Annotated in this window: 51 protein-coding genes; 33 read left to right on the plus strand and 18 right to left on the minus strand. The window is 65.8% G+C overall.

Features of this window, described 5'->3' with window-relative positions; all coding sequences use genetic code 11:
- From JDO7802_RS11170 to recN, 13 genes are all read left to right on the plus strand, one after another.
- Window positions 1-347, plus strand: a 347-nt coding sequence (locus JDO7802_RS11170; RefSeq protein WP_222836403.1) for an SCO family protein, incomplete at its 5' end; no start/stop codon positions are given.
- 165 nt (window positions 348-512) lie between these two features.
- On the plus strand, window positions 513-1,682 hold the full coding sequence (locus JDO7802_RS11175) for a peptidoglycan glycosyltransferase FtsW (protein WP_055085588.1): 1,170 nt from the start codon (window positions 513-515) through the stop codon (window positions 1,680-1,682).
- A gap of 10 nt (window positions 1,683-1,692) precedes the next feature.
- The gene (gene murG, locus JDO7802_RS11180; RefSeq protein ID WP_055085590.1) at window positions 1,693-2,787 is read left to right on the plus strand and encodes an undecaprenyldiphospho-muramoylpentapeptide beta-N-acetylglucosaminyltransferase; all 1,095 of its coding nucleotides are present in this window, start codon (window positions 1,693-1,695) and stop codon (window positions 2,785-2,787) included.
- Window positions 2,784-4,184, plus strand: coding sequence for a UDP-N-acetylmuramate--L-alanine ligase (gene murC, locus JDO7802_RS11185; RefSeq protein ID WP_055085592.1), 1,401 nt, complete (start codon window positions 2,784-2,786; stop codon window positions 4,182-4,184). Before murG ends, murC begins: the two co-directional genes overlap by 4 nt.
- 22 nt (window positions 4,185-4,206) lie before the next feature.
- Window positions 4,207-4,446, plus strand: a complete 240-nt coding sequence (locus tag JDO7802_RS11190; protein ID WP_055085593.1) for a DUF2484 family protein — start codon at window positions 4,207-4,209, stop codon at window positions 4,444-4,446.
- Window positions 4,443-5,393 carry a UDP-N-acetylmuramate dehydrogenase gene (gene murB, locus JDO7802_RS11195; protein ID WP_055085595.1) on the plus strand — a complete coding sequence of 317 codons (951 nt, stop codon included), beginning with the start codon at window positions 4,443-4,445 and terminating at the stop codon, window positions 5,391-5,393. The genes JDO7802_RS11190 and murB overlap by 4 nt, the downstream gene beginning before the upstream one ends.
- A 48-nt stretch (window positions 5,394-5,441) precedes the next feature.
- A complete protein-coding gene (locus tag JDO7802_RS11200) occupies window positions 5,442-6,356 on the plus strand; it encodes a D-alanine--D-alanine ligase (RefSeq protein ID WP_055085597.1) in 915 nt (304 codons plus the stop codon).
- Window positions 6,344-7,255 carry a cell division protein FtsQ/DivIB gene (locus tag JDO7802_RS11205; protein ID WP_055085599.1) on the plus strand — a complete coding sequence of 304 codons (912 nt, stop codon included), beginning with the start codon at window positions 6,344-6,346 and terminating at the stop codon, window positions 7,253-7,255. The genes JDO7802_RS11200 and JDO7802_RS11205 overlap by 13 nt, the downstream gene beginning before the upstream one ends.
- A complete protein-coding gene (gene ftsA / locus JDO7802_RS11210; RefSeq protein WP_055085601.1) occupies window positions 7,252-8,580 on the plus strand; it encodes a cell division protein FtsA in 1,329 nt (442 codons plus the stop codon). The genes JDO7802_RS11205 and ftsA overlap by 4 nt, the downstream gene beginning before the upstream one ends.
- Before the next feature lie 157 nt (window positions 8,581-8,737).
- Window positions 8,738-10,312, plus strand: a complete 1,575-nt coding sequence (gene ftsZ, locus JDO7802_RS11215; protein ID WP_055085603.1) for a cell division protein FtsZ — start codon at window positions 8,738-8,740, stop codon at window positions 10,310-10,312.
- Between the two features lie 335 nt (window positions 10,313-10,647).
- A complete protein-coding gene (gene lpxC / locus JDO7802_RS11220; protein ID WP_055085605.1) occupies window positions 10,648-11,562 on the plus strand; it encodes a UDP-3-O-acyl-N-acetylglucosamine deacetylase in 915 nt (304 codons plus the stop codon).
- A gap of 94 nt (window positions 11,563-11,656) precedes the next feature.
- On the plus strand, window positions 11,657-12,496 hold the full coding sequence (locus tag JDO7802_RS11225) for an outer membrane protein assembly factor BamD (RefSeq protein WP_055085606.1): 840 nt from the start codon (window positions 11,657-11,659) through the stop codon (window positions 12,494-12,496).
- 56 nt (window positions 12,497-12,552) lie between these two features.
- Window positions 12,553-14,205, plus strand: coding sequence for a DNA repair protein RecN (gene recN / locus JDO7802_RS11230; RefSeq protein WP_055087218.1), 1,653 nt, complete (start codon window positions 12,553-12,555; stop codon window positions 14,203-14,205).
- A gap of 65 nt (window positions 14,206-14,270) precedes the next feature.
- Here the strand turns inward: recN and mgtE are convergent, their stop codons facing one another.
- The gene (mgtE, locus tag JDO7802_RS11235) at window positions 14,271-15,659 is read right to left on the minus strand and encodes a magnesium transporter (protein WP_055085608.1); all 1,389 of its coding nucleotides are present in this window, start codon (window positions 15,657-15,659) and stop codon (window positions 14,271-14,273) included.
- 84 nt (window positions 15,660-15,743) lie between these two features.
- Between mgtE and guaD the strand changes: the two genes are divergently transcribed.
- On the plus strand, window positions 15,744-17,021 hold the full coding sequence (guaD, locus tag JDO7802_RS11240; RefSeq protein WP_055085610.1) for a guanine deaminase: 1,278 nt from the start codon (window positions 15,744-15,746) through the stop codon (window positions 17,019-17,021).
- Window positions 17,022-17,053: 32 nt separating this feature from the next.
- On the opposite strand, the gene JDO7802_RS18275 is transcribed toward guaD, so the two are convergent.
- Window positions 17,054-17,230: a hypothetical protein gene (locus JDO7802_RS18275; protein ID WP_187298130.1), complete on the minus strand. Its 177-nt coding sequence runs from the start codon at window positions 17,228-17,230 to the stop codon at window positions 17,054-17,056.
- Window positions 17,231-17,305: 75 nt separating this feature from the next.
- On the opposite strand from JDO7802_RS18275, the gene JDO7802_RS18705 reads away from it, so the two are divergent.
- Entirely contained in the window at window positions 17,306-17,434 is a 129-nt protein-coding gene (locus JDO7802_RS18705; protein WP_275934855.1) for a hypothetical protein, read from the plus strand.
- Window positions 17,435-17,552: 118 nt separating this feature from the next.
- Here the strand turns inward: JDO7802_RS18705 and purB are convergent, their stop codons facing one another.
- On the minus strand, window positions 17,553-18,860 hold the full coding sequence (gene purB / locus JDO7802_RS11245) for an adenylosuccinate lyase (RefSeq protein ID WP_055085612.1): 1,308 nt from the start codon (window positions 18,858-18,860) through the stop codon (window positions 17,553-17,555).
- A gap of 72 nt (window positions 18,861-18,932) precedes the next feature.
- On the opposite strand from purB, the gene JDO7802_RS11250 reads away from it, so the two are divergent.
- Window positions 18,933-19,337, plus strand: a complete 405-nt coding sequence (locus tag JDO7802_RS11250) for a DUF6314 family protein (protein WP_055085614.1) — start codon at window positions 18,933-18,935, stop codon at window positions 19,335-19,337.
- 3 nt (window positions 19,338-19,340) lie between these two features.
- On the opposite strand, the gene JDO7802_RS11255 is transcribed toward JDO7802_RS11250, so the two are convergent.
- Window positions 19,341-19,565, minus strand: coding sequence for a hypothetical protein (locus JDO7802_RS11255; RefSeq protein ID WP_055085616.1), 225 nt, complete (start codon window positions 19,563-19,565; stop codon window positions 19,341-19,343).
- A gap of 77 nt (window positions 19,566-19,642) precedes the next feature.
- Between JDO7802_RS11255 and prfA the strand changes: the two genes are divergently transcribed.
- The 3 genes from prfA (at window position 19,643) to JDO7802_RS11270 (ending at window position 22,382) form a co-directional block, all read left to right on the plus strand.
- The gene (gene prfA, locus JDO7802_RS11260; RefSeq protein ID WP_055087219.1) at window positions 19,643-20,698 is read left to right on the plus strand and encodes a peptide chain release factor 1; all 1,056 of its coding nucleotides are present in this window, start codon (window positions 19,643-19,645) and stop codon (window positions 20,696-20,698) included.
- Window positions 20,699-20,712: 14 nt separating this feature from the next.
- Window positions 20,713-21,501, plus strand: coding sequence for a peptide chain release factor N(5)-glutamine methyltransferase (prmC, locus tag JDO7802_RS11265; protein WP_144430598.1), 789 nt, complete (start codon window positions 20,713-20,715; stop codon window positions 21,499-21,501).
- Window positions 21,502-21,671: 170 nt separating this feature from the next.
- Window positions 21,672-22,382: a DUF4167 domain-containing protein gene (locus tag JDO7802_RS11270; protein WP_055085620.1), complete on the plus strand. Its 711-nt coding sequence runs from the start codon at window positions 21,672-21,674 to the stop codon at window positions 22,380-22,382.
- A gap of 58 nt (window positions 22,383-22,440) precedes the next feature.
- Here JDO7802_RS11270 and rsmA read toward each other — a convergent pair whose 3' ends face one another.
- Genes rsmA through lptF form a run of 6 tightly spaced genes read right to left on the minus strand, consistent with a single transcriptional unit; the run spans window position 22,441 to window position 29,826 of the window.
- Window positions 22,441-23,283: a 16S rRNA (adenine(1518)-N(6)/adenine(1519)-N(6))-dimethyltransferase RsmA gene (gene rsmA / locus JDO7802_RS11275; protein WP_055085622.1), complete on the minus strand. Its 843-nt coding sequence runs from the start codon at window positions 23,281-23,283 to the stop codon at window positions 22,441-22,443.
- Entirely contained in the window at window positions 23,280-24,278 is a 999-nt protein-coding gene (pdxA, locus tag JDO7802_RS11280) for a 4-hydroxythreonine-4-phosphate dehydrogenase PdxA (RefSeq protein ID WP_055085624.1), read from the minus strand. Before pdxA ends, rsmA begins: the two co-directional genes overlap by 4 nt.
- Entirely contained in the window at window positions 24,259-25,458 is a 1,200-nt protein-coding gene (locus JDO7802_RS11285) for a peptidylprolyl isomerase (RefSeq protein WP_055085626.1), read from the minus strand. Before JDO7802_RS11285 ends, pdxA begins: the two co-directional genes overlap by 20 nt.
- An 11-nt stretch (window positions 25,459-25,469) precedes the next feature.
- Window positions 25,470-27,602 carry an LPS-assembly protein LptD gene (locus JDO7802_RS11290; protein ID WP_055085628.1) on the minus strand — a complete coding sequence of 711 codons (2,133 nt, stop codon included), beginning with the start codon at window positions 27,600-27,602 and terminating at the stop codon, window positions 25,470-25,472.
- Entirely contained in the window at window positions 27,599-28,696 is a 1,098-nt protein-coding gene (gene lptG, locus JDO7802_RS11295; RefSeq protein WP_055085630.1) for an LPS export ABC transporter permease LptG, read from the minus strand. Before lptG ends, JDO7802_RS11290 begins: the two co-directional genes overlap by 4 nt.
- Window positions 28,693-29,826 (minus strand): LPS export ABC transporter permease LptF, encoded by a 1,134-nt coding sequence (gene lptF / locus JDO7802_RS11300; RefSeq protein WP_055085632.1) that lies wholly within the window; start codon window positions 29,824-29,826, stop codon window positions 28,693-28,695. Before lptF ends, lptG begins: the two co-directional genes overlap by 4 nt.
- Window positions 29,827-29,999: 173 nt before the next feature.
- Here lptF and JDO7802_RS11305 point away from each other — a divergent pair, with 173 nt between their 5' ends.
- Together JDO7802_RS11305 and JDO7802_RS11310 are read left to right on the plus strand one after the other, a co-directional pair.
- A complete protein-coding gene (locus tag JDO7802_RS11305; RefSeq protein WP_055085634.1) occupies window positions 30,000-31,502 on the plus strand; it encodes a leucyl aminopeptidase in 1,503 nt (500 codons plus the stop codon).
- Window positions 31,502-31,960 carry a DNA polymerase III subunit chi gene (locus JDO7802_RS11310; RefSeq protein WP_055085636.1) on the plus strand — a complete coding sequence of 153 codons (459 nt, stop codon included), beginning with the start codon at window positions 31,502-31,504 and terminating at the stop codon, window positions 31,958-31,960. The genes JDO7802_RS11305 and JDO7802_RS11310 overlap by 1 nt, the downstream gene beginning before the upstream one ends.
- Before the next feature lie 26 nt (window positions 31,961-31,986).
- On the opposite strand, the gene JDO7802_RS11315 is transcribed toward JDO7802_RS11310, so the two are convergent.
- The 3 genes from JDO7802_RS11315 to JDO7802_RS11325 are packed head-to-tail and all read right to left on the minus strand — an operon-like array spanning window position 31,987 to window position 35,098.
- On the minus strand, window positions 31,987-32,574 hold the full coding sequence (locus tag JDO7802_RS11315) for a retropepsin-like aspartic protease family protein (RefSeq protein WP_055085638.1): 588 nt from the start codon (window positions 32,572-32,574) through the stop codon (window positions 31,987-31,989).
- Window positions 32,575-32,602: 28 nt separating this feature from the next.
- Entirely contained in the window at window positions 32,603-33,211 is a 609-nt protein-coding gene (locus tag JDO7802_RS11320; protein WP_055085640.1) for a MarC family protein, read from the minus strand.
- 30 nt (window positions 33,212-33,241) lie between these two features.
- Window positions 33,242-35,098, minus strand: coding sequence for an ABC-F family ATP-binding cassette domain-containing protein (locus tag JDO7802_RS11325; RefSeq protein ID WP_055085642.1), 1,857 nt, complete (start codon window positions 35,096-35,098; stop codon window positions 33,242-33,244).
- A 102-nt stretch (window positions 35,099-35,200) separates the two neighbouring features.
- On the opposite strand from JDO7802_RS11325, the gene ndk reads away from it, so the two are divergent.
- A complete protein-coding gene (gene ndk / locus JDO7802_RS11330) occupies window positions 35,201-35,623 on the plus strand; it encodes a nucleoside-diphosphate kinase (RefSeq protein WP_055085644.1) in 423 nt (140 codons plus the stop codon).
- Between the two features lie 99 nt (window positions 35,624-35,722).
- Complete coding sequence (locus JDO7802_RS11335) at window positions 35,723-37,099, plus strand: MATE family efflux transporter (RefSeq protein WP_055085646.1); 1,377 nt, start codon at window positions 35,723-35,725, stop codon at window positions 37,097-37,099.
- Here the strand turns inward: JDO7802_RS11335 and JDO7802_RS11340 are convergent.
- Entirely contained in the window at window positions 37,083-37,412 is a 330-nt protein-coding gene (locus JDO7802_RS11340; RefSeq protein WP_055087220.1) for an iron-sulfur cluster assembly accessory protein, read from the minus strand. The two genes, JDO7802_RS11335 and JDO7802_RS11340, sit on opposite strands and share 17 nt — an antisense overlap.
- A gap of 73 nt (window positions 37,413-37,485) precedes the next feature.
- On the opposite strand from JDO7802_RS11340, the gene JDO7802_RS11345 reads away from it, so the two are divergent.
- From JDO7802_RS11345 to JDO7802_RS18710, 7 genes are all read left to right on the plus strand, one after another.
- Window positions 37,486-38,622 (plus strand): deoxyguanosinetriphosphate triphosphohydrolase, encoded by a 1,137-nt coding sequence (locus JDO7802_RS11345; protein WP_055085648.1) that lies wholly within the window; start codon window positions 37,486-37,488, stop codon window positions 38,620-38,622.
- 317 nt (window positions 38,623-38,939) lie between these two features.
- Window positions 38,940-40,682 carry an arginine--tRNA ligase gene (gene argS / locus JDO7802_RS11350; protein WP_055087221.1) on the plus strand — a complete coding sequence of 581 codons (1,743 nt, stop codon included), beginning with the start codon at window positions 38,940-38,942 and terminating at the stop codon, window positions 40,680-40,682.
- Window positions 40,683-40,814: 132 nt separating this feature from the next.
- The gene (locus JDO7802_RS11355) at window positions 40,815-41,837 is read left to right on the plus strand and encodes an SPOR domain-containing protein (RefSeq protein WP_055085650.1); all 1,023 of its coding nucleotides are present in this window, start codon (window positions 40,815-40,817) and stop codon (window positions 41,835-41,837) included.
- 3 nt (window positions 41,838-41,840) lie between these two features.
- On the plus strand, window positions 41,841-42,824 hold the full coding sequence (locus JDO7802_RS11360) for a glycoside hydrolase family 3 N-terminal domain-containing protein (RefSeq protein WP_055085652.1): 984 nt from the start codon (window positions 41,841-41,843) through the stop codon (window positions 42,822-42,824).
- Window positions 42,825-42,833: 9 nt separating this feature from the next.
- On the plus strand, window positions 42,834-43,631 hold the full coding sequence (locus JDO7802_RS11365) for a segregation and condensation protein A (RefSeq protein ID WP_245624176.1): 798 nt from the start codon (window positions 42,834-42,836) through the stop codon (window positions 43,629-43,631).
- Complete coding sequence (gene scpB, locus JDO7802_RS11370; protein WP_055085654.1) at window positions 43,628-44,278, plus strand: SMC-Scp complex subunit ScpB; 651 nt, start codon at window positions 43,628-43,630, stop codon at window positions 44,276-44,278. The genes JDO7802_RS11365 and scpB overlap by 4 nt, the downstream gene beginning before the upstream one ends.
- Before the next feature lies 1 nt (window position 44,279).
- On the plus strand, window positions 44,280-44,405 hold the full coding sequence (locus JDO7802_RS18710) for a hypothetical protein (protein ID WP_275934856.1): 126 nt from the start codon (window positions 44,280-44,282) through the stop codon (window positions 44,403-44,405).
- Here JDO7802_RS18710 and JDO7802_RS11375 read toward each other — a convergent pair.
- A complete protein-coding gene (locus JDO7802_RS11375; RefSeq protein WP_055085656.1) occupies window positions 44,402-45,118 on the minus strand; it encodes a TVP38/TMEM64 family protein in 717 nt (238 codons plus the stop codon). The genes JDO7802_RS18710 and JDO7802_RS11375 overlap by 4 nt on opposite strands.
- 48 nt (window positions 45,119-45,166) lie before the next feature.
- The gene (locus tag JDO7802_RS11380; RefSeq protein ID WP_055085658.1) at window positions 45,167-45,670 is read right to left on the minus strand and encodes a DUF2478 domain-containing protein; all 504 of its coding nucleotides are present in this window, start codon (window positions 45,668-45,670) and stop codon (window positions 45,167-45,169) included.
- Window positions 45,671-45,743: 73 nt separating this feature from the next.
- Here JDO7802_RS11380 and JDO7802_RS11385 point away from each other — a divergent pair, with 73 nt between their 5' ends.
- Genes JDO7802_RS11385 through JDO7802_RS11395 form a run of 3 tightly spaced genes read left to right on the plus strand, consistent with a single transcriptional unit; the run spans window position 45,744 to window position 48,201 of the window.
- Window positions 45,744-46,466 carry a 5-oxoprolinase subunit B family protein gene (locus JDO7802_RS11385; RefSeq protein WP_055085660.1) on the plus strand — a complete coding sequence of 241 codons (723 nt, stop codon included), beginning with the start codon at window positions 45,744-45,746 and terminating at the stop codon, window positions 46,464-46,466.
- Entirely contained in the window at window positions 46,448-47,434 is a 987-nt protein-coding gene (locus JDO7802_RS11390; protein ID WP_055085662.1) for a 5-oxoprolinase subunit C family protein, read from the plus strand. The genes JDO7802_RS11385 and JDO7802_RS11390 overlap by 19 nt, the downstream gene beginning before the upstream one ends.
- Entirely contained in the window at window positions 47,434-48,201 is a 768-nt protein-coding gene (locus tag JDO7802_RS11395) for a LamB/YcsF family protein (RefSeq protein ID WP_055085664.1), read from the plus strand. Before JDO7802_RS11390 ends, JDO7802_RS11395 begins: the two co-directional genes overlap by 1 nt.
- A gap of 4 nt (window positions 48,202-48,205) precedes the next feature.
- Here JDO7802_RS11395 and JDO7802_RS11400 read toward each other — a convergent pair whose 3' ends face one another.
- Window positions 48,206-48,970, minus strand: a complete 765-nt coding sequence (locus JDO7802_RS11400; RefSeq protein WP_055085666.1) for a hypothetical protein — start codon at window positions 48,968-48,970, stop codon at window positions 48,206-48,208.
- Window positions 48,967-49,217, minus strand: a 251-nt coding sequence (locus JDO7802_RS18505) for a uracil-DNA glycosylase family protein (RefSeq protein WP_275934857.1), incomplete at its 5' end; no start/stop codon positions are given. The genes JDO7802_RS11400 and JDO7802_RS18505, both read right to left, overlap by 4 nt.

The raw sequence follows: 49,217 nt of genomic DNA on the forward strand, positions 1-49,217 counted from the left end.
ACGACATGGAAAGCTGGCTGACCGACCTGGACGTCGGCGACGACGCCATCAATGCCTATTTCGTCACCATCGACCCCGAGCGGGACACGCCGGAATTCCTCAGGGACTATCTGGAGCCGCAATCGGATCGCATCACAGGCATCACCGGGGCGCCCGACGATGTCTGGGCGATGGCACGGTCGTGGCGCGTCTACTGGCAGAAGCGGCCCCTGGGGGAAGGGGATTACACGATGGACCATTATGCTTCTACCTTCGTGCTGAATGCCGATGGGGCGGTTGCCAGCCTGATTGCCTACGGCGAAGACCCCGAAAGCGCCAAGGCCAAGATCCGCGACGTTCTGGGCTGATCGGTCCGCGCGCCTGGTGGTCCGCGCTGGCCGTCGTCGTCGCGCGCGGACCCAATCGCGACCGGCCGAAGGGGAAGACACTGGCGCGATTCGAATCGCTGCGCTAGACTGCTGCCATCAGACCCGGAAAACCGGGCGGGCAGTAAAACAGACACAGGCGGTCCCATGACTGAAATCGCGCACGGCGCGGTCGTCGTCCTTCCGGGCGAGGCTATCGTATCCCGTTGGTGGCGAACGATCGACAAGGGCGTGCTGGGCGCGCTCGTCCTTCTGTTCGCGGTCGGGTTGCTGCTGGGCTTTGCGGCCAGCGTCCCACTGGCGGAACGCAATGGCCTGCCGCCTTTTCACTATGTCTATCGTCAGGCGATCTTTGGCTCCATGGCGTTTGCCGTGATGCTGGGCGTGTCGATGATGTCGCCCAACATGGTCCGCCGGCTTGGCGTAATCGGCTTTTTCGGGGCCGCCGCGGCGGTGATGCTGCTGCCGGCCCTGGGAACAGATTTCGGCAAAGGCGCGGTGCGCTGGTATTCGCTGGGCTTCGCCAGCGTCCAGCCGTCGGAATTCCTCAAGCCGGTGTTCATCATCCTGACCGCGTGGCTCATGGCGTCCGGGGCCGAACCCGGCGGGCCGCCGGGCAAGACCATCAGCTTTGCGGTGCTGGTCCTCATCGTGGCCTTCCTGGCCCTGCAACCGGACTTCGGGCAAGCGATGCTGACCGTGGTCGCATGGTCCGCCGTCTATTTCGTGGCCGGTGCCCCCATCGCCATCCTGACCGGCGTCGTCGCGGCCGTGGGGGCGGTGGGCGTCATCTCCTACAACAATTCCGAACACTTTGCGCGACGCATCGACGGCTTCCTGTCGCCGGAGGTCGATCCGCGGACGCAGATGGGATATGCCATCGACGCCATTCGCGAGGGCGGCTTCTTCGGGGTCGGCGTCAACGAGGGTAAGGTGAAATGGATTCTGCCCGACGCGCATACCGATTTCATCATCGCCGTCGCCGCCGAAGAATACGGGCTGATCATGGTTCTTTTCATCGTCTGCCTGTTCGGCTTCATTGCCGCGCGCTGCCTGATGCGCCTGTGCAGCGAGCGTGATACCTTCATCCGGCTGGCGGGCACCGGCCTGACGGTGCTGCTGGCCAGCCAGGCATTCATCAACCTTGGCGTTGCGGTACGTCTGTTGCCGGCGAAGGGCATGACCCTGCCGTTCGTCAGCTATGGCGGCTCCTCGCTCATCGCGATGGGGGCCTTGACGGGGATGCTACTGTGCTTCACCCGCACCCGACCGCAGGCCGAAATCGGGGACCACCTGCTGTCGAACGGATACCGCTGAGGAGCCGCACATGGCCGCGCCGCTGATCGTCATCGCCGCCGGGGGCACCGGGGGGCACATGTTCCCCGCGCAGTCGCTGGCCGAGGAAATGCTGAACCGTGGCTGGCGCGTGAAACTTTCGACGGACGATCGCGGGGCCCGCTATGCCGGGGCGTTCCCCGACGATGTCGAGGTCGAGGTGGTACCCGCCGCGACCTTCGCGCGCGGCGGGCTTGGGGCGAAACTGGGCGTCGCGCCCAAACTGGCCGGCGGGGTCTTCCGCGCGCTGCGGGGTTTCCGCCGCGACCGGCCGCAGATCGTCGCGGGCTTCGGCGGTTATCCGGCGATCCCGGCGATGGCGGCGGCGGTTCTGATGAAGCTGCCGCGCATCATCCACGAACAAAATGGCGTGCTGGGCCGCGTGAACCGCATCTTCGCCACACGCGTCGATGCCTTTGCCTGCGGCATCTGGCCCACGGACCTGCCCGAGGGCGTGGAGGGTCAGCACACCGGCAATCCGGTGCGCGCCGCGATCCTGGCGCGTGCCGGATCGCCGTATATCCCGCCCGGCGATTACCCCATGAATGTCCTCGTCATCGGCGGCAGCCAGGGCGCGCGCATCCTGTCGGACGAAGTTCCCGCCGCACTTGCCGCCCTTGACCACGAACTGCGGCGGCACCTGCGCGTCGCCCATCAGGCCCGGCCCGAAGACGTCGAGCGTGTCACCGCCTTCTACGGTGAGCGTGGCATCGATGCCGACGTCCAGCCCTTCTTCGACGATGTTCCCAACCGCATGGCCGACGCGCAGCTGGTCATTTGCCGCGCTGGCGCATCGACCGTTGCCGACCTCAGCGTGATCGGTCGCCCGGCGATCCTGATCCCCTATGCCGCCGCCGCCGGGGATCACCAGACCGCCAATGCCCACGGACTGTCGGAGGCGGGGGCCGCGATCCTGCTGCCCGAACGCAAGGTGACGCAGGAAACGCTGACCGATCAGATCGATCTGATCCTGACAAACCCCGACGGTGCGCTGCAGATGCACCGCGCGGCCCTGTCGGTCGCCGTGCCCGATGCGGCCACGCGGCTGGCCGATCTGGCCGAATACATTGCGAGCAAGGACATATGAACGCGACCAAACTCCCCAATGCCATGGGCCCGATCCACTTCGTCGGAATCGGGGGCATCGGCATGTCCGGCATCGCCGAGGTGCTGCTCTCCAACGGTTTGACGGTTCAGGGATCGGACCTGAAGGCGTCGGCCATCACCGACCGGCTGGTCGAGAAGGGCGCGACGATCTTCGTCGGCCAAAAGGCCGAGAACCTGAAGGATGCGGAGGTCGTCGTCATCTCCTCGGCGATCAAGCCGGGCAACGCCGAATTGGACGCCGCGCGCGCGAATGGCCTGCCCGTGGTTCGGCGGGCGGAAATGCTGGCCGAATTGATGCGGCTGAAGTCCAATGTCGCCGTCGCGGGCACCCACGGCAAGACCACCACCACCACGATGGTCGCGGCCCTTCTGGACGCAGGCGAACTGGACCCGACGGTCATCAACGGCGGCATCATCCACGCCTACGGCTCCAACGCGCGCCAAGGCGACGGGGAGTGGATGGTGGTCGAGGCGGACGAGAGTGACGGCACCTTCAACCGCCTGCCGGCCACCATCGCCATCGTCACCAACATCGACCCCGAGCATATGGAGCATTGGGGCAGTATCGAGAATCTGCGCCAGGGCTTCACCGACTTCGTGTCGGGCATTCCGTTCTACGGCCTGGCCATCTGCTGCACCGACCATCCCGAAGTCCGCGCCTTGGTGGGCCGCATCACCGACCGCCGCATCGTGACCTTCGGCTTCAACGCGCAGGCCGATGTGCGCGCGGTGAACCTGCACTACAAGGCGGGCGTGGCGCATTTCGATATCCAGCTTCAGGCCGAGGATGCGGTGATCGAAGGGTGCGCCCTGCCGATGCCGGGCGATCACAACGTGTCGAATGCATTGTCCGCCGTCGCCGTCGCGCGGGAACTGGGCGTGCCCAAGGATGTGATCCGCGACGGGCTGGCCGCGTTCGGCGGCGTCAACCGGCGCTTTACCCGGGTTGGGACATGGAACGGCGTGCCCATCATCGACGACTACGGCCACCACCCGGTCGAGATCGCCGCCGTCCTGAAGGCCGCGCGCCAGTCTATCGGCGACACGGGCCGGGTCATCGCGGTCCATCAGCCGCACCGCTATTCGCGCCTCCAGTCCCTGTTCGACGACTTCTGCGGGTGTTTTGCGGATGCCGACGTGGTGGGCATCGCCGATATCTATGCCGCCGGCGAAGACCCCATTCCGGGGGCCGGGCGCGACGATCTGGTCGCAGGTCTGATCCGCACCGGCCATCGACACGCCCGCGCCGTGACGGACGAGGACGATCTGGAGCGCTTGGTCCGGGAGCAGGCCCGTGACGGCGACATCGTCGTCTGTTTGGGGGCCGGAACGATTTCCGCCTGGGCCAACGCCTTGCCGGATCGCCTGAACGGCTGATCGCGTCATAAGAAGGACAGGCATGGCATTCATCGCACTTTGCCTTTGGGTCGTGGTGGCCTGGCTGTTGCAGGTCGTTCTGACGGCGAAGCAGAGCTGGCCGGCTGCCTATGGGCTGATCGTTCTGGGCGTGCCCATCGTTATCTGGCTGACGTGGTCGGGGGGATGGGTCTGGGGCACTGTCGGGGCGGCGGTGATGCTGCTGGTGCTGCGGTGGCCGGTGATCTATCTGGGGCGCTGGATCCGAGGGAAACTGCAATGAACCTGCCCGACGTGCGCGGCACGCTGACCGAAGACCGGAGCCTTGCCGAGTTGACGTGGCTGCGCGTGGGTGGGCCGGCGGATGCGCTGTTTCAGCCCGCAGACCGGGACGATCTGTGCGATTTCCTGCGCGATCTGCCAAGCGATATTCCGGTCTTTCCCATGGGCGTTGGATCGAACCTGATCGTGCGCGACGGCGGGCTGCGCGCTGTGGTGATCCGTCTGGGGCGCGGGTTCAACGGGATCGAGGTCGACGGCGACCGCATCCATGCCGGGGCCGCCGCGCTGGACGCGCATGTGGCGCGCAAGGCCGCCGCTGCGGCCCGCGATCTGACGTTCCTGAGGACCATCCCCGGCTCCATCGGCGGTGCGGTGAAGATGAATGCCGGCTGCTATGGCAGCTATACCGCCGATCACCTGATCGAGGTGGAGGCGGTCACGCGCGACGGTAAGGTCGTCACGATCCCCGCCGCCGACCTTCACTTTGTCTACCGCAGCAGCGCCGTTCCCGACGGCACCATCGTGACGCGCGCGACGTTTCACGCCGACCCGGGCGATCCGGCGGAATTGGAGGCGCGCATGGCCGACCAACTGGCCAAGCGCGACGCGACGCAGCCCACCAAGGATCGCAGTGCCGGCAGCACCTTCCGCAATCCGGCTGGCTTCAGTTCTACGGGGCGGGCGGACGACACCCATGACCTGAAGGCCTGGAAGGTGATCGACGACGCGGGCATGCGCGGGGCCACGCGGGGCGGGGCGATCATGTCGCCCAAACACTCCAATTTCCTTGTCAACGCCGGAGGGGCCACGGCCGCCGATCTGGAAGGATTGGGCGAAGAGGTTCGGAAAAAGGTTTTCGACAGCAGTGGATTGACGTTAGAGTGGGAAATCATGCGGGTCGGAGAACCCGGTGTGACCCCGAAAGGCCCGTCAGAGGCTGGGGACTAACGAAGGCTGGGGCGACACGACCCCGGCACGAGGCGCAGGATATCGGGTATGTCGGGCAGGACACCCCTAAATGTTGCCGTCCTTATGGGCGGCCAATCGGCGGAGCGTGAGGTTTCCCTCTCGACCGGTCGCGGCTGCGCGGACGCGCTGCGCGGCGAAGGTTTCGACGTGACCGAAGTGGATGCGGGCCCCGATCTGGTGGCGCGCCTGCAACAGATCGCCCCCGATGTCGTCTTCAACGCGCTGCATGGCCGGTGGGGCGAAGACGGCTGTGTCCAGGGCCTGCTGGAATGGATGCGGCTGCCCTATACCCATTCCGGGGTGCAGGCATCGGCCAACGCGATGGACAAGGCGCGCACCAAGGAGGTGTACCGCGCCGCCGGATTGCCGGTCGTGGAAAGTCGCATCGTGGCCAAGTCCGATGCGATGGCCGACCACATTCTGCCCGTTCCTTATGTCGTGAAGCCAAACAACGAAGGCTCTTCCGTCGGTATCCACATCGTGACCGAAGGGTCGAATGGCCCGCCACAGTTGGCCGACACGATGCCTGCGACGGTCATGGTCGAAACCTATGCGCCGGGGCGGGAACTGACCTGTACCGTGCTGGGCGACCGTACGCTGGCCGTCACCGAAATTCATATGGATGGCTGGTACGACTACGATGCGAAATACGCGCCCGGTGGCAGCACGCATACCGTTCCTGCCGATCTGCCGCCTGACATCACCGCCGCCTGCCAAGCGTTTGCCCGGCGCGCGCACGAAGCCCTGGGGTGTCGATCGATCAGCCGCACCGATTTCCGCTGGGATGACACCCGCGGTCTGGACGGATTGATCCTGTTGGAGACGAACACACAGCCGGGCATGACGCCGACCTCGTTGACGCCCGAACAGGCGGACCACGCGGGGCTGAGCTTTGGTCAGCTGTGTGCGCGTCTGGTGGAGGATGCGTCATGCGATCGCTGAAATCCGCCACCGGGGCCAAGACCCGCGCCGTCGACCCGGCACCGACCCGGTGGCAGTACCGAATGCAGCGTCTGTGGCTGACGCCGCTGTTCCGCGCGATGATCCGAACCGGCATACCCAGCTTCGGCTTCGTGATCCTGTTCACTTGGTACATCAACGACGAGGCGCGGATCACCGCCATATCCGACTGGTATCAGGGCACGGTCAGCGCGGTGCAGGACCGGCCGGAATTCATGGTCGCGTTGCTGCGCATCGAAGGGGCTAGCGCCGAGTTGCAGGACGATATTCAGGAGGCGCTGCCCATCGACCTGCCGCTGTCGCAATTCAAGCTGGACATGGACGGGCTGCGCAAGCAGCTGATCGACCTGGACCCGGTTCTGGACGCCGAAGTGCGCGTCAAGGCCGGTGGCGTCCTGTTGCTCAAGGTGACCGAACGCACCCCGGCCGTCGCATGGAAGACCGACGGCGGGATCGAAGTTCTGGACGCGACGGGCCACCGGGTCGCCACACTTCACAATCTGGAAACCGCAGGCGCGCTGCCTTTGATCGCGGGCGAGGGGGCCGACACCGTCGTTCCCGAAGCGCTGACCCTGATCGCCGCCGCGCGGCCCATCGTCGACCGTCTGGTGGGACTAACCCGCGTGGGCAATCGACGCTGGGACGTCGTCCTGACCGACGATCAGGTCATCGCCTTGCCCGAAGCGTCGCCTGTCGCCGCCCTGGACCGGGCGCTTGCCATGCATGCCGCCAAGGACGTGCTGTCGCGCGACGTGCGCGTCGTGGATCTGCGCATTTCCGACCGGCCCGTTCTGCGGCTCACGCCCGAAGCGCGGTCGGAGCTGAAGGGTCTTCAGGATCTGGAACGTCTATCACTCGATCACTCGGAAGGGGACCAATGAGCCGTCTGTTCCACGCGCAGCGCGCCATGCGCCGCAAACGCCAAGCCGCGCTTCAACGCGGGGTCGTCGCCATCCTGGACGTCGGCACCTACAAGACGGCCTGCCTCGTTTTGCGGTTCGAGGAAAATACACCGCAGGGTGAGGGCGTGGGCCACATGGCCGGGCAGTCGAATTTCCGCGTCATCGGCGCGACCACGACCCGGTCGCGCGGCATCCGCAATGGCGAAGTGGACGCGATGCCCGAAACCGAACGCGCCATTCGCACGGCCGTTCAGGGCGCGCAGAAGATGGCCAACGTGCGCGTCGATCACGTCATCGCCTGTTTCTCGGGCGGGCGTCCGACGTCCTGGCCCCTTTCGGGCGAAGTCATGCTGGAGGCCGGACCCTGTTCCGTTCACGATGTCGGTCGCGTGCTGTCGTCGATCGACGCGCCCGATATCGGCGCGGGGCGCGAGGTCTTGCACGCACAACCCGTCAATTTCGGCATCGACCACCGCACCACGCTGCGCGATCCGCGGGGGCAGACCGGGGAAATGCTGCGGGCCGACATGCATCTTCTGTCGGTCGACGCCCACGCGATCGAGAATTTGCTGACCTGCATCCACCGCTGCGATCTGGAACTCGCCGGTCTCTCCTCCGCGCCCTATGCCGCCGCGACGTCGGCCCTGGTCGAGGATGAAAAGGAACTGGGGGCCGCCTGCATCGACATGGGCGCGGGCACGACCGGTATTTCCATCTTCATGCGCAAGCACATGGTCTTTGCCGACACCGTACCGTTCGGCGGCGCAAATGTGACGTCCGACATCAGCCAGGGCCTGCGTATTCCCGCGACCATGGCCGAGATGATCAAGTGCCGCTATGGCGGGGTGCACGCCACCGGAATGGACGACCGGGAGCTTATCGCGCTCGATTCCGACACGGGCGACTGGCACCACGATCGTCGGTCCGTCACGCGAACCGAACTCATCGGCATCATCCGGCCACGTGTCGAGGAAATCCTGGAAGACGCCCGCGCGCGTCTTGATGCGGCCGGGTTCGGTGATCTGCCGTCGCAGCGCATTGTGCTGACCGGCGGTGCATCGCAGATCCCAGGTCTGGATCAACTGGCCGGTCGCATCCTTGGCAATCAGGTTCGTCTGGGTCGACCGCTGCGTGTCCATGGCCTGCCCGAAGCGGCCAAGGGCCCGGCCTTTGCCGCCTGCGTCGGGCTTTGCATGCAAGGGGCCGAGCCGCAGGACGAGTTCTGGGATTTCGAGGCCACTCCGGAGCGGACGTCGGGTCGGTCGATCCGCCGCGCGATGCGGTGGTTCAAGGACAATTGGTAGAGCATTTCGGCAGGTTGCCGCATTTTTGCCGCAATTCGCCACCTGCGATTCGTTTTTTGGGTGACGCGCGGAATCAAAGGCGTTACCTTGGGGATAACAACGCGAAAAATCGCGGCACATGGCCTGAGGCGGGCCGAAACTACAGGTGGACAGAGCTATGACATTGAATCTCACCATGCCCGGTACGACTCCGGAAGTTGATCTGCGTCCGCGCATCACCGTTTTCGGTGTCGGCGGGGCAGGCGGCAATGCCGTCAACAATATGATCCAGAAGGATCTCGAAGGCGTCGAATTCGTCGTCGCCAACACCGACGCGCAAGCCTTGGCGCAGAATTCCGCGCCGGCCCGCATCCAGTTGGGCGCGCGCGTCACCGAAGGGCTGGGGGCCGGGGCGCGTCCGCAGGTCGGTGCCTCCGCCGCCGAGGAGACAATCGAGGAGATCGTCGATCGTCTGGCCGGCGCGCACATGTGCTTCATCACCGCCGGCATGGGCGGCGGCACCGGCACGGGTGCTGCCCCGATCATCGCACAGGCCGCGCGCGAGCTGGGCATCCTGACCGTCGGCGTCGTCACCAAGCCCTTCCAGTTCGAAGGCTCCAAGCGCATGCGTCAGGCCGAGGAGGGCGTCGAGGCCCTGCAAAAGGTCGTCGACACGCTGATCATCATTCCCAACCAGAACCTGTTCCGCCTGGCCAACGAGAAGACGACCTTCACCGAGGCGTTCTCCATGGCCGACGACGTGCTCTACCAGGGCGTCAAGGGCGTGACCGACCTGATGGTCCGTCCGGGCATGATCAACCTCGACTTCGCCGACGTTCGGTCGGTCATGGACGAGATGGGCAAGGCCATGATGGGCACCGGCGAGGCCGAGGGCGAAGATCGCGCTGTCGAAGCCGCCGAGAAGGCCATCGCCAACCCGCTTCTGGACGAGCTGAGCCTGTCGGGTGCCAAAGGTGTTCTGATCAACATCACCGGCGGTCACGATTTGACCCTGTTCGAAATGGACGAAGCCGCCAACCGCATCCGCAAGGAAGTGGACGAGGATGCGAACATCATCGTCGGCTCCACCCTCGATCCGGCCATGGAAGGTGTCATGCGGGTTTCCGTTGTCGCGACGGGCATCGATGCCACCGCATCGACCGCCGCCGACCCGATGCCCCGCCGTCGCATGTCGTCCGAGCCGGTCGCCCGGGTCGAGGCTCCGGCCCCCGCCGCAGCCGTCGCAGCCCCGGTCGCGGCCGAGATCGTGGCCGAGGCCCCGGCCGAGCCTGCGACGCCGAATTTCTTCGACGCCGTAGATCAGCATGACGTGGAAGAGGCGGAGGCAGCCGACAATTTCTTCGGTCGGGACCCGTCGGACAACCTGCCGCCCCCCGCCTATGCACCCGCACCGGCCCCGGCTTCCGTCGCCGCCGCCGAGGCTCCGCAGGCCGCATTCACCGCGCCCCGCGCCGGCACCGGCCCGTCGCCCGAGGCGATGGACCGTCTGCGTGCCGCCGTTAGCAAAGGGGAGCGTAGCGTCGCCCATGATGTCCACCGCGCCCCGCCCGCCGGCGAGGGTCGCTTTGGCATCGGTTCGCTGATCAACCGGATGACCGGCACCGCCGCCGATACCCCGGTTCAGCGCCCCGCAAGCGCGCCGCTGACCGCGCCGGCCTCCGAAGCGCACGCCGCCCCCGAGGAGGATGAGCGCATCGAAATTCCGGCGTTCCTGCGCCGTCAGGCCAACTGACGATTGGCACCAGATCTTCGGATCGATCAATGGCGGCCCTTTGGGGTCGCCATTTTTCGTGGACGCAAAGGTTAATTTTTTCGCCTGTTATGTTCACACTTGCGTCCACCTCCCAAATTATACGAGCGGCAGACAGTCGCCTAACAATCTGATAGAATTGAAAATAACCATGATGGGTACGGTCTCGGCAGATTTCCGCGCACCCCAGGCATGCCCCTGTTTCAAGCCGTAACAGGCGTTGAATTGCAGGGACACGCACACTCCCCTAGCTGACACTCGAGCACAACAAGGTCCCACAAGGGGCTGGTAAATCGCAGTAACGACTGGGTGTAACCATGCAGACCACGATCAAGGACATCGTCCGTTTCGAAGGCACCGGCTTACACGCCGGGCGGCCTGCGCGTCTGACCGTTCACCCCGCCCCCGCCCATCACGGCATCTGTTTCCGCCGGACGGATCTGGATGGCGACACCATGATTGCGGCCCGCCATGACCGGGTCGAGACGTCGCCGCTTTGCACGCTTTTGGTGAATGACGCTGGCGTTTCCGTGTCGACGGTCGAACACATCATGGCCGCCTTGGCGGGATGCGGGATCCACAATGCGATCCTGGAAATCGACGGACCCGAGGTGCCGATCCTCGATGGATCCGCTGCCGGGTTCGTGCGCGCGTTTCTCGCCACCGGGGTGCGCCGCCTGTCGGCCCCGGTCCATGCGATCGAGGTATTGCGCCGCGTCCACGTCACCGACGGCCAGGCTTCGGCCACGCTGACCCCCGCCGAAGAGCTTGAAATCGACTTTTCCATCGACTTCGCGGACGCCGCCATTGGCCGTCAGCGCAAGGTTCTGCGCCTGTCGAACGGAACTTTCGTGCGCGAGTTGTGCGACAGCCGTACCTTCTGTCGACAGTCGGACGTCGATGCGATGCACGCCGCCGGCAAGGCGCTTGGCGGCTCGCTCGCCAACGCCGTCGTGGTCGACGGATCGCGCGTCGTGAACCCCGAGGGGTTCCGTCACACCGACGAGGCCGTGCGCCACAAGATGCTCGACGCCCTGGGCGATCTAGCGCTTGCCGGTGCGCCGATTCTTGGCCGTTACACCGGTGTACGCGCGGGCCACGCGATGACGAACAAGGTTCTGCACGCGCTCTTCGCCGATCCGCTTGCGTACCGCATCCGCACCCTCGCCCCCGAGGAATGCGGTGTCCTGCCGGGTGCAGGGTTGGAGCGGGACGTCTTCGCCCATCTGTGACATTGTTTTCGACGGCCCGGCGCTTCACAGCATCCCGTTGCTGGACTATGGTGCGCCGAGGTGCTGTCAGGGCACGGGGCAGGGAAAGACGCGCATGACGGATCGGCAACCCCTTCGCATCGGTAAACCGCTGTTCGCCATGGTCCTTTGCACGACGCTCGTGGCCTGTGGTGGCAGCGATGAGCTGGCCCTCGAAGACACCTCTCCCGAAGCGATCTTCACGCAGGCGGAGCTGGAGTTGGCCCGCGGCGATCCCGACGATGCCGCCGCTCTCTTCGCCGAGATCGAGCGTCTGTATCCCTATTCCGATTTCGCCAAGCGCGGCCTCATCATGCAGGCGTTTTCCTATCACAAGGATCAGGACTACGAGAATGCACGTGCTGCCGCCCAGCGGTTCATCGACTTCTATCCCGCAGACGAAGACGCGGCCTACGCGCAATATCTTCTGGCGCTCTCGTATTACGATCAGATCGACCAGGTCGGCCGCGACCAAGGGCTGACCTTTCAGGCGTTGCAATCGCTGCGGACCGTCATCGAACGCTATCCCGACAGCGAATATGCCCGGTCCTCGATCCTCAAGTTCGACCTCGCTTTCGATCACCTTGCCGCCAAGGAGATGGAGATCGGGCGCTACTACCTCAAGCGGGAACATTATCCGGCCGCGATCAACCGCTTCCGTGCCGTCGTGGAGGAGTTTCAGACCACCAGCCACACGCCCGAGGCGCTGTTGCGGCTGGTGGAGGCATATCTCTCGCTTGGCCTGACGGACGAGGCGCAGACGGCTGGTGCGATCCTGGGGTACAACTTCCAGGGCTCGCCGTTCTATGACGATGCCTTCCGGCAATTGACGGGGCAGGGCCTGTCGCCCGAAGCCCGTGGCAGCGGTTGGTTGACCGACGTCTATCGCCGGACCATCCAGGGTCGCTGGCTCTGACGTGCGGGGCCGTGCGCGGCCTCGCCAACTCCCTTTGCCTGCGTTAATTGATCGTCATGCTCCGCAGTCTAGAAATCCGCGACCTTCTTATCATTGATCACCTCGCGCTCGACTTCCGCGCGGGGCTCAATGTGCTGACCGGGGAAACCGGCGCGGGCAAGTCGATCCTCCTCGACAGTCTGGGCTTCGTGCTGGGCTGGCGCGGACGGGCCGAACTGGTCCGGCAGGGGGCCGATCAGGGCGAGGTTTCCGCAAGTTTCGATCTGCCGGAAGGCCATGCCGCCCGCGCCGTTCTGGCCGACCATCACATCGCGTCCGAAGATGGAGAGCTTCTGCTACGCCGCATCAACACGCGCGACGGACGCAAGACAGCCTGGGTCAACGGCACCCGCGTCACCGGAGAGGTGCTGCGCGCGCTGTCCGACACCCTGCTTGAGTTGCACGGGCAGCACGACGACCGCGGCCTTCTGGATGTGCGCGGCCACGGTGCCCTGCTCGACGCCTTCGCCGGGTCGGATTTACGTGCAGTCGCAACGGCTTGGTCGAAACTGAGCCTTGCGCGCCGGACGCTCCGACTGGCCGAGTCCAAGCGCGACGAGGCCAAGGCGGAAGAGGATTTCCTGCGCCACGCGGTCGGTGAATTCGATGTCCTGCGGCCCGAGGCGGGGGAGGAGGCCGATCTGGACACCCGCCGCCGCCTGATGCAAGGGGCCGAAAAGATCCGGGGCGACGTGGGCAAGGCGCTGCATGCCATCGGGCCCAAAGGGGCCGAGGGCCAGATGATCGATGCGACCCGCTGGTTGGAGGACGCGACCGACACCGTTGCCGAAACGCTGACCCCCGCCATCGACGCGCTCAACCGCGCCATGATCGAGCTGAGCGAGGCGCAGGCGGGAGTCGAGTCTTGCCTGGATGCCTTGGCCTTTGATCCGTCAGAGTTGGAGGATGCGGAAGAGCGGTTATTCGCGATCCGTGCGATGGCCCGCAAGCACGGGGTACAACCTGATGACCTGCCCGCTTTTGCCGCCGATCTGCGCGCCCGACTGGACTTGCTGGACGCATCCGAAGGAACGTTGCCGAAGCTGGAGGCCGAGGCCGAGGCGGCGCAAACCGCCTATGACACTGCCGCCGCGGCGCTGACCGCCAAACGCACAAAGGCGGCGAAGGCGCTGGACATCGCGATGTCCGCCGAACTCGCGCCGCTGAAAATGGACCGTGCCAAGTTCACCACGAACGTCACCCCCGGCACGCCCGGCCCGGACGGCGCAGACGAGGTTGCATTCGAGGTGGCGACCAACCCCGGTGCCCCATCGGGGCCGCTCAACAAGATTGCGTCGGGCGGTGAGCTTAGTCGGTTCCTGCTGGCGCTCAAGGTCTGCCTGACCGGCGGCGACCGCTCCCTCACGCTCATCTTCGACGAGATCGACCGCGGCGTTGGCGGGGCCACCGCAGATGCCGTCGGTCGCCGCCTCAAGGCGCTGGCCGATGGCGGGCAAGTCCTCGTCGTCACGCACTCGCCACAGGTCGCGGCCCTTGGAGCTCATCACTGGCGCGTGGAAAAGAGTGTGAAAAAGGACATCACCCTATCGACCGTGACACCGGTGTCCGAAGCCGACCGCTTGGATGAAATCGCCCGGATGCTGGCCGGCGACACGATCACCGACGCGGCGCGCGGGGCGGCGCAGGCGTTGCTGGATGCGGCGGCCTGACGGGTCATCGAGGGCGAAATCCAACTGCCCGGGCCACACGGTTCAGAGCAAATTCGACGCGTGCTTCAAAGCAGCCAGAGCGCGGCCAGCCCCAGAAACGCGAAGAAGCCGACCACGTCCGTCACCGTCGTCACGAAGGCACCGGAGGCGAGTGCGGGATCGACACCGACTTTTTCAAGCACCACGGGGATGCCCACACCGGCGAGCCCCGCGACGCCCAGGTTGATGACCATCGCAACGCCGATAACCGCTCCCAGCATCGGGTTGCCGAACCAGATCACGCCGACGATGCCCATCACGATGGCGAACGCCACGCCGTTGATAAGCCCGGCCATGACTTCGCGTCGGATGACGCGCCAGACATTTGCGCCTGTCAGGTCGCGGGTGGCCAAGGCCCGCACCGCCACCGTCAACGACTGCGTCCCCGCATTGCCACCCATCGACGCCACGATCGGCATCAGGACGGCCAGCGCGACGATCTCGGTGATGACGGCGTCGAATTGCGCGATGACGAGCGACGCCAGGATCGAGGTGACGAGGTTGACCCCAAGCCACGGAAATCGCCGCCGGACGGTGCCCAGCGTGCGGTCCGACAGCGATCCTTCGCTGTCCACACCGGCAAGGCGCAGGATGTCTTCCTCCGCTTCTTCGTCCAGCACGCTCATCGCGTCGTCGATGGTGATCACGCCCAACAAGCGGTCGTCTTCGTCGACCACGGCGGCTGAAATCAGGTGGTACTGGTTGAAGGCATAAGCGACCTCCGCCTCCGGGTCCGTAGCCTCGAAGGTGCGGAAGCTGTCTTCTTCAATATCGGCCAGTGGCATGTCGCGCGGCGACGACAGGATCTTGCCAAGCGTCACGTGACCGACGGGCCGCATCCGCGGGTCGGTCAGGATGACGTGATAAAACTGCTCGGGCAATTCCTCGGCGGTGCGCAGATGGTCGATGGCCTGCCCGACCGTCCAGAACGACGGGGCAATCACTACTTCCCGCTGCATCAGGCGTCCGGCGGAATATTCGGGGAATGTCAGCGCCTGTTCGACGGCGACACGGTCCGCATCGTCCAATGCGCCAAGGATCACACCGGCCTGACTCTGATCGTCCAGGTTTTCGATCAGGTCGACGACATCGTCGGTGTCTAACTCCCGAACGGCTTCGGCGACATCCTCGGCCGGAAGGGACGACAGCAGTTCCTCGCGCAGGCCTTCGTCAAGTTCGGACAGGATCTCGCCGTCGATGTTGCCGGACCACAGCTCGACGAGGGTCAGACGCTGAAATTCGGTGATCTGCTCGATCAGGTCGGCGATGTCGGCGCCGTGCAGCGGCTCCAAAAGGTCGTCGAGGGCCATTCGATCGCGCGCGTCGATGGCCTTCTGGACCAGACGCAGGCGCGGTTGGTCCAGCTCGATGTCGTCTTCGTAATCGTCGTTCTCGACCTGATCGACCTCTGTCATGGAGCATCCCCTTGTTCCGGCCCAGATAGCGCGCGCAGCGACCAAGGGGTAGCGGCGATTTCGGTGCCGCGCTAAGGCAATGCGATGACGACGCTCCTGCTCGGCCAGACGCTGGCTTTCACCGCCGACCCGTTCCAGACCGATCCGGCTGGTGCAGTCCGGCATCAAACGCACGGCGCGGTCGCCGTCGACGACGGACGCATCACGGACGTCGGCCCGGCCGACGATCTGCGCCGGGCGCATCCGCAGGCCCAAGTGATCGACCACGGTGCAAACCTGATCCTGCCGGGTTTCGTGGACGCGCACGTGCATTATCCGCAGACGGCGATCATTGCGTCCTGGGGTAAGCGGCTGATCGACTGGCTCAACACCTATACCTTCCCCGAGGAGGCGCGGTTCTCCGACCCGGCCCACGCCGCCGCGACGGCGGAGACTTATCTCGACCTGGCGCTTGCCCATGGCACGACATCGATGTGCAGTTTCGCCACCATCCATCCCGCCAGCGTCGATGCCATATTCACGGCCGGGACCGCGCGGGGCATGGCCGTCTGGGCGGGCAAGACCTGCATGGACCGCAATGCGCCCGGTGATCTGCGCGATACCGCGCAATCGGCCTATGACGACAGCAAGGCCCTGCTGGACAGGTGGCACGGCGCAGGGCGCGCCCGATATGTCGTCACGCCGCGGTTCGCGCCCACGTCTTCGCCGGACCAGCTTTCGGCCCTGGGCGCGCTCTGGTCGGAGAACCCCGACTGCCTGATGCAGACCCATCTGAGCGAGCAGACCGACGAGATCGCCTGGGTGCGGGATCTATTTCCCGAGGCCCGCGATTACCTCGACGTCTACGAGACCCACGGGTTGATGGGCGAACGTGGCCTATATGGTCATTCGATCCATCTGACGGAGCGGGAAAGGGCGCGCTTGCGGGACGTGAACGCCGCCGTCGTGCACTGCCCAACATCCAACACCTTCATCGGGTCCGGCCTGTTCGACATGGACCTTGCCAGAATGCTTCGCACCGGACTTGCCACCGATACCGGGGGCGGCAGCAGCTTTTCGATGCTGCGGACAATGGCCGCTGCCTACGAAGTGGCGCAGCTTCGGGGGCAGGCGCTGCATCCCGCGCAACTCCTCTACCTTGCGACCGAAGGATCTGCCCGCGCGCTGCATGCGACCGACATCGGGCGTTTGGCATCTGGTGCGATGGCAGACATCGTCGTCCTCGACCTCGCCTCGACCCCGGCCATCGCGCAACGTCACGCGCGCGCCGACACCCTGTGGGAAGCGGTGTTTCCGACGATCATGATGGGGGACGATCGCGCCGTGGCCCAGACCTACGTGGCGGGTCGCGCGATGTTATGACGGGTGGGCACGTCATGCCCACCCTGTTCGTATCAGCTGGTGCTTGCCACGATGCAGGAATTGCTTTCCGCGTCGAATGTGGTGCCCGGCGCGCAGGACATCGTCACACGCTCCTTGCCGAAGCCGCATTCGTAGGCTTGCGCCAATCCGGGAGCGGCCACCATCACGGCGGCAATCAGCAGCTTGTTGATCTTTCCGTTGATCTTCATCGCGTCTCTCCTGTCAATCAAGTGACGTAAGGTTAGCCCGATCCGTCGGATCGGCAAAACGCCAAACGGTCGCAGGTGATCCACGCGCCGGGATCAGTTGATCCGGTTGATGCCGTTGATACGATTGATCTGGTTGATGCGGTTGATCTTGTTGATACGGTTGATGGTCATTTTGACATCTCCTGTCGGGTTGCAGTGATGTGACGCTAGCCGCGCGAGCAAATTTCGCAAAACGAGATATGCTTAAAATGCGAACGATCGCGCCGCTTCAGCCCCTCCCGATCGGCAGACAGCTCTCGATCATCATAGCCCGACTGTCGGGTCAGACGTCGCCGAACACGCGGGCAAAGATCGTATCGACATGCTTGGTGTGATACCCCATGTCGAACTTTTCCTCGATGCCGGCGACGCCGAGGGCCGCGACCACGTCCTTGTCGGCAAGCAGTTCCTCGCGGAAATCCGACCGCTCCTCCCAAACCTTCAGGGCGTTGCGCTGCACCATCGCATAGGCATCCTCGCGGCTGACACCGGCTTGCGTCAGCGCCAGAAGGACGCGCTGCGACATGACCAGGCCCGGAAATTTGTTCATATTATCGAGCATGTTGTCGGGGAAGATAAGCATCTTGTCGACGACGCCCGTCAACCGCGCCAAGGCGAAGTCCAGCGCGATACAGGTATCCGGCCCGATGTTGCGCTCCACCGACGAATGGCTGATGTCACGCTCGTGCCAAAGGGTCACGTTCTCCATCGCCGGCACCACCGCCATCCGCACCAAACGCGCCAGGCCGGTCAGGTTTTCGGTCAGGACCGGGTTCTTCTTGTGCGGCATGGCCGAGGAGCCCTTTTGCCCCATCGCGAAAAATTCGGCCCCCTCCAGCACTTCGGTACGCTGCATGTGCCGAATTTCCGTGGCCACGTTTTCGATCGAACTGCCCACCACGCCCAGTGCGGCGAAGAAGGCGGCGTGCCGGTCGCGCGGAATGACCTGGGTGGAGATCGGCTCGGGGGACAGGCCCAGTTTTTCGCAGACATGCTCCTCCACCGCCGGATCGACATTGGCGAAGGTGCCGACAGCCCCTGAAATCGCGCCCGTTGCGATCTCCGCTCTGGCGGTCTTGAGACGTCGCAGGTTGCGATCCATTTCTGCATAGAAGCGCGCGAAGGTCAGCCCCATCGTCGTCGGCTCCGCGTGGATGCCGTGACTGCGCCCGACGCGCAGCGTGTCCTTATGCTCCAGCGCGCGCCGCTTGAGGGCCGCCAGCAGGGCTTCGACATCGGCGATCAGGATATCCGCAGACCGGACAAGCTGGACGTTGAAACAAGTGTCCAGAACGTCCGACGACGTCATGCCCTGATGCACGAACCGCGCTTCGTCTGCCCCCACATGCTCGGCCAGGTGGGTCAGAAAGGCGATGACGTCGTGCTTGGTGACGGCCTCGATCTCGTCGATGCGGTCGACGTCGAATTCGACGTTTTTGGCTTTCCACACGGCCTCGGCGTTTTCGCGTGGGATGACGCCTAGGTCGGCCATCGCATCGCAGGCATGGGCCTCGATCTCGTACCAGATGCGGAACTTGGTCTGCGGGGACCAGATCGAAACCATCTCGGGGCGGGAATAGCGGGGGATCATGCGAGGCATCCTCTGGCAGCGACGTCGCCAGCGTCATAGGCTGCGCGGCATCGACCCGCAAGGAACGCCGCCATGACCCCCGCCGACCGCCTGTCCGCCCTGATCGGCGCGTGGCGCACACAGCGTGTGATACGTCATGTCATCGGACCGACCGCCCGGTTCGACGGCATCAGCCGCTGGTCGCCCGACGGCGCGGGTCTGCGGTGCGTCGAAACCGGCACCCTTGTGCAGGACGGCACGACGTTCGAAGCACGGCGCGAGACGGTCTGGCAGGCGTCGCCCGATGGGCTGGCGGTCACCTTTGCCGACGGTCGCCCGTTCCACGTCGTGCGCGGTCCGACGGCGCATCACGATTGCCCGCCCGATACGTATCTGTTGCACTACGATTGGGAGAATTGGCCGCGTTGGACGGTGCGCTGGCGTGTGACGGGACCGCGCAAGGACTACCGCGCGCTTACCCGATACCGGCCCGTCTGATCCTCAGCCGGTCAGGCAATCGTTGCCGGTGTCGCGCCAGATCGGCACGTTCAGCGACATGTCGCAGCGGGCCATGAACTCCCGCCCGTTGATCGACAGACAGGTCTGCTGCCCCATCTCAACCCGGGCTCCGGTGCTGTCGGTGCAGTAGCACTCGACGGTCTTCGACTGCGCCAGACCCATCGCGGGAAGAGCAGCGAGACACAGGAAAACAGCGATTTTCTTCATCGTTCCCTCCTTCGTTCCAGCATCTTAGCAGCTTGTGCGGCCTTGACCTAATGACGTCTGCCCCGCATGACCGCGCCATGATCCCGTCTGACCGCCTTGACCAGATCCTTGCGCGTTTCGAATATCTCGAAGCGCGCCTGAACGACGGGCCCGATCCGTCCGAAATTGCGGCCCTGACGCGCGAATATTCCGACGCCAGGCAGGTTGCCGAACAGGTCCGGGATTACCGCGCGCTGGAGCGTCAGGCGGCGGAGGCGCGGGCGCTGCTGTCGGATCCGGAAATGGCGGAATTGGCGCGAATGGAATTGCCGGACTTGGATGCCGCTATTCAGGCGGCGCAGGCGGCCCTTCAAATCGCGCTGCTGCCGCGCGACGCCGCGGATGCGAAACCCGCGATCCTGGAAATCCGGCCCGGCACGGGCGGGGACGAGGCCGCGCTTTTTGCCGCCGACCTCGAGAATATGTACCGCCGCTATGCAGAAACGCGTGGCTGGCGGATGGAAGTGGTCGAACGGCAGGACACCGATCTGGGCGGCATCAAAGAACTGGTCGCCCGCATCGAAGGGGAAAACGTCTTCGCGCGTCTGAAATTCGAAAGCGGCGTGCACCGGGTGCAGCGCGTGCCGTCGACCGAATCCGGCGGGCGCATCCACACCTCCGCCGCGACCGTCGCCGTCTTGCCCGAGGCCGAGGAGGTCGACGTGGACATCCCGGCCACGGATATCCGCATCGACACCATGCGAGCGTCCGGGGCGGGCGGGCAGCACGTCAACACCACCGATTCTGCCGTCCGCATCACGCATCTTCCCACCGGCATCATCGTCGTCTCGGCCGAGAAGTCGCAGCACCGCAACCGCGAGATTGCGATGAACGTCCTGCGCGCCCGACTTTACGACGCGCAACGGGCCGCGATCGACGCCGAACGCTCGGACGCGCGGCGCGCGCAGGTCGGGTCGGGCGACCGGTCCGAACGGATCCGGACCTACAATTTCCCGCAAGGTCGCATGACCGATCACCGCATCAACCTGACGCTTTATAAGTTGGACGCAGTGATGAACGGCGATCTGGACGAAGTGATCGACGCCCTGACCGCAGACCTTCAGGCGCAGCTTCTGGCCGAGATGGGGGTGTGAAGACGCGCGATGCAATGGACGACGCCGGCCGTCGGTTAAGTTTGGCGGGCGTTCCTGACCCCCTTCGCGATGTCTCGGCCCTTCTGGACGCGGCGGGGGCCGGGTCTCTGGACGAGCTGCCCCCTGATGTTGCCGCCCGGTTCGAGCGGTTGGTTCAGCGGCGGGTGCGTCGCGAACCGGTGTCTCATCTGACTGGTCGGCGCGCGTTCTGGATGCACGATTTCATCGTTACGCCCGACGTGCTCGACCCGCGCCCCGACACCGAAACACTGGTCGAGGCGGCGCTGTCCGCCCCATTTGAGACGGTCCTCGATCTGGGCACCGGATCGGGCTGCATTTTGCTGTCGCTCCTCTATGAGCGGCCACGGTCGCGGGGAACGGGCACCGACATCTCGGACGACGCCCTCGCCATTGCCCGGCGAAATTCGGACGTCGTGGGGGTCGCCGACCGCGTGATCTTTCTGCAATCGGATTGGCTGGCCGACGTGACCGGCATGTTCGATCTCATCGTCTCCAACCCCCCCTATATATCGACCGCCGAGATGGCCGACCTGTCGCCCGAAGTCCTGCATGAGCCGCGTCTCGCGCTGACCCCAGGCGGGGATGGGCTGGATGCCTATCGCACAATTGCCCGTACCGCCCCGCCACATCTGATGCCCGGTGGCCGCCTGATGGTGGAGATCGGCGCGGCCCAGGCCGAGGCCGTTAGCGGTCTTCTTGCGGATGTCGGCCTGCGAAATCTGCGGGTCATTCCCGACATCAACGGCAAAAGTCGTGTCGTTTCCGGCGAAAAGCCGCATTGAACCGACGAATCCTCTTGTCAGCGGGGTCAGCCCGACCCATAACGTCCTCAGCATCTACGGTTGACATGTCGAGGACGTGGCCCGGATGCGAAGCCCGACCAATCCGGACCCCCTCGACCCGCGACACACGTGGGCAGGGTCCACGGCAAAGATCAGCGGAAACCCCACGCATGAGAAGCAGCAAGTCCCGTTCGCGGAACAAGAACCGTAATCGCAGCAATCAGGGTGGCGGCAATATCGTCAACCGCGTCTTCGACAGCTCCGGCCCCGAAGGCAAGGTGCGTGGCACGCCCGCCCAGATCATCGAAAAATACAATCAGCTTGCCCGCGACGCACAGTTGTCCGGTGACCGTGTGGCCGTAGAGAATTTCCAGCAGCACTCGGAGCATTACACCCGGATGCTGGCCGCCGCGCAGAAGGAACTCGACGCGCGCCAGCAGCAGAACAACCAGCAGCAGAACAACCAACAGGGTGGCAACCCGCAGGGCGGCAACCAGCAGGGTGGCAATCAGCAGGGCAACGCCAACCAGGGCGGCGGTCAGCAAGGGGGCCCCCAGAACGGCGCTCAGCAAAATGACCAGAACGCTCCGCAGGGTGGCAACAGGCGTCGCAACTCCGGCGGTGGCGAAAATCGTCGACCTGACCCGTCCGAGCAGCCGCAGCCGCGCGACGAAGCTCCGCAAGTCGATGTGATCGACGCGCCGGCGGCTGACAGCGGTCCCGTGGACACGCCCGAAACCACGGAGCCGAAGGCCGAAAAACCCAAGCGCACCCGGACGCGCAAGAAGGCCCCGGCCAAGCCGGAAGCCGAGAAGACGGCCGGAGAGAGCGGCGAATTGCCCGCCTTCATCGACCCGGCGGAACCCGCCGCCGAGGGCTGACGTCCATACCAGACCTGCAAAGCCCGGACCAACGTCCGGGCTTTTTCATGTCTGGACGTCAGCCTTTCGCCACTTCGCGCGCAAAAGCGCACCACCCTTCCAATGGGACCTGTTCCGCCCGGTCGGTCGGCGCGATGCCGGCGGCGACCAATCGGTCTTCCAGATCCGGAACCAGTCCTTTCAGCGCCGCACGCAACATCTTGCGCCGCTGGTTGAACCCCTTCGCCACCACCCGCTCCAGAACGTCGGCCCGTGCCGCGAACCGGGGTGCGGGCAGGGCCGTCAGATGCACTACGGCCGAATGTACCTTCGGCGGCGGGCTGAAGGCTTCGGGGGGCAGGGTCATCGCAATCCGCGTGTCGCACCGCCACTGCGCCAGGATCGCCAGCCGTCCGTAGGCCTTGGACCCCGGGGCCGCCACGATCCTCTCGGCCACTTCTTTCTGGAACATCAACGTCAGGCTGTCCCACGGCGGGGGCCAGGACGCGGGCGTCAGCCAGCGCACCAGCAGCTCCGTCCCGACGTTGTAGGGCAGGTTCGACACCACTCGCCACGGCGCCGTCAGATGCGCGCCGACATCCATGTCCAGCGCATCGCCATTCACCACTTCAAGCTGACCCGGATAGGCCGCCGCGATTTCCGCTAGCGCCGGCAGACAGCGCGCATCCTTTTCGATGGCCAGCACCTTGCCCGCGCCTTCGGCCAGCAATCCGCGCGTTAATCCACCGGGCCCCGGCCCGACCTCCAGCACCTGCGCGCCGGCCAGCTTGCCACCGGTCCGCGCGATCCGCGCCGTCAGGTTCAAATCCAGCAGAAAGTTCTGACCCATGGATTTCTTGGCCCGCAGGTCGTGCGCCGCGATCACGTCGCGCAGGGGGGGCAGGTCGTCGATGCGGCTCATTCGACGTGCCCGCTTTGACCGGACGCGATCCGGCGCTGCCCCATGTCCCACGCCATCCGGATCGCCGCGACGATCGACGTCGGATCGGCCAGGCCGCGCCCGGCGATGTCGAAGGCCGTGCCGTGATCGGGGGATGTCCGAATGAAGGGCAGGCCCAGCGTCACGTTGACGCCACCCGCAAAATCGATGGTCTTGATCGGGATCAGCGCCTGATCGTGATACATCGCGACGGCGGCGTCGTATCCGGCGCGCGCGCCCGCGTGGAACATCGTGTCGGCGGGCAGCGGCCCGAAACAGCCCAGATCCGGGGCCAGTCGGGCGATCAGCGCGTCGATCCACTCGACTTCCTGACGGCCCATGGTGCCACCTTCGCCGGCGTGGGGGTTCAGGCCCGCGACCGCGATACGGGGCGCGTCGATCCCGAAATCGCGGCGCAGGCCGGCGTGGGTCACGCGCAGGCAGGTTTCCAAGGCTTCGGGTGTCAATTCTGCGGGCACCCGGTCGATTGCGATGTGGATGGTCGCGGGCACCACGCGCAGCTCCGCGCAGGCCAGCATCATCACGACGTCGACCCCGCCGGCCAATGCGGCCAGATATTCGGTGTGACCGGGATGGGGGAAGTCGGCACCGTCTTTCAGGGCCTTCTTGTGGATCGGGGCCGTCACGACGCCCGAAGCCGCCCCCGACTGCGCCAGATCGACGGCCCGTGCGATGGCCGAGATCACGCCCGCCGCCTGCGCCGGATCGGGACGGGCGGGCACGGCAGGACCGGGAATGTCGTGGGGCAACACGCACAGCGCATCTGCCGTTGCCGCATCCGGCGTGTCGATGGTTCGGATGGTGACACCGTGGCCGGCAAAATGGTCGGGGTTGCCCAGTACGAAGAACGGAATATCCGCAATCAGGGCGCGCGCTTTCGCCACGACCTCCGGTCCGACGCCCGCCGGTTCCCCGCAGGTGATGGCCAGCGGGGGCCTATTGGGTGATGATGGCATCGGCGCGCAGTTCTTCGAGATAGCCCTCGGCATAGCTGCCCAGGCGTTCATTCAGGATTTGCTGACCAAGGGCTTGGAACGCCTCCTCTGACGGCTCCGCAACGCGGTCGCACATCATGACGAACCGCAGGAAGCCGTTCCGCGTCAGCAGGGTCGAGGCTTCGCCCTCATCCAGCTTTGCAAGCTCCTGGCGCAGGTCGCCCGGAATATCCGAAATAGGGGTGATGACGCGGGTCAGGGTGCCTTCAGGCGCGCCGCGGGCGACGCCGTAGAGGTCGTCGCAAACGTCCACGCGGTCGCGCAACTGGGCCGCCGCGCTCAGCGCCTCGGGTGTCCGGCCGCCGGGGATCAGGTATTCGGCGTAGTCGATGGAGAGAGTCTCCGGTGTGCTGGACCCGCTTTCGTCCAGATCCCGCAAGAGAAACAGCCCGACGAAGGAGCCGAGGTTCACCGGGTCCGACACTTCGCCGGGGGCCAATGTCAGAACCTGACTGGCGATCGCTGGCGACAATTCAGCCAATGGAAGATAGTCCAGACGCCCGCCCGCGCGCGCGGTGCGCGACCTGGAATAGGTGCGTGCCGCCCGCTCGAAGGCGGCCTGACCGACGACGGTGTCCGACAGACGCTGCGCCAGGGCCTGAACCTCAGCCTGGGTTTCAGGCGTGATCGGAATCGCGATCTCGGACAGCAGGACACGGACGCTGCCGGGACCGCGGGCCAAGGCGCGCTCTACCTCGGATGGAGCGGGGCGGGCGCGGGGGCCGAAACGCTGCTGAACCAGCGTGCGCCAATAGATGCCGTTGCGGATGAAATCGCGGAAAGTTTCGGGGGCGACGCCACTTTGTTCGAGGGCCGCGATGAAGGCGTCGGGCGTCAGGTTCGCGCGGCTGGCGAATTCGACCATGCCTTCGTCCAGTTGATCGGGCGTGATTTCGATGCCGGCGGCGCGGGCGGCCTGCACCTGCAGCGTCTCGTTGATCATGGTCGCCTTCGCGCCCTCGAAATCGGCATTGGGTGCGCGCAGCAGGGTATAGAACTGCGCCCGTTGCAGAACCTGGAAATTCGTCACCGCCTCGCCGTTGACGGTGGCCGCGGCGGCGAAGGGTTGCTGCGCCCGCGCCGGATCGCCCGTCGTCGCAAGCGCCAGCAGCACCGCCAGAATCGTCAGAAATCTCGTCATTGCCCGCTCTCTCATATTCCGCAGCGTCGCCGCCGTTTTCCCCGGTCGTCCGCGCCGAACCCGGCCAGTTCCACGCCCAGCCCAAAGCTTGTGGACGTCTGCAATGTCGTGGTGGAGGTGAAGCGCCGCTCCACGTCGAAGTCCACGGTGACGCAATCCGACCGATAGGTCAGGCCGAGACCAGCACTGCTGGCGTCGTCGGTCACGAAGTCATATCGCCAGTTCACCCGCCCCGTCCAGTCGCCGCCAAGGTCGCGCGCCGCATCCAATGCCCATTCCGACGTGTCGATGGGCCGGCCGGCCCCTTCGTCCGCTTCCAACCAGATGTAGCCCGTCTCCAGGCTGTGTCCCTCACCGGTCCAGCGAATGACCGTTTCGGAGCGAGAGAAATCCAGCTCGTCGGATATCAATGATCGCTGCATGAGCAGGAATCGATCGCCGAAGCTGGCGTTCGCGGCGATCAGCCAATCCGATGCGGAGCCGTCTAGGCCGGTGCCGGGGCGGAACTGATCGATGTCGTTGTCACGCCAAACCCGTCCGACCGTGGCCCCGACGTTCCAGCCCGATGGGTCGTAGCGCGTATAGCTCAGGCCGACATTCAGGCGATTGCCCAGCTCCCGCTGATCGCGCCCGGCGAAGCGAGAGGCGGCGAACAGATTGCCTTCGTCGAACTCCGGCGTCTGGCTGTCCTCGTTCGGGGTGGATCGCCGTTCGCCGGGCGCGAAGATCAACTGGGCCACCGGCTCGATCACGTGGCGCACGCCATTCGCCCCATCGCGTGCCAGCGGCAGCCGAACTTCCAGCCCGCCATAGGGAACGGCACGGGCGAAGGTGTCGTCGGGAAAGTCGGGGTCTTGGCGCACGTTGTAGGCATCGACGTGCAGGCCGGCAATTCCCGTCCAGACCAATCCGGCGGGTGTGATCCGCATGCGCCGCCAATCCACTGCGGCCGAAGTGCGAAGGACATCGCGGGCTGAATTGAGCGGCAGGCCCGACGGAACCTCGTCCGCGTTCCGCCAACGGGAATGGGCCTGCAAGGTCCAGACCAACTGACCCCCGAAAACGGGACCGGGCACGCGCCTTTGGCGTTCGATGGTGACGACGGGGGTGGGCAGGAACCGATTGCGTTCGCCGTCGCGCAGGGTGTTGAACGCGATGATCTCGGCCAAAAAACGATCTTCGCGGTCGATCTTGGTGATGGCCAGACGACTGTCCAGACGATCCTTTTCCTCGACATCGTAGTTGAGAAGATAGTCGTCGTCGCTGGTCAGCTCCAGGTCGAAATCCAGCCGGTAGTCACGGGGCAGGGCGAAGGAGCCGTCGGCGAACAGATATCCCCGCAGCTCGTCGGGCCTTATCTCGTCGCTTGAAACCGCGCCCTCCACGTTGATCCGGCCGGTGTCGAAGGCCTGGCGGTAGCGGAAGCCCAGGCTGCGGGTTTCGGTGTTGGTCACGAAGGGGGTCAGCGTCAGATCCCGCGACGGCCCGAGCGTGATGAAGTACGGAATGGCGATGCCCGTTCCCAGCAGATCGTCGCTGCTGATATCCGGTGCCAGAAATCCCGTCGCGCGTTCCAGGGTCGGGTCGGGCAGGCGCAGGCGGGGGAACCACGCCACGGGCACGCCCGCCACCTCGAAGCGTGCGCCCTCGAAATAAAGCTGCTGCGCTTCGCGGTCATGTACGATCCGGCGCGCCCTTATCTGCCAAAGCGGCACCGGGTTTGCGGCGCAGACCTCGCAGGACGACGCGACGGTCTGGTACAATTGGGTATAACGGCCTTCCGCGCCCGTCGCGATCTCGGTCGCGGCGATCTGCAGGCGTTCGTCCAGGACCAGTCGCGCGCCCTGCAGGACCGAATTGCGCAGGTCGGGCGATAGTGACGCAAAGTCGGCCACGAGGATCTGGTCCGGCCCGTCCAGCAGGGTCAGCGGGCCTTCTACCAGAACGCGATCTTCCCCGCGCAGATACGTCACGCGTCGCGCCCGCAAGATGCGACCGTCCGAAAAGATCTCCACGTTGCCCGAGGCAACCAGCTGGCCCTGATCGAAGTCGATCCGATCGGCCACCAGCGTCGCCGGTGCTTGCTGCGCCAGGGCGGGCAGGGCGATCAACCAGACCAGAAGCGCCGCGATCAGCCGCATCATCCATCTTCCTTGTGCAGGATCATCGCCGACGCCAGCAGGATGGCGGCGATCGGCGGCGACCAGGCGGCCAACGCCACCGGAAGTTGTCCATTTTCACCCAGCACCTGCGCGAAGTTGCGCAAGAAGAACACTCCGAACCCAAGCAGCAATGCCGTCAGGACCAAAAGGCCCGAACCACCCGCCCGCGTATGGCGCATGGAGAACGCGGCCCCGATTAGCACCATCGCGGCCAGCATCAGCGGTGTGGCCAGCTCCATTTGCAACCAGATGCGGTGCGTCAGCCCCGAAAACCCGGCGGTGTTCAGTTGTTTGATGAAGCCGGGCAGCTGGAAAATCGGGATCGACGACGGCACGCCGAAACTGTCGCGGATCTGGTTTTGCGTCAGGGTCGATGGGATGGTCGCCACCGGCACCGACTTGGCATCCCGCTCCGGGTTCTCGGATGTGCCCAGGGGCCACATCTTCGCGTCCTCCAGCAGCCACTCCCCGGTGTCCAGTTCGGCCCGGGCCGCCTCGATCCGTTCGACCGGCGAGCCGTTTGCATCGAAGGCGAGGAACGTCGCCTCGAACAGGATCGTCCCATCCAGGGAGGAGCGTTCGGCGCGGATCACCGTCTGTCCCGATCCGTCGCCCTGGCGCAGCCAGACGCCTTCCTCGCTAACCGAAAGGACGCTGCTGACGCCGGTCTTCCAGCCCGCGACCTCCCGCTCGTAAGCGGCCTGCGTTGCCGCGACGATTGGATTCACGATCAGCAGGCACGCCACCCCCAGAAGGACCGCGGCGACGACCGGGGCCATCGCGGCAACCAGAGCGGAGCGGCCTGACGCGCGGATGACGACCATTTCGGATGACCGTGCCAGCGACAGGAACAACGCCAGCGTCGACAGGATCACGATCAGCGGCAAGATCTGATAGAGCGCCGCCGGCAAGTTCAGCGCCGCCAGCTTGAGCCCGTCGGCCACGCCCGCCCCATCGTCGCCGAGCGACCGCAATTGCTCCATCAGGTCAATCGGCAGCAGCAGTCCGGTGAAGACGAGGGAGACGATGAAGACCAGCCACAAAAACCGGCGCGCCAGGTAGAGCGACAGGATCATGCGATCGTCCCCCGGCGCAGCGGCTTCGGCCCGACCGTATCTCGCCAGACCAGAAATAGTCCCAGCATCAGTGTCAGCAGGCCGGGCGCATATGTCGTCCACCAAAGCATCGTGTCGTCACGCGCGGCGTTCTCGGCGATGTTCGCCATCATCTTGAGCATGACCGCGGCGATCACGGCCCCCAGAATCTGACGCCAGAGGCCAAGTCGCGAATAACCGCCCAGCATCAGGAACCCCAAGGCCATCAGCGGCAGCGCAAAGGCGAACAGCGCCTCCGCAAACCGGGCGTGACCTTCGAACATCAGTTTGGCGGCGCTTTCACCCGTAAGCGCCTGCGTTTCGGCATCCGCCCGCAGCAGCGTTGCGGTCGACAATTCCCGCGGGTCGGGGCGGCGGGTGCCCGACGATCCGGCCAGACCGGCCAGGTCATAGGCGAAGTCGTCGAAAGTCGTCGTCACCAGGCTTCGGTCCGCCGTCTGAAGCGTCTGGGCCATGCCGTCGAACATCACAAGACGGGTGCCGCCACCCCCCTCGGGGTCTGTGCGCACCAGGATCGCACGTTCTGCTGTATAGGACGTTCGGGTCGTCTCGCTGCGCCGGTCCTGAAGGAACAGGCCCAGCAGTTCGCCTTGCGGCGTGATATCGCGCACATAGACCGTCACACCGGTGCCCGGATGCAGGAATTCGCCTGCCTTGAGCAGTCGCCCCGTCACGTCGCGCGATAACTCCGCCGACCGCTCGGCCAGCGCGGTCCGCGATGCGGGCACCAGGACGTGGCCCAGCACGCTGATCATCACGCCCACGACAAGGCCGAACATCAAGATGGGTCGCGCCAGCCGCCAGGGCGACAGGCCGGTGGTTTGCGCCACGACCATCTCGCTGTCGCCCGAAAAGCGGTTAATTCCGTACAGCGTCGCCACAAGCGCCGAGACGGGCAGCACGGCATAGATCACGTTGGGCAGCGCCAGGGCCGTGAACTCCAGAAAGGTGAGCACGTTCGACCCGCCGGCGATCAGCGTGTCGAAAAGACCGATCGCCCGGTTCACCCAGTAGACGGCCACGAGGACAAGGCTGAAGAAGCCGAAATAAATCAGCAATTGCCCCGCGAGGTATCGGTCGAAAAGTGCCAAGCGTCCCCCTCGGAAGCCGTCCGTCCCTTTCCTAGCCGGGTTGCGCGGCGCATCAAAGCCCGGATCGTGCCCCGTCCGTGAAAACCGCGGACTCCATCCCATGCGGCGTGTCGGCTGGATTGTCCCAAGGGGGGCGTCTAGGGTCCGCCCGAACCGCAGATCAGGAGTATCCCATGACCGCACCCGCCTCCGTCAGCTTCGTCGCCACCGATCTTGACGCATTGTCCACGTTCGAAGGCGTCATCGCCTGTTTCGTCGCCACCGACGGTGCCATGGGTGCCGAGGCGCGGCGGCTGAACCGGCTGTCCAAGGGGGCCGTCAAGCGCGCCGTCGAAAGCCCCGCCTTCGATAAACTGGGTGCGGGCGAGGTGCTGGACCTCGGGTTTCCCAACGGCATGGCCGCCACGACCATCGTCATCGCCAAGCTGGACCGCCGCCCGAACATGATGAAGGCAATGGGCGCGGGCGCGGCCTTTGCGAAACTGCGCGGCTCTCGCGGTTTGCTGATCCTGGGCGGGACGCTGCGCCGCCTGTCGGACGCGGTGCTGGGCGCTGCCCTGCGTGGATACGATTTCTCGGACCACAAGACGGGCGATGAAAAGCCATCCGTCGCCGACATCACCGTGATGACCGCCAAGCCCGAGGAGGCGGAGGCCGCCTTTGCCGACGCCCGCGCACAGGCCGAGGGCGTGTTCCTGACCCGCGATCTGGTCAACGAGCCGTCGAACGTGTTGACCACCACCGAATTCGCCAATCGGCTGGAGGCGATGACGGACCTGGGCCTCAAGGTCGAGGTGCTGGACGAAGAGGAGTTGGAGAAGCTCGGCATGCGCACGCTGCTGGCCGTGGGGCAGGGGTCGGAATCCCCCTCCAAGGTCGTCGTGATGCAGTGGGACGGCGGTGGGTCCGAAGCGCCCTTCGCGCTGATCGGCAAGGGCGTGGTGTTCGACACCGGCGGCATTTCCCTCAAGCCAGCCGCGGGCATGGAGGACATGACGATGGACATGGGCGGTGCCGGCACCGTCGCCGGCGTCATGCACACCATCGCAAGGCGCAAAGCCAAGGCGAACGTCGTCGCGCTAGTCGGCCTGGTGGAGAATATGCCCGACGGCAAGGCCACCCGCCCCGGCGATGTGGTGCGGTCGATGAAGGGCGATACGGTCGAGATCATCAATACCGACGCCGAGGGCCGCCTCGTACTGTGCGACGTAATGTGGTACGCGCAAGACCGGTTCAAGCCCGCCGCGATGGTCGACCTTGCCACCCTGACGGGGGCCATCGTCGTCGGTCTGGGCCACGAGAATGCGGGTGTTTTCTCCAACGACGATGCGCTCTGCGATGCCTTTCTGAAATCCGCCAAGGCCGAAGGCGAAGGTGCGTGGCGGATGCCGTTGGGGGACGCCTACGACAAGCTTCTGAAATCTCGCGTGGCGGATATGAAGAACATCGGCGGCCGGCCGGGCGGGTCGATTACGGCGGCGCAGTTCCTGCTGCGGTTCGTCAAGGATGATACGCCTTGGATCCACCTCGATATCGCGGGCGTCGCTTCGGTGTCCGGCGGCACGGCGATTGCACCGGCGGGGGCGACGGGTTGGGGTGTCCGGGCGCTCGACCGATTGATCCGGGATCGGTACGAGGTCGATCTGGATGCGGCGGCGGATGCGCCGAACGCCTGATGGGCGAGGCCTATTTCTACCACCTGACGCGCACCGCACCCGACGTCACACTCGCCACGCTGCTGACTCGCTGCCTGGCGCAGTCGTGGCGCGTGGCGGTGCGCGGCGGCGACGCCGGGCGGCTGGAATGGCTGGATGATCGGTTGTGGCAGGGCGACGGCTTCCTGCCCCATGGTATCGCGGACGGGAACCATGACGCGCGACAGCCCATCTTGCTGACCACCGGCCCGGCGGAAGATCGCGATTGTCTGATGGCGCTGGACGGGGCCGATGTGGCCCCCGACGAAGTCACGAAGATGACGCGGACCTGCATCCTGTTCGACGGCACCGATGGCGAAGCGGTGTCTCGGGCACGGGCGCAATGGAAGGCGCTGACGGACGCCGGATGCGGTGCGCGGTACTGGTCGGAAGAAGGCGGCAAGTGGGAGGAGAAAGCATCGAAGAACGTGGAGGGCTGACCAACAGCGCCCGCCGCTCGATGTCCTTACCGGATCAGTCGCAGCGTATCATTCTCGATCTCGATCTTCCCGAAGCCGCCAAGATACGACATGCCCAGCAGCGATATCCCCAACTCCCCATCGCCGACGATGGCGCGCACGTCTCGGTCCACCGTCTCCCCCACCTGAACTTCGTCGAGGAACACCTGAGCGGTGCGGATCGTGCCATTCGCCGTCTGTGCCCGGCCCATATAGGCCAGATCGCGCAGGTCGACGCCGACGGCGCGCGCATCGTCCGCCGAAAGCACGATATCAGACGCCCCCGTGTCGACCACGAAATCCACCAACTCCCCGTTGATGCGCAGCGTCATGTAATAATGTCCGTCGAAGCGACGCGGCACTTCGATCACCATGCCGTCTTGCCCGCCGACATACGTCTGCGTGGGTAACAGGGTTTGCTGGATCCGGTCCCAGTTGCCGAACGCCAGCGCGACGCCGAGGAAAATCAGAAACCAGATCGCCCCCTGCTGGAAAACCTGACCGACGCGGTGCCGGTTGGAGATCAGGAATCCACCCCCGATCACCAGAAGGAACAGGCCGAGGTAGATGAGGCGTGCGGTGTTGTCATCGGTCATGCCCCATACCTAGGGGCGATGGCCCGCGTTACCAACCGGGCAAATCGCTGAGCCCGTCGAGGACGAATTGCACCGACAGCGCCGCCAGCAACATGCCCAGCAGGCGCGTCACCACGTTGATGCCGGTATGCCCCAGCAGTTTTTCCATGGGTGTCGCCAGCAGGAAGAACGCGAAGACAACGGCGATCACCATCAGCATCACGCCGATGGCCTGCGCCGATCCGATCGCACTTGCCTCGTCGGTCAGCAGGATCATCGTCGCGATGGCTCCCGGACCCGCGATCAGCGGCAGGGCAAAAGGGAAGACTGACGGATCGGTCGTCGGCTCCTCCGCGCGGCCCTCCCGCTTGGGCTGGCGCCGCTCGAACAACATCTCCAATGCCGTCAGGAACAGCAGCAGGCCGCCGGCGATCCGGAAGGCCGGCATGGAAATGCCGAGGAAGGTCAGGATGGAATCGCCCAGCAGGGCGAAGGCGATCAGGATGCCCGCGGCGATCACGCAGGCCCGAACCGCGATGGCCCGCCGCGCGCGCATCGTCATACCGGCGGTCATCGCCACGAAGATCGGGGCAAGGCCGATCGGGTCGATCACCACGAAGAGCGCGGTAAAGGCGGTGATGGCTTCGGTCAGTGTCATTGGAGGGTCATACCCGTCGCCGATCGCGGTTCAAACGCTCTTCTCTGCCTTTTCGAGCGTTTCCAGCGCCGTCATCCACAGCGCTTCGGCCCGGTCGGACGCCTGCATGACCTCTGCGTATTTCTTGTTCCATGTTTCTAACTCGCCTTGGCGACCGTCTTCGTAAAGGCTTGGGTCAGCCAGTTTCTTGGCCAGCTTGTCGCGCATCTCCTCGATCTTGCGAACGCGTGCTTCGCCCTTCTTGGCCTCCGACCGCAGTTCGGACAGCTTTGCGTGGCTGACGGGCTTGGGCTTTTCCTTTTCGCGTCCGGCCTTTGCGGGCTTTTCCTCCCCTTGAAGGAGCAGCTTGCGATAACTTTCGAGATCGCCGTCATACGGGCCGACAGTACCCCCCTTGACCAGCCAAAGGCGGTCCGCGACCAGGCTCAACAGGTGCATGTCGTGGCTGACCAGCACCACGGCACCGGTGTAGGCTGTCAGCGCCTCCACCAGCGCCTCCCGGCTTTCGATGTCGAGGTGGTTCGTCGGCTCGTCCAGGATCAACATGTGCGGCGCGTCGAGCGTCGCCAGAAGCAGCGACAGCCGTGCCTTTTGGCCGCCCGACAGTTTCGCGACGACGGTATCGGCCTGATCCACGCCAAGGCCGAACCCGGCCAGGCGGGCACGGTGCCGTGGGGGCGTTTCCAACGGGCGTTCGCGGCGAATATGGTCCAGCGGCGTCTCGTCGACGAAAAGTTCGTCCACCTGATGCTGTGCGAAGTAGCCTATCCTCAACTTCTTCGACGCGATGCGCCGCCCGTCGATCGTGTTAAGTCTGTCCGACAAGAGTTTGGACAGCGTGGATTTTCCTTCACCGTTCCGCCCCAGCAAGGCAATCCGGTCGTCTTGGTCGATCCGAACATTCAGACGCCCCAGCACCGGCGTTCCGTCGTAGCCGGTCGAGGCCGCGTCCAGCCGCAGGATCGGCGGCGACATCTCTTCGGGTTGCGGAAAGGTAAAGACGGTGCGCGCGGCATCTTCGGGCGCGCGGATCGTCTCCATCTTTTCCAGCATCTTGACCCGGCTTTGCGCCTGCTTGGCCTTGCTGGCCTTGGCTTTGAAGCGGTCGACGAAACTTTGCAAATGCGCGCGTCTGGCGTCCTGCTTGGCGGCCTCGGCGGCCTGACCCGCCCGTTTTTCGGCGCGCGCCCGGACGAACTGGTCATACGTCCCGGTGTAATAGGTCAGGCCCTTGTTTTCGAGATGCAGAATCCCGCCGACCGCCCGGTTCAGCAGGCCACGGTCGTGACTGATAATGATGACCGTATGGGGATATTTGGCCAGATAGCTTTCAAGCCAGAGCGCGCCTTCGAGGTCGAGATAGTTCGTCGGCTCGTCCAGCAGGAGCAGATCGGGCTGTGCAAAAAGCACCCCGGCCAGCGCCACCCGCATCCGCCAGCCGCCGGAATAATCCGAACAGGGACGTTGTTGTTCGTGAACTTCGAAGCCCAGACCCCGCAAGATGCTGGACGCCCGCGCCTCGCCGGACCAGGCGTCGATGTCCTGCAGCCGCGCCTGTACTTCGGCGATGCGGGTGGGGTCGGTTGCGGTCTCGGCCTCCGCCATCAGGGCGGCGCGTTCCTCGTCCGCATCAAGGACGGTCTGCAAGACGCTGATATCGCTTGATGGAACTTCTTGCGCCACGCCGCCGATCCGGGCGCGACTGGGCAGGGAAATATCGCCCGCGTCCAGCACGAGCTGACTGCGGATCAGGCGGAAGAGCGTGGTCTTGCCGGTGCCGTTGCGCCCGACGAGGCCCACCTTGTGGCCCTCGGGGATGCTGGCGCTGGCCCCTTCGAACAGGGGACGGCCCGCGACGGAATAGTTGAGGTCTGTGATCTGAAGCATGGGGGTGCCATGCAGGCCCGCGCGTGCGGCGTCAACACCCGGTTTCCTTTGGTCCGCACCCCTGCTAGTGGCGCGGCAAATCACATCCGAACGGAGACCGACATGGCCCTGGAACGCACCTTTTCGATCATCAAGCCCGACGCCACCAAGCGCAACCTGACCGGTGCCATCGCCGCCAAGTTCGAGGAAGCCGGTCTGCGCATCGTCGCGTCCAAGCGCATCCAACTGACACTGGCCCAGGCGCAGGCATTCTACGGCGTCCACAAGGACCGGCCGTTTTTCGGCGAGCTGACCGAATTCATGATCTCCGAGCCGATCGTCGTGCAGGTCCTGGAAGGCGAGAACGCCATCGCCAAGAACCGCGAAGTCATGGGTGCGACGAACCCCGCCGAAGCCGCCGAAGGCACGATCCGCAAGGAATACGCCCTGTCCATCGGCGAGAACTCGGTCCACGGCTCCGACGCGCCGGAAACCGCCGCGGAAGAGATCGCGTTCTTCTTCTCGGGTCTTGAACTGGTCGGGTGATCCCGGTCTGATCTATTTCAGGGGGGCGTCCTGCGGGACGCCCCGTTGTTTTGCGCGGGCGTTATTGCCATGCGCCGCCGGCGGGCGTAGCCCGAGGCCATGTCCGAACCCCTGTCCCTTCACCTCAGGCGCACGCTGATCCTGGGTTTGCCGCTGGTTGGCAGTCAGGTCGGGCAGGTGATGATCGGGCTGACCGATACCCTGATGCTGGGCCGCTACTCGGTCGAGGCATTGGCCGCGTCGACCATCTGTCATTCGGCCTTTTTCACATTGTTCGTTCTTGGCAGCGGTTTTGCCGTCGCCTGCATGCCCATGGCTGCCAGCGCGCTGGGCCAGAACGACGAGACGCAGGTTCGCCGCGTGGCGCGGATGGGCCTGTGGCTGTCGCTGTTGACGGGCCTTGTGATGATGCCGCTGTTCTTCTGGTCCGGTCCGATCCTGCTGGCGCTTGGCCAGACGGCCGAGGTTGCGGCGGGCGGGCAGGACTATCTGCGCATCGCGGGGTGGGGCATGGTGCCGGCCCTTCTTCTGGCGACGTTCCGCAGTCATCTTTCGGCGTTGGAGCGGACGCGCATCGTGTTCTGGGCCACCTTGCTGGCGGCGGGACTGAACGTCGTCGTCAACTGGCTTTTGATCTTCGGCAACCTGGGCTTTCCCGAACTTGGCTTGCGCGGGGCCGCGGTTGCGTCATTGGGCGTGCAGATCCTGTCGGCGGCGGTGCTGGCGGTCTATGCGACGCGCGGATCGGACATGGCACGGTTCGAGCTGTTTCGGAACCTGCACCGCCCGGATTGGCCGATCTTCGCCGACATCGCGCGGATGGGCCTGCCCATCGGCCTGACCCATGTGTCGGAATCGGCGCTGTTCGCAACTTCGGCCGTGATGATGGGCTGGATCGGTACGGTCGCGCTGGGCGCGCATGGCATCGCCATCGGTGTCGCGGCGCTGACGTTCATGATCCACATGGGCCTGTCGCAAGCGGCGACCGTGCGAGTCGGCCGGGCCTGGGGGCAGGGCGATGGACCGGCCCTGCGGCGCGCGGCCCTGGCGGCAGCGATCCTGTCGGGGATCATGGTGGCCGCGTCGATGGTCCTTTATCTGGGCTTTGGCGATTGGATCGTTGGCCTGTTCCTGGACGCCAGCGACCCGGAGGCCCCCGCGATCCTTGCCCTTGGCGTGACCCTGCTGATGCTGGCGGCGCTGTTTCAACTGGTGGATGCGGGGCAGGTCATGGCGCTCGGCTTTTTGCGCGGGGTGCAGGACACGCGGGTGCCGATGATCTACGCAATCCTGTCCTATTGGGTCGTCGGCATTCCCATCAGCTATGTGCTGGGGTTCACCTTCGATCTGGGACCGCAGGGCATCTGGCTTGGGCTGGTCGCGGGACTTCTGACCGCGACAGCGGCGCTGATGACGCGGTTCGTGCGGATGACCGCGCCCGTCCGGTCGGACCCCGCCGCTACATCGAGAAGCTGACGCCGCAGCCGCAACTGCTGGAGGCGTTGGGGTTCTCGATCGTGAACCGCGCGCCGATCAGCTCTTCGGTGAAGTCGATGGTTGCCCCGCCCAAAAACGGCAGCGACACTTCGTCGACGACCACCTTTTCGCCCGCGCCTTCCAGCACGGTGTCGCCGTCGGCCACATCGTCGAGGTCGATCTGATACTGAAATCCAGAACACCCGCCCCCTTCGACGGCGACGCGCAGGGCCTTGCCCTGATCGGACGCGCCGATCTCGGACAGACGCTCGAAGGCGCGGGGGGTCACGCGGGGGGGAAGAGCAAGGTCCATGGTCGCCTCGGGGCTGTGCATCTGGGTCGTCCTAGATATATGGGGGCCGAGCGCGCATTCCAAGTGAGCAGATATGGCCGTCCCCTTCGCCAGCGATCCCGCCCGCACCCGCGGACGCCTGTTCCCCGAGGAGGAGAGCCGCCACCGCTCCCCGTTTCAGCGTGATCGCGACCGGATCATCCACGCCAGCGCGTTCCGGCGGCTCAAGCACAAGACGCAGGTCTTCATCGAGCATGAGGGCGATTATTTTCGCACCCGCCTGACCCATTCGATCGAAGTGGCGCAGGTTGCCCGCACGATCGCGCAATACATCGGCCTGAACATGGAGCTGACCGAGGCCGTGGCCCTGGCCCACGACCTTGGCCACACGCCCTTCGGCCACACCGGGGAGGAGGCGCTGGACCGGCTGATGGCCCCATACGGCGGGTTCGACCACAACGCGCAGGCCCTGCGGATCGTCACCCGGCTGGAGCGGCATTACGCGGAGTTCGATGGTCTTAACCTCACCTGGGAAACCCTTGAAGGTATTGCGAAACACAATGGGCCAGTGCTGGCCCCTGTGCCCTATGCCCTGGCGCAATACGATGCGCAGCACGATCTGGAACTGCACACCCACGCAAGTGCGGAGGCGCAGGTGGCGGCCCTGTCGGACGACATCGCCTACAACAACCACGACCTGCACGACGGGCTGCGCGCGGAGCTGTTCTCGACCGATGAGTTGGCCGAGCTGCCGATCCTGAACGATTGCTTTGCCCGTGTGGACGCGAAGTATCCGGGGCTGAATTACTACCGGCGCCGGCACGAGGCGCTGCGCCGGTTCTTTGGTGTGCTGGTGGAGGATGTGATCGACGTGACCGAACGCAACCTTGCCGATCTGGCCCCCGAAAGCGCGGGCGACGTGCGCGCCGCCGGACGGATGATGGTGCAGTTTTCGCCCGCGCTCTGGTCCGACCTCAAGGTGATCCGCGCGTTCCTGTTCGAGCGGATGTACCGCGCCCCCGCCGTGGTCGAGATGCGCGCGCAGGTCACGCAGGTGGTCGACGATCTCTTCCCGTTCTTCATGGCGAATACGGACGAATTGCCGAAGCAATGGCGCAAGGACGTGGAGGAGGCGGCGGGCGAGACGGAGTTGGCCCGCATTGTCTCCGATTACATCGCTGGCATGACGGACCGCTTCGCGATCCAAAGCCACGAGCGTCTGATCGGCTAGCGCGGCGATCGTCCTTCGGCGATAGATCGCGGGGGCCGGGGTCAGATAAGAGGTGTTGCCGGTCAAACGCGAAGGCGCTCCGCCTTAGGTGAATCCAATCACGCAAAACGGGAGGCCCCGGGGCGCGCTGCCACCGCAGGCCCATCCCGACAGGGCTGCAGACATCAGGAGGAGGGTGACGCGCAGGGTCGGATCCTTTGGGGTGGTCGGGGTCGTGATTGCAGATCGCGGCGCTGTGTCAAACGCGACGCGTTGCGTTGATCACGGCGCGGGCCTTGGATAGGGGTGCGGCAACCCTGATTTTCCGGATCGCCCAGATGAACCTCTTTTCCGATATCCGTGCCCTGACCGTCGATGCCCTGGCCGACATGGCCCGCGACGGGATAATCCCCCAGGGGCTGTCGACCGACGCCGTTTCGGTGGAGCCGCCGCGCGACCCGGCCCATGGCGACATGGCGACGAACGCCGCGATGGTGTTGGCCAAGCCCGCGAAGATGAAACCCCGCGACATCGCCGAGGCGCTGGCCGAACGACTTCTGGCCGATCCGCGCGTGGCGGTCGCTGATGTGGCCGGGCCGGGGTTCCTGAACATCCGGCTGGACGGCGCGGTCTGGACGGGTGTGGTCCGGACGGTGCTGGAAACCGGCGTCGATTTCGGGCGCTCGGACATGGGGCAGGGACGCAAGGTCAACGTCGAATATGTCTCCGCCAACCCGACGGGGCCACTGCACGTCGGCCACACGCGCGGCGCGGTGTTCGGCGACGCATTGGCCAGCCTGCTGGATTTCGCGGGCCATGCGGTGACGCGGGAATATTACATTAACGACGGCGGCGCGCAGGTCGATGTGCTGGCCCGGTCGGTGTACCTTCGGTATCTGGAGGCGCATGGGCAAGACGTCGATTTCCCGGATGGGACCTATCCCGGTGACTACCTCAAACCTGTGGGCGAAGCGCTTCGGGCGAAAGTCGGGGACGACTACCTCGGCAAGGGGGAGCAGTATTGGTTGGAGGACGTCCGCAATTTCTCGACCGATGCGATGATGGACCTGATCCGGGCCGATCTGAAGATGCTCGGGGTCGAGATGGACGTCTTTTCGTCGGAGAAGGCGCTCTATGGCACGGGGCAGATCGAAGGGGCGATCCAATCGCTCAAGGACAAGGGCCTGATCTATCGCGGCACGCTGGAGCCGCCAAAGGGCAAGTTGCCCGACGATTGGGAGGCGCGGGAGCAGACGTTGTTCCGCTCTACCGACTACGGCGACGACGTGGATCGGCCGATCCAGAAATCGGATGGCGGCTGGACGTATTTCGCCCCCGATATCGCCTATCATTTCGACAAGGTGAATCGCGGGTTCGATGCGCTGATCGACGTCTTCGGCGCGGATCACGGCGGCTATGTCAAACGGATGAAGGCGGCCGTCGCCGCATTGTCCGACAACGCCGTCCCGCTGGACATCAAGCTGACGCAGCTGGTCAAGCTGACGCGCGGCGGGGAGCAGCTCAAGATGTCCAAGCGCGCGGGGACGTTCGTGACCCTGGCGGATGTCGTCGAGATGGTCGGCCGCGACGTGACCCGATTCGTCATGCTGACCCGCAAGAACGATGCCCCGCTGGACTTCGACGTCGACAAGGTGCTGGAGCAATCGAAGGACAATCCGGTCTTTTACGTGCAATATGCCCATGCGCGCGTGTGTTCTGTCCTGCGCAAGGCTGTGGATCATGGCATCAATGTGTCCGACGCCGATCTGGCAGCGGCCGACCTGTCACATCTGAGCCACGCCTCGGAGCAGGCGCTGGCGGCCAAGGTCGCCGAATGGCCGAGGCTTGTCGAGATTGCGGCACGCACGCACGAGCCGCACCGCGTGGCCTTCTATCTATATGATCTGGCCTCTGCGCTGCATGCGCATTGGAACCGGGGGAACGACGATCCGTCGCTTCGATTCATTCAGGACGACGTCGAGACAAGTTCCGCCAAGATCGCGCTTGCGCGGTCTGTCGCGATTGTAATCGCGGCGGGTTTGCGTATCCTTGGGGTCGAACCCGCCGAAGAGATGCGCTGAGAGTCGGAAACGACCGAAAGGCGCCCGCGCGGGTCCGAGCAGAGACGGGCAGTGGGGACCAACCCCGCGTCCATTCAGTGGCAGTGTATCGATCGTGGGGCTTCGCCGTCCCGCGCATTGGAGGGCAGGCATATGGCGGATCTCGATTATTACGGTGCGGACTACGGTGCCGAACAGCCGTCGCGTTTTCTGGACGCCGCACGCAACTTCGGCTTTGCGAATTGGGCGGGGGCCATCACCTCGCTGGGTCTGACCGCCGGTCTGGCTGCCTGGGCCATCGACATGACCGTGCGCGACGTCTCCGGCGTGCCGGTGATTGTCGCTCTGGAAGGGCCGATGCGCGAAGCGCCCAGCGATCCGGGCGGCACCGTCGCGCCGTTCCAGGGCCTGGCCCTGTCCGACATCACGTCGGGCGGTCCGGCTGCGCCCGCCCCCGATCAAATCGTCCTGGCCCCGCCGCCCGTGTCGCTTGACGCGCCGGCCCTGGCCGAACGGATCGCGACCGCAGGCGAGGAAGTCATCACCCGGCAGGCCGAAGCCGATCCGCAGGTCGCGGATGCCCCCGCCCTTCGCGAGAGCATCCAGATGGCCCTGTCCGAAGCCGTCGAAGACGAAATGATCGTCGGGGCCAGCGCACCCGCGTCGCAGCCGGTCGCCGCCACGCCGGTGTCGGCGGACCCGGGCGCCCCCGAAGCCGCGGTTGCGGCCGTCGTTCCCGTGACCGAGCCTGGCGTCGCACGCTCCGTCCGGCCAAGTGCCCGCCCCGCGGCGCCCCGGCGCGTGGTCGCCCAGGCACCCGCTACGCTGCCAACCGAAGCCCCCGCGCAGGTCGCGGGCACGCAGGTCGCCTCGCTCGATGCGACGATCCCGTCGGCCCGTGACGCCGATGCCGCGGCCCTGACGCCCGGCACGCGGGTCGTGCAGCTGGGGGCCTACGACAGCGAATCCGCGGCGCGCGGCGAATGGGACCGGATGGAGTCCAAATTCCGCGACTACATGCACGGCAAGGAACGTCTGGTGCAGAAGGCGCAGTCCGGCGGGCGCGACTTCTGGCGCCTGCGCGTCGTCGGGTTCGAGGACGGCGACGCCGCGCGGCGCTTCTGTGCCGAGCTTCTGGCCAAGGATGCGGCCTGCATCCCGCTCACCATCCGCTGATCCATGGCCGGGGCCTTCATCTTCGGGTGCGAGGGCCCCGATCTGACCGACCGGGAGGCCGCGTTCTTCCGCGATGCGGATCCCTGGGGCTTCATTCTTTTCGCCCGTAACATCGACACGCCGGACCGTTTGCGCGCGCTGACGACGGCCCTGCGGGACAGTGTCGGGCGAAATGCGCCCATTCTGATCGATCAGGAAGGCGGGCGGGTTCAGCGCATGGGCCCCCCGTTCTGGACCCGCTGGCCACGACCGCTGACGCAGATGAGCCGGGCGTCGAACCCGGACCGCGCGATGTTTCTGCGCGCCACGCTGATCGCAAGGGAATTGCGCGACGTCGGCATCGACGTGAATTGCACACCGACTGCCGACATCGCGCACGAAGATACCCACCCGTTCCTTCTGTCGCGTCTCTACGGTGACAGTGTCGAGACGGTGGCCGCCCGCGCGCGCGCCAACGCAGAAGGCTGCCTGCAGGGCGGTGTCCTGCCCGTGATGAAGCACATTCCAGGCCACGGGCGTGGCACGGTCGATAGCCATCTTGGCCTGCCGCGCGTGATGACGGACCTGGCCGAATTGCGCCAGACGGATTTCGAGGTGTTCCGGCAATTGGCCGATCTTCCGCTGGGGATGTCGGCGCACGTGGTCTATTCCGCAATTGACGACGCGCCCGGCACCATCTCGGCGGCTGTCATGGCCGAGGTCCGGGGGACGATCGGTTTCGACGGCCTGCTGATGACCGATGATATTTCCATGGGCGCGCTTCCCGGCGACATGGCCGCGCGTTGCGCCGGCGCGATCGGCGCGGGATGCGACGTGATCCTGCATTGCAACGGTGAGTGGGACGATATGCAGACGGTCGCCGCCTGCACCCCGCGTTTGTCGGACGCGGCACGAACGCGGGCCGACCGGGCGCTTGCGATGCGCGCCGCGCCGGTTGAACTTGACATCGAAGCGGCCCGCGCGGAACTTGACGCCCTCAATTCCTGAGGGGCGATCTTGACCGAAGACTTCATCGAAGGACCGGCGCGCGACCCGGACCCGGACGCTGTCGCCGCGCGTCTGGCGGCCGAAGCGCTGATCGTGGACGTGGACGGATTCGAAGGGCCGCTGGATGTCCTTCTGATGCTGGCGCGCACGCAGAAGGTCGATCTGCGCACCATTTCGGTGCTGCAGCTGGCCCGGCAATACCTCGTCTTCGTCGAAAGAGCGCGGGAGCTGCGGTTGGAACTGGCCGCCGACTACCTCGTGATGGCGGCTTGGTTGGCGTTCCTGAAATCTCGTCTGCTGCTGCCTCCCGACCCAGAGGAGGAGGGGCCGAGCGCCGAGGATCTGGCCGCGCACCTTGCTTTCCAGCTGGAGCGTCTGGAGGGCATGCGCAAAGCGGCCGCGCGGTTGATGGCGCGCGACCAATTGGGCCGCGACGTTTTCGCCCGCGGGGAGCCGGAGGGACTGGAGCGGTCGCGCAAGGTTGTCTGGACCGCGACCTTGCTGGACCTGATGCAAGGCTATGCCCGCCTGCGCACGCGTGACGATTTCCGCCCCTTCGTCATGGACCGGAAGGACGTCTTCACCATGGAGGCTGCGTTGGAGCGTTTGCGCCCGCTTATCGGCGCTGTCGGCGAATGGACCGATCTGACGGCGTTTCTGCCCGATGGATGGGCTGGGGATCCGGCGCGTCGACGGTCGGCCACCGCGTCCACCTTTGCGGCCACCCTGGAGCTGGCGAAGACCGGCGTGCTGGAGTTGCACCAGACCGATACCTTCGGTCCGATCCGCATCCGGGGCCGCGCATGACCGACCCAATCGCCAGCGATACCCTTTTCGAGGCTCCGCCCCTGGCCGAGCAGGAGCGCATGGTCGAGGCCGTCCTCTTTGCCTCCGCGGCACCCGTTACCATTGGGGAGTTGCACGCCAGATTGCCGCACGGCTGCGACGCGCCGGCGGCGTTGGAGCAATTGGCGAAACGCTACGACGGGCGGGGGGTTCGATTGGTGAAGGTGGGCGACGCCTGGGCGATCCGGACGGCGGCCGACCTGGCCTTCCTGATGACGCGGGAGACGGTGGAAACCCGCAAGTTGAGCCGTGCTGCGATCGAGACGCTGGCCATCGTCGCCTATCACCAGCCCGCCACGCGCGCGGAAATCGAGGAGATCCGCGGCGTTTCGGTCAGCAAGGGCACGATCGAGCAATTGCTGGATCTGGATTGGATCAAACTGGGCCAGCGCCGCCAGACACCGGGACGGCCCGTCACCTTCGTGGTCACACGGGCATTCATGGATCACTTCGGCCTCGCCTCGCCCCGCGATCTGCCGGGTCTGAAGGAGCTGCGCGCCGCGGGTCTTCTGGAAAGCACCCCGCCGCCGGACGAGTTGCCCGCGCGCGAAGACGACGATCAGACCGACGATATGTTCGAACGAGCCCCCCCGGAGGAGGAACACTGACATGCTCCAGATGATATTGAGACGCGCGATCTTTGCCGTTCTGGGCAAGGTGGCCGGCGGCAAGACGTCCCCCAACCTGCGCAAGGCGAACCGGATCGCGCGACTGGCGAAGCGGCTGGGCCGCTAGGGGTCGCCCGCGTCCGGTTTGTACAATCCGGCGCGCTGCATCTCCTTCGTGGCGATGCGACCCAGCCAAATGACGAAGCTTCCGAATGCCAGCAGCCCCCCGGCCGCCAGCACGATCTGTGTGCGGTCCGAACTGACCGATGCCAGGCCGCCCATCTCTCCAATCCAGACCATGGCGAGCGTGCCGGGGGCCAGACCGACCAGCGTGGCCGCGAAATAGGGCCACGGTCGGATCTCGGTCAGGCCCAGCAGCCAGTTCTGTGCCGTAAAAGGCAGGATCGGCGTCAGCCGCAGCAGCGCGACGAAGACGAAGCCGTTTTCGGTGATGGCGCGATCGGCGGCGCGCACCTTCGGCCCGTCGATCCGCCGCATCATCGGCCCGCGCAGCCAATGGCGTGCGATGTAGTATGGCGCGATGGCCCCCAGAAGGCTGCCCAGCATCGACAGCGGATAGCCCCACCAGCCGAACGCCAGCCCGCCGACGACCGACATCGCGGCGGCGGGCAGGGGCAGGATAACGACCACGACATAGACGGCGATGAAGACGAATGCCCCCAGGGGTCCATGCGATTGAACCCAATCGCGCAGGATCGGCACCCAATCGGCCCATGGCAGCAGCCACATCGCAAAGGCGATCACGACCAGCAGAACCGGCCAAAGCCAGATGTGCCAGGCTTTCAGCGCCGGATCGGTGGGGGCAGAAGGGACGGTCATGCCTGTCCGCACGTAGGGCCTGGCGCGGGGACGGGCAAGATCACGCGGTCACGCCCCCCGCGCGGCGATCCAGCGCATGAGCGCCGCGGGATCGGGGGGCAGCGCCGTGGCCGTGTCGCCGGTGAAGGCGTGCAGCGCGGGCAGGTTCAACGGATTGACCCCGACCAGCACGTCGGCCCCCGCCTCCAGCGCGGCGGCGATCACCGGGCGAAAACCGCGGCCGCCCGCCTCCTGCTTGCCGAACTTGTTGACGATCAGAAGGTCCACGCCGTCGACCAGCCGTGCCTGCGCCGCGGCCACGGCGGTCTCCAGCCCTGCGGCATCCAGGCGACAGCCCCGCGCTTCGCGGCCCAGAGCTTGGCTGATGCGGATGACCGGCCCGTCGGGCAGGACGATGGCATCCATGTCGCACCGCGCGCAGCCGGGTCGGTCGGAGTTGATCTGGACAATCCCCGCCAGGCGCAAACCGGCCTCGCGCGCCCGCGCGGCGATGTCGTAGAGCAGCGGGTCGAGTTCGCCTCGGCCCTCGGTCATCGTATAGGCGAGGCGCATGACCGCTTCGTTCCACGGCGAACCGGACGGCGCAAGGCTTGACGATCGTCGCGTGGCGGGCAACCCATGATCGATGGAAGAGGTTTTCCCCCGGATCGAGCCTTTGGGCGAGGCGGCGCTTCTGGTGCGGTTCACGCCGCATCTGGATGATGCCGCGAACCGGGCCTGCGTGGCGTTCCGCGCCGCATTGGAGGCGCAGCCGATCGCGGGCGTGGTCGAAACCGCCTCCTCGCTGGGATCGGTCCTGGTCCGTCACGACGGCCGCGACGTGGAAGCTGACCTGGGCCACGCGCTTGCCGCGCGGGACTGGGCCGATGTTCCCCCGCCGGCCCGCCGGCTCTGGTCTATTCCCTGCAGCTACGGCGGCGAAGATGGCCCGCAATTGCCGGAGTCCGCAGCCTTGGCGGGGATGTCAGAGGTCGCGGCGGTATCGGCCTTGGCCACGGCCCGCGTGCGTGTCTTGGCGTTGGGGTTCGCCCCGGGGATGCCGTACCTTGGTATCCTGCCCGATGCCTGGGATCTGCCGCGCCAGACCGATTTGACGCCGAAGGTGCCTGAGGGCGCCCTGGTCGTGGCGGTGCGGCAGCTGGTTTTGTTCGGGACCGAGGCACCGACGGGCTGGCGGCAGGTCGGGCGCACAGCATTCGGCTGTTTCGAGCCGTCGCGGGCCCGTCCCATCGCCCTGTCGCCCGGTGACGAGGTGACATTCCCGAGCGTCTCGCCATCGGAGCTGAGAGAGCTGGCAGAGGCTGATCCCGAACGCCACGGCGGCGCGATATGGGAAAGCCTGCCGTGATCGAAGTTCTGACGTGCGGCCCGATGGTCACGATCCAGGACGGAGGCCGCCCCGGCCATCTGAGCCAGGGGCTGGCCCGTGGCGGTGCCGCGGACCGGCGCGCGCTGAAGGAGGCCACCGCCTTGCTGGGGGATGCAGGTGCAGGCATCGAGACGCCGGGCTCGCCCTTGCGGCTGCGCTGCGACGGGGCCGTGACGATTTCCCTGACCGGCGCGCCCATGAAAGCCACCGTGGGCGACCGCGTGCTTGCCTGGAACACCTCTCAACACCTGACGGCTGGCGATATACTTGACCTGCGACCGACCGGGACGGGGGTCTATTCCTACGTCCATGTCGCGGGCGGCTTCCTGACCGAGGCGGTGATGGGCAGCCGCGCCGCGCATCTGATCGCCAATATCGGAGCCCCACTGCAAGCCGGCGATGTGCTGCCCTGCAACGCCTCGACCGGCGGCGCACGGAGGGTCGAGGCTCACGCGCGGTGGGGTGGGGGGGAATTGCGCTTGGTGCGGACGCCCCAAACGCGCCTGTTCCCGCCAGCCGTTCTTGACCGGTTTCTTACCACCCGGTTCATCCGTGATGTCCGGGGCAACCGGCAAGGCGTAAAGCTGTCGATGGCGGGCGCAGGCTTTGCCACGGACGGGCAATTGAACCTGCTTTCGGATTTCATTCTGCCCGGCGACGTGCAGATGACCGGCGACGGCATTCCCTATATCCTGGGTCCCGAATGCCAGACGACGGGCGGTTATCCCCGCATCGGCACGGTCATCGAGGCGGATCTGCCGCGCGCGATGCAGGCCGTCCCGGGCGCGGTCCTGACCTTCCGCTTCGTCACACCGGCCGAGGCGCGGGCGGCGCGTCCAGGCAAACCGGCGGTCACGCCGCTGATCCGCGATCCGGGCGATATGCCGGACCTGCTGGCGCAGCAACTTATCGGTGGGGTCGTTTCCGCCACAGGGGAGGAGACGTGATGCGCGTCGATCTGAATGCGGACATGGGCGAGGGGTTCGGCGACTGGTCGATGGGCGACGATGAGGCCCTTCTGGATATCGTGACTTCGGCCAACGTGGCCTGCGGCGCACATGCGGGCGATTGGGACGTGATGGCGCGCACGATGACACGCGCGCGGGACCGGGGCGTCGGCATCGGCGCGCATCCCGGTTTTCCCGATCTTCAGGGCTTCGGGCGTCGGCGCATGGCGATGCCGTCCGCATCCGTCGCGAACCTGGTCATTTGGCAGTTCGGCGCGGCGCGGGGAATGGCGGCATCGCTGGGGACGAAGGTCCGGCATTTCAAACTGCACGGCGCGCTTGCCAACATGGCATCCGAGGATGTCGCACTGGCGGCTGCGGCTTACAAGGCCGCGTTGCGTGTCGACCCGGAGGTGATCCTGCTGGTGCTGGCCGGCACCGCACAGGAGGCGGCGGCGACCGAATTGGGCGCACGGTGGGCCGGGGAGATCTTCGCCGACCGCGGATACAATGACGACGCCACGCTGGTCGCGCGCGGTCAGCCGGGGGCCATGGTCCACGACCCGCAGGAGGCGGCGGCGCGGATGGTCGAATTCGTGAAGGGCGGCGCCATCGTTGCCAATTCCGGCCGGGCGATCCCGGCGGCCTGCGATTCCATTTGCCTGCATGGCGACGGGCCCGAGGCGGTCGGCATCGCCCGCGCGGTGCGGACGGCGTTGGAGGCGGCAAACGTCACGCTCACCCCGATGGTTGGGCGCGGGCGCTAGGGTCTCATTTCAGGCGAGGCGGGGCGTCCGGGTCACGCACGGGTCCGCTGGCCTGGGGCTGCGGCATGTCGATACGCAATCCGTGCCGGGCCAATGTCGCGGCAAGCGGCTGCTGCGCGCGTAGGAAGGTGACGTCGATTTGACCGGCGTCCAGCCCGGAAAAGACCAGCGCTTCGGAAACGGCGCGGGCCAGGTCGGTCTCTGCGCCTGGGATCGTGTCGACGAACCCCAGGATGTGTCCCTTCGCCCCCCCCGCATAGCTTACCCCCGCCAGGTACCCGGTGCGCGCCAGACCCACAGCCAGCCCGAGCTTGGTGTCGAGTGCCGTCAGCAAGGCCTCCGGCAACTGGCCGGGGGAGGTGACTTCCTCGATCTTCTGCTCGGCTTCTTCGGGCGCGTGGGCCAGCGTGTCAGACAGCCAGACCATCGCCGCCGGCTCCAGCAGTTGCGCAGACGGTGCGTCGTCGAGGTTGAGGCCAAGGCCCAGCCCTTCGGAGGCCAGCATCGCCGCCAACCGTCGCCCCGACAGCGTGGCCGCGTCGGCCGGCCCCGCAAAGGCCGTCAACCGGTCCGGCAGATCGAAGGCGAGGGCGTAGCGTGTGCCGTCCACATCGAACAGGCGGGGCGTGACGACATCGCCGTCTTCGGCATCGAGCAGCAAATGCAGTTCTGCCTCGGCCAGCCGTTCGAAGAAGGTCAGGCGCGCCGCATCCGTGCCGGTCTGCTCGGCGTTGAGATGCGCGTGGTCCAGCGGGGTCGGATCGGTCATCGGGCAAGGGCCTCCTGAATTGCGGTGCGCAGGGCCGGGAGGGTGTCAGTCTCGAACCAAGGGTGGCGTTTGAGCCATGCGGTATTGCGCCACGACGGGTGGGGCAAGCAGAAGACGTCGGGGGCAAGGGCGCGCCAGTCGCGCACCCGGTCCGTCACGCGGCCCTTGCCCAGATGCCAATCCTGCGCATAGCCGCCGATCAGCAAGGTGACGCGGGGCGGCGTGATATGGGCCAGCGCCGCGTCGC

Origin of the sequence: Jannaschia donghaensis, from assembly GCF_001403795.1 — a bacterium.
Taxonomy (GTDB): domain Bacteria; phylum Pseudomonadota; class Alphaproteobacteria; order Rhodobacterales; family Rhodobacteraceae; genus Jannaschia; species Jannaschia donghaensis.

Bases quoted from the DNA above. Each gene is read 5' to 3' on its own strand.
- JDO7802_RS11175 (WP_055085588.1), top strand. From the start codon at position 513: ATGACTGAAATCGCGCACGGCGCGGTCGTCGTCCTTCCGGGCGAGGCT.
- murG (WP_055085590.1), top strand. From the start codon at position 1,693: ATGGCCGCGCCGCTGATCGTCATCGCCGCCGGGGGCACCGGGGGGCAC.
- murC (WP_055085592.1), top strand. From the start codon at position 2,784: ATGAACGCGACCAAACTCCCCAATGCCATGGGCCCGATCCACTTCGTC.
- JDO7802_RS11190 (WP_055085593.1), top strand. From the start codon at position 4,207: ATGGCATTCATCGCACTTTGCCTTTGGGTCGTGGTGGCCTGGCTGTTG.
- murB (WP_055085595.1), top strand. From the start codon at position 4,443: ATGAACCTGCCCGACGTGCGCGGCACGCTGACCGAAGACCGGAGCCTT.
- JDO7802_RS11200 (WP_055085597.1), top strand. From the start codon at position 5,442: ATGTCGGGCAGGACACCCCTAAATGTTGCCGTCCTTATGGGCGGCCAA.
- JDO7802_RS11205 (WP_055085599.1), top strand. From the start codon at position 6,344: ATGCGATCGCTGAAATCCGCCACCGGGGCCAAGACCCGCGCCGTCGAC.
- ftsA (WP_055085601.1), top strand. From the start codon at position 7,252: ATGAGCCGTCTGTTCCACGCGCAGCGCGCCATGCGCCGCAAACGCCAA.
- ftsZ (WP_055085603.1), top strand. From the start codon at position 8,738: ATGACATTGAATCTCACCATGCCCGGTACGACTCCGGAAGTTGATCTG.
- lpxC (WP_055085605.1), top strand. From the start codon at position 10,648: ATGCAGACCACGATCAAGGACATCGTCCGTTTCGAAGGCACCGGCTTA.
- JDO7802_RS11225 (WP_055085606.1), top strand. From the start codon at position 11,657: ATGACGGATCGGCAACCCCTTCGCATCGGTAAACCGCTGTTCGCCATG.
- recN (WP_055087218.1), top strand. From the start codon at position 12,553: ATGCTCCGCAGTCTAGAAATCCGCGACCTTCTTATCATTGATCACCTC.
- mgtE (WP_055085608.1), bottom strand. From the start codon at position 15,659: ATGACAGAGGTCGATCAGGTCGAGAACGACGATTACGAAGACGACATC.
- guaD (WP_055085610.1), top strand. From the start codon at position 15,744: ATGACGACGCTCCTGCTCGGCCAGACGCTGGCTTTCACCGCCGACCCG.
- JDO7802_RS18275 (WP_187298130.1), bottom strand. From the start codon at position 17,230: ATGAAGATCAACGGAAAGATCAACAAGCTGCTGATTGCCGCCGTGATG.
- purB (WP_055085612.1), bottom strand. From the start codon at position 18,860: ATGATCCCCCGCTATTCCCGCCCCGAGATGGTTTCGATCTGGTCCCCG.
- JDO7802_RS11250 (WP_055085614.1), top strand. From the start codon at position 18,933: ATGACCCCCGCCGACCGCCTGTCCGCCCTGATCGGCGCGTGGCGCACA.
- JDO7802_RS11255 (WP_055085616.1), bottom strand. From the start codon at position 19,565: ATGAAGAAAATCGCTGTTTTCCTGTGTCTCGCTGCTCTTCCCGCGATG.
- prfA (WP_055087219.1), top strand. From the start codon at position 19,643: ATGATCCCGTCTGACCGCCTTGACCAGATCCTTGCGCGTTTCGAATAT.
- prmC (WP_144430598.1), top strand. From the start codon at position 20,713: ATGGACGACGCCGGCCGTCGGTTAAGTTTGGCGGGCGTTCCTGACCCC.
- JDO7802_RS11270 (WP_055085620.1), top strand. From the start codon at position 21,672: ATGAGAAGCAGCAAGTCCCGTTCGCGGAACAAGAACCGTAATCGCAGC.
- rsmA (WP_055085622.1), bottom strand. From the start codon at position 23,283: ATGAGCCGCATCGACGACCTGCCCCCCCTGCGCGACGTGATCGCGGCG.
- pdxA (WP_055085624.1), bottom strand. From the start codon at position 24,278: ATGCCATCATCACCCAATAGGCCCCCGCTGGCCATCACCTGCGGGGAA.
- JDO7802_RS11285 (WP_055085626.1), bottom strand. From the start codon at position 25,458: ATGACGAGATTTCTGACGATTCTGGCGGTGCTGCTGGCGCTTGCGACG.
- JDO7802_RS11290 (WP_055085628.1), bottom strand. From the start codon at position 27,602: ATGATGCGGCTGATCGCGGCGCTTCTGGTCTGGTTGATCGCCCTGCCC.
- lptG (WP_055085630.1), bottom strand. From the start codon at position 28,696: ATGATCCTGTCGCTCTACCTGGCGCGCCGGTTTTTGTGGCTGGTCTTC.
- JDO7802_RS11305 (WP_055085634.1), top strand. From the start codon at position 30,000: ATGACCGCACCCGCCTCCGTCAGCTTCGTCGCCACCGATCTTGACGCA.
- JDO7802_RS11310 (WP_055085636.1), top strand. From the start codon at position 31,502: ATGGGCGAGGCCTATTTCTACCACCTGACGCGCACCGCACCCGACGTC.
- JDO7802_RS11315 (WP_055085638.1), bottom strand. From the start codon at position 32,574: ATGACCGATGACAACACCGCACGCCTCATCTACCTCGGCCTGTTCCTT.
- JDO7802_RS11320 (WP_055085640.1), bottom strand. From the start codon at position 33,211: ATGACACTGACCGAAGCCATCACCGCCTTTACCGCGCTCTTCGTGGTG.
- JDO7802_RS11325 (WP_055085642.1), bottom strand. From the start codon at position 35,098: ATGCTTCAGATCACAGACCTCAACTATTCCGTCGCGGGCCGTCCCCTG.
- ndk (WP_055085644.1), top strand. From the start codon at position 35,201: ATGGCCCTGGAACGCACCTTTTCGATCATCAAGCCCGACGCCACCAAG.
- JDO7802_RS11335 (WP_055085646.1), top strand. From the start codon at position 35,723: ATGTCCGAACCCCTGTCCCTTCACCTCAGGCGCACGCTGATCCTGGGT.
- JDO7802_RS11340 (WP_055087220.1), bottom strand. From the start codon at position 37,412: ATGGACCTTGCTCTTCCCCCCCGCGTGACCCCCCGCGCCTTCGAGCGT.
- JDO7802_RS11345 (WP_055085648.1), top strand. From the start codon at position 37,486: ATGGCCGTCCCCTTCGCCAGCGATCCCGCCCGCACCCGCGGACGCCTG.
- argS (WP_055087221.1), top strand. From the start codon at position 38,940: ATGAACCTCTTTTCCGATATCCGTGCCCTGACCGTCGATGCCCTGGCC.
- JDO7802_RS11355 (WP_055085650.1), top strand. From the start codon at position 40,815: ATGGCGGATCTCGATTATTACGGTGCGGACTACGGTGCCGAACAGCCG.
- JDO7802_RS11360 (WP_055085652.1), top strand. From the start codon at position 41,841: ATGGCCGGGGCCTTCATCTTCGGGTGCGAGGGCCCCGATCTGACCGAC.
- scpB (WP_055085654.1), top strand. From the start codon at position 43,628: ATGACCGACCCAATCGCCAGCGATACCCTTTTCGAGGCTCCGCCCCTG.
- JDO7802_RS18710 (WP_275934856.1), top strand. From the start codon at position 44,280: ATGCTCCAGATGATATTGAGACGCGCGATCTTTGCCGTTCTGGGCAAG.
- JDO7802_RS11375 (WP_055085656.1), bottom strand. From the start codon at position 45,118: ATGACCGTCCCTTCTGCCCCCACCGATCCGGCGCTGAAAGCCTGGCAC.
- JDO7802_RS11380 (WP_055085658.1), bottom strand. From the start codon at position 45,670: ATGCGCCTCGCCTATACGATGACCGAGGGCCGAGGCGAACTCGACCCG.
- JDO7802_RS11385 (WP_055085660.1), top strand. From the start codon at position 45,744: ATGGAAGAGGTTTTCCCCCGGATCGAGCCTTTGGGCGAGGCGGCGCTT.
- JDO7802_RS11390 (WP_055085662.1), top strand. From the start codon at position 46,448: ATGGGAAAGCCTGCCGTGATCGAAGTTCTGACGTGCGGCCCGATGGTC.
- JDO7802_RS11395 (WP_055085664.1), top strand. From the start codon at position 47,434: ATGCGCGTCGATCTGAATGCGGACATGGGCGAGGGGTTCGGCGACTGG.
- JDO7802_RS11400 (WP_055085666.1), bottom strand. From the start codon at position 48,970: ATGACCGATCCGACCCCGCTGGACCACGCGCATCTCAACGCCGAGCAG.